Origin of the sequence: Actinosynnema sp. NPDC049800, from assembly GCF_040656635.1 — a bacterium.
Lineage (GTDB): Bacteria > Actinomycetota > Actinomycetes > Mycobacteriales > Pseudonocardiaceae > Actinosynnema.
Genome location: NZ_JBFAMT010000014.1, coordinates 115,343 through 173,013, shown reverse-complemented (window position 1 = coordinate 173,013; position 57,671 = coordinate 115,343). Strand labels below are relative to the sequence as shown.

Here is a 57,671-nt window from a genome sequence, read left to right as displayed (position 1 = left end):
GAGACCTGGCACGCCGAGGACGGCATGCCGCTGATGCGCGCGGTGAGCGCGTCGATCGCGCTGACCGACAACTACCCGTTCAACGGCGGGCTGATGCTGATGCCCGGCGCGCACCGCACCTTCGTGCCGTGCGCCGGCGCGACACCCGACGACCACTACCGGTCGTCGTTGAAGGAGCAGGAGATCGGCGTGCCGAGCCGGGCGAACCTCACCGCGCTGGCCGACGCGCACGGCATCGAGCAGTTCACCGGCCCGGCCGGGTCGGCGTTGCTGTTCGACTCCAACAGCATGCACGGCTCGGGCAGCAACATCACCCCGTTCCCGCGCTCGAACATCTTCCTGGTGTTCAACAGCGTCGAGAACGCCCTGGTGGATCCCTTCGCCGCGAGCCGGCCGCGGCCGGACTTCGTCGCCTCGCGCAACTTCACCCCGCTGGGCTGACCCCGAACGTCAGGTGTTCGTCAGCTCCGAACGGTCGGCTCTGGGGCATCATGGTGTGGCGACTCGCGGAGGGCGGTAACCGCCGCGAGTCGACCACACTTTCTCCGGGGGAGACGCTCGCCTAACGTCCTGAGGACAAGGCGGCGAACGCCTCGTCGACCAGTGAGCGGAGGTCGTCGGCGCCCTCGCCCTCCACCCACTCGGTCAGGGCGGTCGTCAGGGCCGCCGTGGCCGCCGCCGCGATCACGCGCAGCCGCAGGTCGACCACCTGCCCCTCGCGGTCGGCGAGCGCTCCGGCGAGCAGGTCGGCGGTGGCGGCGGTGTTGCGCCACTGCCCGGCGCGCAGGGCGGGGGTGGTGACGATCAGCCTGGTCCGGGCGTAGACGGCGTCCCGGTCGGTGTCGAGCACCGCGTCCAGCCCGGCGCGCAGGGCCGCGCGCAGCGCTTCCAGAGGACCCTCTCCGGCGGGCCGGCCGCGGACCAGTTCGGCGATGAACGGGTCGTAGTCGTCGTCCTCGACCACGGCTTCCTTGGTGGGGAAGTAGCGGAAGAACGTCATGTGCGACACGCCCGCGGCAGCGGCGATCTCCTCGACCGTGGTCTGCTCGTAGCCCTGGGCCAGGAACAGCCGCAGCGCGTGCTCCTGGATCGCGCGACGGGTGCGTGCCTTGCGTTGCGCGCGCAGCCCGCCCGCGGGCCCGCCCTCTCCTGTGGTCACCGGTCAAGCATGACCGCCAAGGCCCGGCGCAACGCGTCGGGCTCCGACTCGCCGCGCCAAGCCAGGTGGCCGTCCGGTCGCACCAGGAGCGCCCCGCCGTCGCGGCGCACGTGCCGGACTTCGCCGAGCGCGTCGCGGGCGACCGCGGCGAAGCCGTCGTCCCGCGGTGAGGCGAGGGTCCAGCCGAACCCGCTGCCCACCGCGAACTCCGGCACCCGGTCACCGACCCGGGGGCGCCGGCCGAACGGCGACCGGGCGTAGCTCGTCCTCAGCTGCGACGCCCGTTCCCAGATCGCCTTCTCCACCGGCGGGAGGGACATCAGGGGGAACAGCACGCGGTCGCGCACCAGCCGGGCCACCGGGGACTCGCCCAGCACGAGCCCGGTGAGGCCGCTGGTGGCGCCGAGCACCTCCTCGGCCACGGGGCGGCGCTCGGTCTGGTAGCCGTCCAGCAGCCGGTCGCCCGCGCGGCCCGCGACCACCAGCGCCAGCCGCCACGCCAGGTTCTCGGCGTCACCCAGGCCCGTGTTCATGCCCTGACCGCCGAACGGGCTGTGGATGTGCGCGGCGTCGCCGGCCAGCAGCACCCGACCGCGCCGGTAGGTCTCGGCCAGGCGCCGGTGGATGCGGAACACCGACGCCCACACCCACCCGCTCCCGGCCTCGACGCGCACCCCGGCGTGCCGCAGCGCGGCACGGGTCAGGAACTCCGGGACGTCCTCGACCGACGTGCCCGGTGCCGGCGCCATGAACCGCCACACGCCGCCGGGCAGGGGGAACGCGGAGAACATCTCGCCACCACGCACCCACACCCCCACCGCGTCCCGGGGCAGCGGCAACTCCGCCCGCACGTCGCCCAGCACGAAGCCCTCGACGAGCGGGACACCGGGGAAGCCGATGCCGGCCGCCTTGCGGACCGCGCTGTGCGCGCCGTCGCAACCGACCACCCAGTCAGCCGACGCCGGGCCCCGCGCCGTGGACAGCACCGCTCCGCGCTCGTCCTGGGCGAGGCCGGTGACCGCGGCGCCCCACTCCACGTCGACGCCCAGGTCCGCCAGCCGCGCCCGCAACCCGGCCTCCACCTCCGCCTGGGACACGAGCAGGCCGGGGCGCCGGACCAGCGCCGTGGGCCGGCCGACCCGCAGCTCGCCCGACCGCCGACCCCCGACGTGGACCACCACCCGGCGGATGCCGACCGACCGTGCCGGCAGGTCGCCCAACGCGCCGATCCGCTCCAGCACCTCGCTGCCGCGCGGTTGCAACCCCAGTGCGCGGGAGGTGGTCGCCGGCCCTGGCGCCGCGTCCACCACCCGCACCCGCACGCCTCGCAGGCGCAGCGCGCACGCCGCTGCCAGACCGGTGGGACCCGCGCCGACCACTATGACCACGCGTCATACTGTTAGCCACTAACAAGAGTTAGTCAATAACATTTCGTTGGTGGACGTCCGGGATGCCGTCGCGGTCCTCGTCCCGGGTCTCCTCCTCGTGGATGCGCCGGTAGACGCGGTTGCGCACCCGCAGGATCACCGTGGCGACCAGCGCGGAGAGCAGGGACCCGAGCAGGATGCCGATCTTGGCGTCGTCGTAGGGCCTGCTGCCCTCGCCGAACGCCAGCTCGCCCACCAGCAGCGACACGGTGAACCCGATACCGCCCAGCACCGCCAGGCCCACCACGTCCACCCACGCCAGGTCGCCGTCCAGCTCGGCCCTGGTGAACCGGGAGACCAACCACGTGGCGGCCGTGATGCCCACCAGCTTGCCCAGAAGCAGACCGACCACCACGCCGATGGTGACCGTGTCCGACAGCGACGACACCAGGCCGTCGAGCCCGCCCAGGGACACCCCGGAGGCGAAGAAGGCGAACACCGGCACCGCGAACCCCGTCGAGAGGGGTCGCCAGCGGTGCTCGAAGTGCTCGGCCAGGCCGGGGCCCTCGCCCGCGCTGCGGCGGATCACCGGGACGGCGAAGCCCAGCAGCACGCCCGCCACGGTCGCGTGCACACCGGAGGCGTGCATGAAACCCCAGGTCAGCGCCGCGAGCGGGATCAGCACCCACCACGAGCGCACCCGCCGTTGCACCAGCACGGTGAACAGCGCCAGCGGCACGGCGGTCGCCAGCAGCGGCGCCACGGCCAGGTCGTCGGTGTAGAACACGGCGATGATCACGATCGCGATCAGGTCGTCCACCACGGCGAGGGTGAGCAGGAACGTCCGCAGCGCCGCCGGCAGGCTCCGGCCGATCACGGCGAGCACGGCCAGCGCGAAGGCGATGTCGGTGGCCGTCGGGATCGCCCAGCCGGACGCGGCGTCCGGGTTGCCCAGGTTCACCAGCGTGTAGAACACGGCCGGCACCGCCACACCGCCGAACGCGGCGGCCACCGGCACCGCCGCCCGGCGCGGATCGCGCAGGTCACCGGCCACGAACTCGCGCTTGAGCTCCAGGCCCGCGACGAAGAAGAAGATCGCCAGCAGGCCGTCCGACGCCCAGTGCCCGACGCTCAGCTCGAGGTGCAGCGAGGCGATGCCGAACTCGAAGCCGCGCAACGCCTCGTACGCGGGAGCCCAGGGCGAGTTCGCCCACACCAGCCCCAGGAGCGCGGCGACCAGCATGATCACCCCGCCGACGGTCTCGAGTCGGAGGATGTCGGCGATCCGCTTGGCCTCGGGCCAGGTGCCCCGGTCGAACAGCTTGGTCGTGGCGCGCGGCACGGGCGGCTCCTGAGAGGTCGGTGGAACACGTCGCCGACCAGACTTCCCGGCACACCATGCCCGCGAACGGACAACACCCCGACCGTACCCGGTGACCACCACCTTCGCGGGAACGCGATGATCACATCGCCGTGAACGACCGGCATCGCCGATCATCCGGGACGGCGCGGTCCTCGGTCATGGAGTCGGTGGGTGGGCACACCACCAGTACCGGCGCGGCGTCGGGGACGGCGTGCCACTGCCTTCGGGGATCAGCGCGAAGTCGGCCGTGACCGGCGGGAGGCGTCAAGCGTCACAGCCCTCGCATCCCGCGTTCCTCCCGCAGTCGACAGCAGGTCGCCGAAGTGCTCGAAGGTCTCCGCAGTAACCCGGTCCAGCTTGGCCAGGGTCGACCGGCCGCGAACGCGGCGAGGTCCGCCAGGGCCGGTCTCGGTGGCCCACGGCCCTGGCATGCCGTGGTGCCGGGCACGAGCAGGGCCGTGGGTTCCGGTCACCGCACGTCGCTTCGGACGCCGTGCGACGAGCCGGGCGTCACGTCCGGTCCCGCGGCCGCAACGCCGCGGGACCGGACGGTCTCCTTACCTGACGCCCGCCGGTTCGGCCACGACCAGGTCGTCGGCGTTGGTGACGGAGATGCCGGCGCCGGTGAACGTGTCGGCCACGTGGTACGTGCCGGGCGCGCGCACCAACAACGACATCCGCCACGTGCGCTCCGAGCCGGCGTCCACCGCCGCGTCGGACGTGACGACACCGGTCAGGGCGCCGCCGTCACGGGCCAGCGCCACGCGTTGCCACGTCGTCCCGACCTTGAGCCGCAGCACGACGTCGCTCGGCGCCAGGCTCCGGTCAGCCGCGACGCGCACCGTCCAGGACATGGGCCCGGAGCCGGCGGTGCCGCTGTTGACCGCGCGCACGTCGTACTGCGTGTGCGCACCCGGCACGAACGTCCCGCGCGTGTCCGTCACCGACACCACGGCCACCGGTTCCGGCCCGACGCGCAGCCGCGACTCGGCGGTGAGGTCACCGGAGTAGCCGCCGGTGTCCACGTCCAGCGCCAACCGGTACGCCCCGTCAGGGGTGCCCGGTTCGAGCGTGAACGCGTAGGGCCGCGCGTTCCAGTTGATCGAACCGGCCCGCAGGGGCGTGCCGTCCGGGGCGAACAGGCGCAGCACCGGCTTCAGCTCGTTCGGCGCCGCCGCCCGGACCAGGCCCTCGACGTCTTCGAGCGCCGCGCGCTCCGGCAGGCTCAGGAACGGCCGCACGGCGGAGGCCATCACCGTCGCGAACGGCACACCGTGCGCGTCGGTCACCGACCAGTCCGCGGTGGCCTTGCCGTCGGCGCCGACCACGACGTCGCCGAGCGAGACCTTCGCCGCGCCGCCGAAGGCGAACGTGACGTCGTACGGGGTGGTCCAGTCGAGCCCGGTGACCTTCGTGCTCGGCAGGAACCAGTCCTGCTCGAGGTGCCGCACCGAGTGCACGGTGACGGCCTCGTACCGGTCCAGCGTCGCCACCAGGGTGCCCGGTTCGTAGCGGTACCCGTGAGGCGCGGTGCCCGACGGGCGCAGGAACACCGAACCGGTGTGCCGCGCGTCGGCGGCGTCGAGCGCGATGTCCGTCCGCACGGCGAAGTTCTCACCTATGGCGGACGTCCGCGTGCCACCCGCGAGCACCCGCGGCGCGAACGAGATCACGTCGTCGTCGATCACGGTGATCTCGCGGTGCAGCAGGTAGGCGTCGCCGCCGCCCTCGGGCGTCGGCTTGCGCACGACGAGCGTGTACCGGCCCACCGGGTCCGGGATCTCGAACGACAGCTTGCCCGCGCCGTCGGTCTTGCCGAGCCCGCGGACCTGGCCGCCGGCGATCAGCTCGACGACCGCGCCGGCCAGGGGGCCGACCGCGGCCGCGCCGGGCGCGTCCACAGTGGACACCGCGAGGTCGACGCGCGGCGCGCGCACCCGGAACGAGCCGGTCAGGTGACCGACCTGCACCGTGAACGTGCCCAGCCGGTCGGGGTCGACCGTCCACGTGACGGTCTTGGACTGGCCGGCCGCCAGCTGCACCGGTGTGGTCGCCTCGACCACGCCGCCGACCTTGAGCGCCGCGCTGTAGGTGCCCGCCGCCGAACCGACGTTCTTGACCTGGACCGTCACCGTGACGTTCTCACTGGCCTTCACCAGGCCCGGCGACACCTTCAGGTCGTGCAGGGCGTAGTAGGGCTGCTTCGGGTCCGGCGCGGGCGAGGCCCAGTCGATCGCGTTGAGGAACACGTCGGTCGCCTCGGGCGACCAGTCGACGGGTCCGCGGGTCGCCGACACGCCGTGCAGCGACAGCAGCACGTGCCGGTTGGTGGCCCGCTGGTCGACGCCGATGCCGCCGCCCATCACGCCCTCCACCGTCCGGCCGAGGTTCGCGATGGTCTGCCTGCCCCCGCCGGAGTACCCGTCGAACCACGCCACCCACTTGGCCTGGGTGCTGTCGTCGAGCGGGATGCGGTCGCCCACGGCGAACCCGTCGAAGATCGGGTGCGCCGCGGTCACCTCGTAGTACGACTCGGCGGACGTGCCGCCACCCGTGTCGGAGCCGGTGGACACCGGCTGCCCGGTGTGCTTCGACAGCTGGCGGATGCCGTTGCCCGTGGTGTAGGCGTGGTCGGTGAAGATCACGCCGGTGCCGTTGGCGTCCGTCGCGTCCAGGAACGCCTGGAAGGCCGCCGCGTCGTAGTCCGCCGTCAGGGTCCCGTAGCCGAGCACGACGGTCGCGTGCTGCGCCGCCTTGTCCAGCTGGTCCCAGTTGTAGTAGGCGGTCTCCACCCCGCGTGGCGCGAACACGACGTCGCGGTACTGGTTCGCCCGCGTCTGCGAGCTGTCCACGATCGCCACCGTGCGCGGCGGCACGCCGAAGGCGAAGTCGGCGGTGCTCGCCTCGCCGGCGACGACGGTCACCTCGACCTCGCCCGGCGCCCGGAACGCCGGGTACGAGGCGGCGACCCGGTAGGTGCCCGCGGGCACCCCGTCGATCGTGTACCGGCCGTCGGCGCCGGTCACCGCGGACAGGCCGGCGGGCACGCCGGTCACCTCGACCGTGACGCCGGGTATCCCGGCCCCGGAGGCCTCGAGCTTGGCGACACCGGTCACCCGGCCGAAGGGCGCCGGGGTGAGCACGACGTCGACCGCGGCGAAGGAGTCCGGGGCGACCGTCGCCTGGACCGTGGTCTTGCCGAACCCGAACGCCTCGACGGTGACGGTGTAGTCACCCGGTTCGAGCCTGCTGGTGAAGGTGCCGTTCGCGAGGGTGGCGAGGGTGCGGCCGCCCGGCTCGATCCTGACCGTGGCGCCGGCGACCGGCGAGCCGGAGGCGGCGTTGGTGACCGTGCCCCGCAGGCCCGAGTCCAGCGCGACGAACCGCGTTGCCTCGTAGGCGTCGATGCGGCCCCTGCCGAACCGGGTGTCGGGTGGCGCGCCGGCGTACCGGTCGTCCCAGAACCCGGTGTCGGCCAACACGTCCACCACTTCGGACACGGGTAGGTCGCCGGCGGCCGACAGCATCAGCGCGACGGTGCCCGCGGTGTGCGGGGTGGCCATCGAGGTGCCGGACAGGGTCCGGTAGCCGCCGCCCGGCGAGGCCGAGTACACGTCGACGCCCGGCGCGGAGATGTCCGGCTTGACCCAGCTGCCCGGCCACTCGGCGGGCGGGTTGGTCCACTGGTCCTTGCGCACCACGGCGCCGCAGGAGAACGACGCGACGCTGTCGGAGCTGTCGGTGGCGCCGACGCCCACGGCTTCGAACACGTTGCCGGGGCTGGCCGTGCCGATCGTGCCGCAGTTGTTGCCGATGGCGAAGGCCGGGAACGAGCCGAGCGCGCGGATGGCGCGCGTCGGCTGGACCATCGCGGCCTGGAAGCCGTTGCCGCCCAACGACATGCTGACGATGTCCGCGGGTCGCCCGGCGGGGTTGCCCGCGGAGTCGACCGGCGCGATGGCCCACTGCATGCCGGCGGCGACCTGCGCGAACGAACCGCTGCCGCCGGGGATCACCAAGCCGTGCATCATCTCGGCGGCGGGTGCGACGCCGATCGCGGTGCCGGAGGTGGCGCCGCCGTGGATGGTGCCCGCCACGTGGGTGCCGTGGTAGGCGGAGTCGCGCGGCGCCGAGGCGACCCGGTTGCCCGACGCGTCGAACTCCATCCAGCCGCCGGGGTGCTTGGCGTCGGAGGGGTTGTCGGTCACCATCTTCCCGGCGAGGTCCGGGTGGGTGATGTCCACACCGGTGTCCAGCGTGGCGATGCGCACGCCACTGCCCTTGACGCCGAGCTCGTCCCACACCCGCGCCGCGCCGATCTTCTGCAGGCCCCAGGTGAGCTCGGCGGCCGGGGTGACGTCCGCGCTGCTCGTGACGGGTTCGGGCGCGAGCACCTCGAAGTTCGGGACGAGCTGCGTCACGCCGGGCACGGCGGCGAGCGAGTCGAGGGTGCCGGTGTCCGCGGGGAACTCGACCAGCATCATGTTCGTGAGCCAGAACCGGTTCACCACGGTCGCGGTCTCGCCGATGGCAGCGGCGACCTTCGCCTGGGTGTCGGCCGCGTGGTCGCGGAGGGTGGCGAGGAGCTCGTCGCGGTCGCCGGACAGGTCGGCGTTCGGGAGCATCAGCAGCGCCTGCACGGGCTCGCCCGGCGTGGCCGCCCGGACCTCCGCGACGAGTTCGGGTGCGACGGTCGCGGGGGTGGCGTCCGGCGGTGGGGAGGTCGGGGACAGGGCGGCGAACAGACCGAGGGCGGTCACGATGGCCAGCCAGGGTCTCGCGGAACGTCTGAGCTTCGGCAGGGGCGAGTGGGGCATCCGGCGTCTCCTTGGTAAAATGTTTTTGCCCCTATGACCCTGGTTGAAATTTACCGTCCGTCAAGGGATCGGTTGGCTCCACCGGTGGAGCCGAATGCCGCACGCGGCCGACCCGCCCGTTCTGCCGAGTGCGTGAAGGGCGCTTGACCCGCTTCTTTCGTCCTGGTGACGATAGGGCGGGAGTAGACGCCCGCGATCGCGCGTCCTCTCCGCAGTTCGGGTAGTCGAAGTGCCCCGGTCAGCCCTTCGACGGGGGTGAGCGGCTCCTGGCGCACGGATCGCGACCGCGATCGGCACCACGGCCTCACGGCGACACCTGCGGGCAGCGCCGTGAGGGAAGGAACTCGCCGATCGGTCGGGTCAGCTCAGCGCGGTCTGGCGGGTCGACGGCCGACCACACCGTTGGGCCGCTCGTTCCTCCATCAGGTTGATCAGCGGACGATAACAACCACCTGGCACGAGGCGGTCCGGTAACAACGAGACGTGGACGAGCTCCAGCCGGCGCGCTTCGACGCGTTCATCTCCTACAGCCACCGCAGCGACGGCGCCTTCGCCCTGGAGTTCCAGGAGCAGCTCGAGGTGTTCGCGCGGCGCAGTCGGCGGGACCGGCCGCTGCGCGTGTTCCGCGACGACGCGAACCTCGCCGCCGACCCGGACCTGTGGCAGGGCATCGAACGCGCGCTGTCCTCGTCGGAGTGGTTGTTGCTGCTGGCCTCACCGGACGCGGCGGAGTCGGTGTGGGTGGGCAAGGAGATCGAATGGTGGTTGGCGCACCGCTCGCCCGCGCGCATCCTCATCGGCCTCACCGCCGGGAACCTCGGCTGGGACGCTGAGACCGGCGACTTCCACTCGGCGAGCGACGCGGCCCACCCGGCCCTGCGCGGCGTGCTGCCCGCCGAACCGCGGTGGATCGACCTGCGTGGCCTGCGAGCGCTGCCCGAGCTCGACCGCGGTGACCCGCAGGTGCAGGACGTCATCGCGGAGTTCTCGGCCCCGCTGCGCGGCGTGGAGAAGGACGAGCTGGTCGGGACGCACGTGCGGTGGTTGCGGCGCGACCGGCGGCGGACCCGCGTCATCATCACCGTGCTGGTCGTGCTGCTCGTGCTCGCCTCCGCGACCAGTGTGGTCGCCTACGTGCAAGGGCAGCGCGCGAACGAGCAGGCACGGGTGTCGACCGCGCGGCTGCTCGCCGCCGCGGCGGTGGCGGCCTCGTCCACGAGCGCGTCACGCGCCCGGTTGCTGGCCGTCGAGGGCTATCGCCTCCACCGCGACCAGCAGACCGTCGCGGCCTTGTTCCAGACCGTGAACGACCACCCGGAGCTCGTCGGCCAGCACGAACTGACCTCGCCCGTCACAGCGCTCGTCGCCTCGCCGAGCGGCGCCGCGCTCGCCGGCACCGCGGACGGCCGGTTGGTGCGCTGGGACCCCGCCACGGGCGACAGCGCCGAGACGGACCTGGGCGACCGGCCGGTCACGGACGTCGCGGTGAGCGAGGACGGCGAGGTGGCCGTGGCCACGGACGACCAGCGCACGGTCCTCTGGCGGGTGGGCACGCAGCCCGTCGCGCTGCACCAGGAGCAACCCGGACAGGTGGCGGTGTCGCCGAAGGGGACGACGGCCGCCGTGCTCACCTCGCCGACGGCCGAGGCCCAGCGGCTTGCCACCTTCGACACGGCGACCACAGCCAGGCACGGTGACGTCGCGCTGTCGGCGCACCACTGGAACGGTCTCGGCTTTCCCACCGAGGACACCATCGCGGTGACCGGTGGTGCGGGCATCTGGCAGCGCCTCCGACTCGCCGACCTGGCCGTCACCATCAGCCAGGAGGAGTACCTGGCGCCTCCCAGCTGGGGCCTCTCCGCCACATCGGACGACGGCGCGTTCACGGGCTTCCTGGCGGGGTGGGCACTGGTCTACGACACCTCCACCGCGCAGATCGCGGAGCACGTCTCCAGCGCGGGGGGCTCGTACACCCCGGACGTGCTGGCCATCCGACGGGACGGCGAGCGGATCGCCTCCGCCGGCGGTGGGCAGTTGTGGGTGTCCGAGGTAGCCACGCGCGACGACGATCGGGCCCAGCGGCAGCTGCGCGGCGCCGGCGGTGCCGACCACGTGGCGTTCGTCGGCGCCTCCGACCGGCTCGTCACGGCCAAGGGCGGCACGCTGTCGTTCTGGGACCCCGACCAGCAGTCCAGGCTGCGCTTGGACCACGGCACCCTGGAGGTGCCGGAGAGCCCGCGGTCCGGCACCGCCGCCCAGCTCGCCGTGTCACCGGACGGCCGACGTGCGCTGCTGGTCGGCGGGTACGGCGACGTGCTGCTGCACGACCTCGACGGCAGCTCGGCTTCGGGAACGTCCGTCGCCGGTCCCGCACCCGGTCCGGCGACGCACGAGGGGAGCAAGCCCGACGTCTTCCCCGCCTGGTTGCCCGACGGCACGCCCGCGTTGATCGAACAGGTCGGCTGCGGCCTGCACGCGATCCGCGGCAACCGCACCGAGAGGCTGCTGGAAGGCCAGGGCAACCGGGAGCGGGCCGCGCGGCTGACCCCCGACGGGCACCTGGTCTGCGTCAGCCAGTACGGCGGCGTGTCGGTGCGCCGCCTCAGCGACGCGATGTACGTCCGGAACGTGGAAACCGATCTCGACGCGACGGCGTCCGTCGACGGCCCGGCCGCCATCAGCGAGGGCGGGCGGTACGCGGCCTGGGCCGGCCGGCACGAAGACGGCGTCGTGCGGGTGACCGTGGCGGACACGCAGGAGGAGGAGATCGTGTCCGTGCTGCAGACCGACGCGCAAGCCGTCGACTACGCGGGCGACCGGCTGCTCGTGTCGCACGAGGACGGTTCGCTGGACATCCGAGACGGGACCGGGGCACGTCTGCTGCGAACGGTTCCCGGCGGCACCCCGTACGCGCGCCCGTTGAGCTGGGTGCCGGGCACGCCGTTCGTCGGCCGCATCCGCAACGACGGTGCCCTGGTCCTGATCGACCTCGACGCGGGCACGACGCTCGGTGAGCTGCGGCTGCCGACCAGCCGTGCCTCATCCGCCGTCGCACCCTGGGAGGCCACCGGGATCGTGGGCGTCGGCGCCACGGGCGAGCTGCTGACCGCGACGCCGCACAACACCGTGTCGCGGTGGGCGGTCAACGAGGCGTCGTGGCTCGACCTGGCCTGCCGATCCGCTGCCCGCGACCTGGCCGCGGAGGAGTGGCGCCAGGTGACCGACTACGACCTGCCCGCCGACCTCCGTTGCCGGCGGTGACGCTCAGCGCCGTTTCCCCGAGCCGTCCGCTCGACCAGCGCCACCATGACGTCGTGGGCCGCGCCACGAGCGAGGCCTCCACAGCTTCCGGTCGCACCCGGCCTGCCGTGCGCCTGGCGGGCGGGCTGCTCCTGCCGGGTGGCGACGCTAACGTGCGCGTCGGTGACGCCGTTACCGTGTGAGGTCCCGCGCTTCCGCAACCCTCCCGGCGAGGTGGTCGTCCGTGTCGTCGCATGATTCCCGCTTGCCGCTGCACTACACGATCATGGTGCTGGACGTGGACCGCTACGGCGACCCGTCGCGGACGGACGCCCACCGGGCGGCGGTGCACGATGGGCTCAACAGGGCAGTGCGCGGCGCTTTCGCGGAGGCGTCGGTCCGGTGGGATTCCTGCGAATGGCAGGACGGTGGCGACGGCGCGTTGATCCTGATACCCGCAGCCACGTCGAAAGTCGTGGTGCTCGACCGGGTGGTGCGCCATTTGGCCGACCGCCTGCGTGAGCACAACGAGGTTTCCGCGGCGGCCGCGCGCATTCGGCTCCGATTGTGTCTGCACGCTGGCGATGTGCGCCGTACGGAGTACGGGGTGGTGAGCAGCGCCATCATCCTCGTGAGTCGCCTGTTGGACTCCGCAGTATTGCGGGAAGAATGCAGAAATTCTCCGAAACCGGTCACACTGGCCGTGACCGACGCGTTCTACAACGACGTGGTCCGCCACTACCCGCCGGCTGAACCGGGGCGGTTCCGGAAGTTCCCTTTCACGGTGAAGGAGGCGGACGCGACCGCGTGGCTGAAGGCCGCCCACCGATTCGCCCCGTCGGCCTCGGAGCCGGTCCCGGAGCCGGTCGCGTGGCCTGTCGACCACCTGACCGCGCTGGTGGAGGCCCTGCTCGAGGTGCCAAGCGTCGAGGATGAGGTGAGCAGGCGGAAGGTCCTCGAACTCCTGCCCGCCCCGGTGAAAGGCGCCGTCCGCTACCACCCGCGGGCCCGGCTGCACGTATTCGAACTGGTGCGGACTTGCCGCGACTACGAGCACGGCATCCGGGACCTTTTCACCGCGCTCCGCAAACTGGAGGGCGACTCGGTTCCGCTTCGCCGGGCCGAAGGGGCGGCACGCGAATGGATGACGTCCGAAGGAGTGGGAGGATAACGGGATCGGGCCTTACGATACGTGTGGCGGCATAGCGGTCGACCACAAGGGGGCGCGGACGTGCGGACACCGAGGGAGCCCGAACGGGGAGTCTTATGGCAGTTGGTTGAATCCCTCAGCCTCATCCAGGTGCTCGGCGACCTGCACGGACGCAACCTGGTCGTCAGAATGCTCTGCGAGGAACTCGGGGAAGTCCTCCCGGTGGAGGAGCACGGCTACACGCTCATCCACCTCTACGACATCGTCGCCGCCTGCTACCAGCGCCCGCTGGGGCTGTCCGCGCTCGTCCGGGTGGTCGGCAGGCTCGACAAGGGTTCGCTGCACATGGCCAAGGTGCGCGACGCGGTCTTCGACATGACCGTTCTGCCGCTGTGGTCCTCCGACGTCCGCCACACCGCGCTGACGCTGCTGCGCGAGGTGAACGTCGAGGACGTCGACGAGGCGTACCGCGCGGTCGCGGGTCCGACCGCGCCGCACCTGCCCAAGAACTCGAGCTACCTCGACGCGTTCAGCCTGCTGGAAACCCTCAACGCGCGCCCGGACGGCCTGCCCAAGGCACTGGTGTTCATCGAGCACCTGGCCGCGAAGGCACGCCCCGAGATCGCCCTGGAACTGCACCGCTGGGCGGGCCTGCAAGCCGAGCTGATGGGGTTGGCCGACGAACTGGCCGCCGTCCGGCGCGACATCCGCAACGCCCGCGCGCCGCTCACGAAACCGCTCAAGGACTACGGCTTCCTGGTGTTCTCGCTGCAACGGGTCGGTGCTTCCGGTGACCGTTTCGAGCTGGTCCACTGGCGGCAGCTCGGCATGCAGGACGGCTGGTACCCGATGCGCGCGTTCGAGCACGTCGGCGACCTGGAGTCGATCAAGCACACGGTCGCGATGCTCATCGAGTACATCGAGGGCCACTGGGTCGACTTCGACCCGGTCTACCACGTCGAGTTCGTGCTGTCGGCGGAGATGCTCAACCTCGACGTGGACCAGTGGAAGTGGGAGACCGACACGAAGATCCCGCAGTTGCTCGGCTGTCGCTACCCCGTGGTGGTGCGCAGCCTGGAGCGGATGGGCAAGCGCCAGTGGCACCGCGAGTGGAAGACGCGCTGGGCCGAGTTGGCTGCGCAGCTCGACCAGGCGGGTGTGATCGCCGAGGAATCCGGCTGCTGGGGTCGGGACGACAGCCCCGAGGCGCTGCGCGAGCTGATCGCCGCGTTCTCCCGGAAGCCGTCGGCGGTGTCGCTCGTGCTCAGCTCACCCCCGCGGGCCGAGTTCTCCGGCCGCGACGAGGTCGCGGTCGGGCTGCGCGCCGGGGTGCCGGTCATCCTGTGGCACCGTGAGAGTTGCGACTCGGTGTTCATGGACACCGCGCGCAGGCTGCTCCACGACGGCGACCACCTCGGCCTGCTCGAACGCATCCGCGTGGCGCGCACCGAGGCCTTCGCGGAAGGACCGGGCGGCACGCACTGCGGCCATGCCCTGACCGTGCTCTACGACGACCCGGACCGGATCGTGGTGCCGATCGACCCGACGGCACCGGAAGGAGTCTCGGCTGCATGAATGCGGACACGGCCACCCTCCAGCCGACGACACCACGCTGGCACGTCTACCACGGCACGGCCGAGAAAGCGTCGCGACCCGTGCGGGACTGGCCGCCGGCCCCGCCGTGGCGGCGGTTCTCCGGGCAGGGCACGACCTTCCGCCCGGAAGACGACGGCGGCGAGGCCGACCGCCACGTCGGCAACGCGCGCACCGTGCGCCGCATCCCGTACCCGCGCGAGGTTGACATGGTCAACGCCGCGATCAGCCTGCGGCGTCCGCTGCTGGTCACCGGCAACCCAGGCACCGGAAAGTCGACCCTGTCGTACCTGGTGGCCAGGGAACTCGGACTCGGTCCGGTGCTGCGGTGGCCGGTCACCAGCCGCACCCGTCTGGGCGACGGTCTTTACACCTACGACGCCATCGGCCGCGTCCAGGCCACGGGGGCGGGCGACCGGGACCGGGCGGGCGACGCCGACATCGGCGACTACATCCACCTCGGTGCCTTGGGCACCGCCCTGCTGCCCTACGACCTGCCTCGCGTGCTGCTCATCGACGAGCTGGACAAGGGCGACATCGACCTGCCCAACGACCTGCTCAACGTCTTCGAGGAGGGCGAGTACGAGATCCCGGAGCTGGTGCGGATCAGTGGCGGGCGGCCCGAGGTGCAGGTGCGGACCAACGACCACGGCGGCACGGCGAACGTCGTCGGCGGCATCGTGAGGTGCCGCGAGTTCCCCGTCGTGATCATCACGAGCAACGGCGAGCGCGAGTTCCCGCCCGCGTTCATGCGCCGCTGCCTGAAGCTCCACGTCGACCCGCCCAACTACGACCAGCTCGGGCAGATGGTGGCCGCCCACTTCGGGTCACCCGAGGGCGTCGAGCTCAAAGGGCTCATCGACCACTTCTTGGAGCACAGCAGGCAGGTGGGCGGCTTGGCGTCCGACCAGCTGCTCAACGCCGTGCACCTCGCCGTGCAGCTCGCCACCTCCGGGGAGTACCGACAGGACCAGGAGTGGGACGAGTTGCTGAAGTCGATCTGGCACCCGCTGTCCACCGAGTCGTGATGGTCGGGCCGCAGCACGACGTGGAGGGCTGGGCGGGGGTCCGCGCCGCGGTCGCCCAGTCGCCGCACGCGCGAACGGACTCGACCCGCCACCTTCCGACGAGCGGCCTGCTGCTGCGCGAGCTGCGCGACGCCCTGTGGCTCGCGCTGGTGCTCAGGGGTGAGGAGTCGCTGCCCCCGCCGGACCACGCGCTGGGTCGCCCGCCGCCGCCGACAACCGCCGAAGGCGGACCGGACACGTCCTCAGGACGCGGCGGCGGCGCACCTGAGGGCACGACGACCGACGACGAGTCCGGGGAAGGCAACGGCGGGCCCGCAGCCGACGGGTTCCAGGAGTGGACGATCAACTCGACCGGCGCGATCAACGGCCGGGCGTCCGACGCCGCCGGCCCGACCCTGGCGGCGTCCTCGGCGTGGCCGACGATTCCCGCCCTGCCCGACCGCAGGCGCATCGCACGCGCGCTGCGACCCCTGATGCGCGGCTCGCGGTCTCCGCGCGACGAGGAACTGGACGAGGAGGCCACCGCCGCCCGCGCGGCGCAGGACAGGCTGTGGATGCCCGAGACCCGTCCGACGCAGTGGCAGCCGCTGGAGGTGGCCCTGGTCGTCGACCGGTCCGCGTCCATGTCGATCTGGCAGCAAACCGCGCAGGAGTTCCGGGACCTGCTCATGCACCAGGGCGCGTTCCGCGACGTGCGGCTCTACCACTCGGACTTCTCCGTGCGGTCACCCTCGGACCTGGTGCTGCGCGCCGAGACCGCCGAGGCCAGGCCGATGAGCTGGCTCAGGCTCGCCGACCCGACCGGCAGGCGGCTCGTCCTCGTGCTGACCGACGCCGTCGGCACGGCCTGGTACACCGGCGCCGCCGAGCACGTCCTGTACCAATGGTCGCAGAAGATGCCGGTGGCCGTGGTGCAGATGCTCGAACAGCGCCTGTGGCACTGGACCGGCCTCGCGGCCAGGCGTGTCCGGCTGTCCGCGCGCTACTCCGGCGCGCCGAACGGTCAACTGCGCATCTCGCCGGCGGAGCCGGACTTCGCGTTCCCCGACAGCGCCGAGCGCGGTGCCACCGCCATCCCCGTGCTGGAGCTGTCCGGTTCCTGGTTCACCGGGTGGGCCCGGCTGCTGAGCACGGCGGGCTCGGAGTGGGTGGAGACCACCGCGGCGCTCGTCCACCCGCTGCACGGCGCGCCGCCCGCGTACCGCCCGCGTTCGGGGCCCGACAAGTCGCTCAGCGCACGGGAGAGGGTCCTGGAGTTCCGGACCGTCGCCTCCTCCGCCGCGTTCCAACTGGCGGGGCTGCTCGCCGCCGCGCCACTGGACCTGCCGACGATGAAGCTCGTGCAGCGCGTGCTGCTGCCGAAGGCGGGCTTGACCGTGCTCGCGGAGGTACTGCTCGGCGGACTGCTGGTGCGCGACCGTGGCGAGGGTCCGCCGGACGTCTTCTACGACTTCCACGTGGGTGTGCGCGAGGAACTGCTCTCGGGCGCCCATCGGGCAGACACGGTGCGCGTCGCGCGGCTGGTGGCCGAGCACGCCGTGCCGGGCGCGACCGTGCTGCGCAATCTGGCCACCGCGCTCGACCAGCCCGAAACCGCACTTCCCGACATCTCACCCGAGAACCTGCGCCACATTCGCGTGCAGGAAGCGGTGTTCCGCGCTTTGTCCGGTCCGTACATGCCCAGGGCGAAGCGCCTCGCCGCGCTGCGCTCGGAGCTCGATGCCGGGCACGGGGGCCAAAGGGGCACAGCGGGGGTGTCCACCGCAGGAGGCGACATGAGCAGGCGTGAGCAACAGCGTGGACCGGACCATCGACCGCAGGTGTGGGGCAGAGTACCCCTGCGCAACAAGGACTTCGTCGGCCGGGAAGCGCTGTTGGAGCAGTTGCGCCGAAGACTGGCCGAGGGCGGCGCAACCGCTGTCCTGCCGGAGGCGCTGCACGGCATGGGCGGTGTCGGGAAGTCCCAGACGGTCGTGGAGTACCTCCACCGGCACGAGTCGGAGTACGACCTCGTGTGGTGGGTGCCCGCCGAGCACCCGGCGCAGATCAAGACGAGCTTCGTGGAGCTGGCGGATCGACTGGACCTGCCGGCGGGGTCGGCGGACGCGGCGGTGCCCGCGGTGCTGGAGGCGTTGGCCGGCGGCCGGCCGTACTCGCGGTGGATCATCGTCTTCGACAACGCCGAGCGACCCGAGGAGCTGCGCCGCTTCCTGCCGACCGGCTCCGGCCAGATCGTGGTGACCTCGCGCAACTCCGACTGGAGCGGCTACGCGCACTCCGTCGAGGTTGACCTGTTCACGCGCGCGGAGAGCATCGAGCTGCTGCACCGGCGTGGCGGCGAGCTGGATGAAGCCGAGGCGAACGAGCTGGCAGAGGCGTTGGGAGACCTGCCGCTGGCCATCGAGCAGGCCGCGGCGTGGCGCGCGCAGACCGGGATGCCCGTGCCGGAGTACCTGGAGCTGTTGCGGCTCAACCGGTCGGAGCTGGTCGAGGCCGGCTCGTCCAACGACGACCAGCTCCCCGTCGCGGCGGCGTGGAACGTGCCGCTGGGCGTGCTGGGCCGTGACCACCCGGCGGCGCTGCAGTTGCTCCAGATCTGCGCGTTCTTCGGCGCGGAGCCGATCTCGCTGCCCCTGTTCCGCGGCGTGCGCGACGTGCCGGTGCCGCCGGAGCTGGCGGAAGCGCTGGCCGTTCCGATCAAGCTCGACCGCGCCATCCGGGAGATCAAGAAGTACAGCCTCGCCAAGATCGACCACCGCAGCAACACCATCCAGCTCCACCGGCTGGTGCAGGCGGCGGTCAAGAATCGGCTGCCGGAGCAGGACCGGGAGAACATGCGGCACGCGGTGCACGTGCTGCTGGTCAGCGGCGACCCCCAGGTGGCGGAGGACGCGGCGAACTGGCAGCGGTACGCCGAGCTGCTGCCGCACGTGATGGCGTCGGAGGCGATGGACTGCCAGTTCACCTGGGCGCGCGCGATGATGACGAACTTCGTCAAGTACCTGCTGGCCAGCGGCGACTACGACGGCGCGATCGACCTGTCCGAGCACGGCGTCGAGGTGTGGCGGGGAATGCTGGGCGAGAACAGCCTGGAAACGCTGGAGATGCGCCGGCTGCACGCGGCGGGGTTGCGGCGTGCGGGCAAGGCGCAGGAAGCGACCCTGATGAACAACCGGACCTACGAGATGCTGCGCGCGGCGGTCGGCGATGACCACGAGCAGGTGATCAGCATGATGGACACCGTCGCGGCCGACCTGCGCTCGCAGGGCCGGTTCAACGACGAACTGGCGGTGCAGGAGGACGCCTACGAGCGGGCGTGCCGGGTGCTCGGTGACGATGATCCGAACACGTTGCGCTACGCCCACAACCTCGCGGGCTGCTACCGGCTCGTGGGGTCCTTCGACCGGGCGCACCGGCTTGATGTCGACACGCTCGATCGACGTCTGGCGGTCTTGGGCTCGGACCACTTGTGGACGCACCGCTCGCAAGGCGCGCTCGCCACGGATCTGCGTGAACTCGGCAATTACGAGGCGGCACGGGCGATGCAGGAAGTCACGCTCGCGCGACAGCGGGAGCTGTTGGGTGAGGATCACCCGCACACCATCGGTACGGCTCGCAACCTCGCGGTCACCCGGTGCCGGACGGGGGATCACATGGGCGGGAGGGTGCTCGCCCAGGAGTGCTACAACCGGTACCGGAGGAGGTTCGGCGAACGGCACCTCGACTCGATCACGTCGCTGATGACCCTGTCGGTCGACCTGCGGCACCTCGACGACATCACCGGTGCCATGGAGATGGCCGAGCGCAGCCACCAGCTTTTCGTGGAGATCCAGGGCGCGGAGCACCCGCACACGCTCATCGCGGCGACGAACCTCGCGGTGAACTACCGGCTGGCGGGCCGGCTGGAGCGGGCGCGTGACCTCAACGAGTCGGTGACCGGCACGCTGCACCGGATCTTCGACAGCAATCACCCGTTCGCGCTCGTCAGCGCCACCAACCTGGCCAGCGACCTGGCGGCGCTCGGTGAGCACACGCGGGCGAAGGAGATGGACGAGGACGTCGTGGCCCGGTCGACCGCGGTGCTGGGCGGCGACCACCCGTCGACGTTGGCCGCGGCGCTGAACCTCGCGATCGACCTGCGGAACCTGGGAGGGCTCGAGGAGTCCGCGGCGCTGCAGGCCAGGACGGTCGAAAAGCTCCGCCTCGTGCTGGGCGAGAAGCACCCCACGACCGTCCTGGCCACCAAGCTCATCCGAGCGAACTGCGACATCGACACGATGCAGCTGTGACGCCGCTCAGCCCGCCGACCACCCGGCCAGCCGCACCGGGTCCGGGCGATCGACGGCACGCGTCCGGAGTTCCCGGTGCAGCGCGCGGGCGACCTCTGGCCGAGCGGTGTTCAGGGTGAGCGTGAGACCGGCCCACGCCTGTTCGTCATCGGGGTCGGCTTCCAGGCGTCGTCGATAGGCGGCGGTGGCCGCCTCGACGTCGCCGGCCGCGCACGCGAGATCGGCTGGGTCCGCGTGGGTGGTCGCCAGACCGAGGGCTTGGGCTTTGAACAGCGGCGCGCGATCCGACGCACCGGGCACGGGTTCCTCCGCGATCCGGTGGTCCAGGGTGGACCCCGTGAGTTTCGCCTCGCCGGCGAGGTAGGCGTCGGCGAGTCGGGCGATGCCCGGTCCGTCCGGCACGACGTGCCTGACGCGCCACAGGGCGCGGTGATCGGCGACGAGCTTCGCGACGGGGCCGGTGCGATCGGCCTCCGTCAGGTCGTCCTCGCAGACGGCCAGGCGGCTCGACAGCTTGTCCAGGAAGATCCGTCCCCAGTGGTTGAGCTGTGCCGTGGAGGCGATGTCGTCGATGGCCATGCGCACTTGCAGAGCTCTGAGGACGAAGGCGTAGTCGGCTTTCGCGGCCCGGCCCTCCGAGACCAGGCCGCGTCGTGCGCGCCAGAACTCGACCACGCTGGTGAACGCGTAGATCCCGTGCAGGACACCGTTCAAGGGCCTGGGGTCGTCACGCCAGGGCGCGTAGAAGTAGTCCACTTCGTCCGTCCGATGCAGACTCGCGCACTCCAGGACCGCGTTCAGCTTGGAGTGCTGGAGTTCGTGCACGAGCGCGTCGGCGAGTTCGTCGGCCGATGGCTTCTCGCACAGCGCTATCGCGCCGAACGCCGACGCCGAGGAGGCGCCGACCAGCTTGCCCTCGCGGGTGAGCGGTGCCAGGCTCAGGAGCCCGACGGACAACTCTTCAGCGTAACGCCGATCCCATCCGACCAGGGTCTCCCAGGCGGCGTCGAGCTGAGCGCACCAGCGCTCGAACTCGGTGTCGCTGAGCGGATCCGGCGCGGCGGGGTTGTCCGCGAACGCCCGGTGCGGGTCGGTGTCTTCGAAGACCACCTCCAGCACCACTCCCGACGCCGTCGAACGGTGTCTGCGGACCGGTCGGAACTTGACGTGCTCCACCTTCGTGCCCGCTTCCGAGTGGTGCAGCGGCACGAAGTCGACCGAAGGGTCGACGGCGATCTCGTACTGCCCCACTGTGGGCAGGCTGACGACGCCCTGGGTGACCGGCACCCTGATGTCGAACGACAACCCGGCTCGCAGGGCGGCAGCGGCTGCGACCGCGTGCACGACCCCGATCTCCGCCCGCTTCGCGGGTGTGTCGACGTGTCCGTCGACGACGGTCTCAAGGGCACGTCTGAACCACAGGCCGACGGTCGGGAACATGATGACCTCATCGACCACACCCGGTGCCGCGTCCTCGGCGAGGAGAAGGAGGTCCCAGGCTTCCCCCAGGTCCGGGACGAGCACTTCGACGTCGGCCCGCTCGCGCGTTTCCCGTTCGAATCCGAGAATGAGCAGCTTGCGCTGGGTGTTCTCGATGCGGCGAAGGACGTGCATCACCTCGCCGCGCACCGGGCCTTCGCACACTTCCGCGAAGAACGCCTCGGACAGCAAGCAGCCGTCTCCCTGCGGAACGAGGTCGACAGAGTTGTGAACGCTAGTCACGTTGTCCCTGCGTATCTGCGGACAGGGTCGTATTGTGGACCCTCGCCACAATCGACGCGACGGCCGCGTCCACGCGCGACGACTTGCTGGAGAGCAAGACGCGCAAATTCACCACACTGAGATCGATGGCACTTGACCTTGTGGCGAGTGGCGTGCTTGGCGACAACTGAAGCCTCCAATCCATTCTACGCCTGGAGGCGTAGAATAGGGTACACTACACAACTTCGTGACAGCCACCTGCGGTGACACGGCAGTTATCGCCACTTGGCTGGTATCGTTACTGCTGGTGTTCGCCGCCGTCGCGCCGCGAGGGCCAACCCACGGCCCGGCACTGCTCAGGCGGTGCGCCGTCCTCAGCCCCGAGGACCTGCACCTGCGGTTGTCCGCACTCGAATCTCTGCACCCGAAAGGGCGAACAGCCTCGCCCGGCTGTTCGGCCACGAGCGTCGGCGGTGCGGATGCGCTGGTGCGACTCGCAGGGCAAGGCCGGGATCGGTGCCCAGGTCCTCCACCGACCGCTGCCGGGCAGGCCCTGCCGGTAACAGGCGGTCGCCAAGCCGAACCCCAACCTCACCCGATACCGCCGCCACGACACGCGACTGTCCCCACCGCGTCGCCCTCCCGTGAGCAGGCGATGCAACGCTGATCCAACGAATCCTCATCGCCGTGCCGCAACAGTTGACGACGTCACGGCCTCGGTCGGGTCGTTCGGTTCGATTCGTCGACAAGTCGTTCCAGTGCGAATCGCACTTCGATCCGGAACGGAAAGCGCTGTTCTCACGCTTCCTGCGCGACCGGCCCGGACTTCTACGACCGGATCGACGTGGACATCGGAAACGACCACCTGTGGGGCGGGTCGGCGCGGGACCTGTTGCCCGACGGGCAGGTCTACGTGGACCTGCACGGTTTCGACCCGCGCGGACCCGCCGTGGCGCCCGACGCGGCCGTCCGGATGGTGCTGGACGCGCTGCACGTGCCGACGCGGCCGATCCCACCCGACGCGGACGGTCGCGGCGCCTACCTGCGCAGCGTGGTGGACGGGCGGGACCTGCTGCTCATTCTGGACAACGTCCGCGACAGCGCAGCGGCATTGTGGTGGTTCGCGGAGGAGTACGACAACGTGCCGGCGGCGATCACGACGGCGACCGACGGGATCTGCGCCCGTACACGTGGCAACTGGCGTGGGCCATGTCCGACTTCGCCTACCCGGGCGCCCGCCGGCAGGACTGGCTCAGCACCCACGTGGAGGCGGTCGACGCGGTAAGCCGCGAGGCGACGGGCACGTCGAGGTGCGGCTCCGCCAGTCCCTGGCGCGCGCGTACTGCGAGGAGGTGCGGCTCCGCCAGTCCCTGGCGCGCGCGTACTGCGAGAACGGCGATTACGAACGGTCGACGGCGCAGTCCGAGCCGTGCTCGCCATCCTCGACCGGATCGACGACCCGGCGGGTCGGGCGAACGCGGTCGACGGCCTCGGCGGCGTGGAACAGCGGTCCGGCGCGTTCGAGAAGGCCCTCGGCACCGCTCTGCACGCCCTGAGCCTGTACGTGGAGCTGGACGACGACGCGGGCACGGCGAGCACGTACAACCTGCTGGGTCGGGCGAGCCTGGCGTTGGGCAGCCTTGAAGAGGCCGACCGCTACCACGGGCCGGCGCACGCGCTGTACGTGCGGTCCGGCAACTCCTACGGGCCCACGTCGCGGACTGCCGGGCCGAGCTCGCACTGGCCTCGGGGCGAGGTCGACCGCGCCGCGCTGCTGCTGCGCGAGGCGGCAGGGGCTCACTTCACCGTCGGCAACCGCCATCACGCCGCCCAATCGTGCCGCAAGCTCATAACACCGTCGGGTGCGCCCGTCCCCGCCGCTCTCGGCCGGGTGATCGTCTTGCTCGAGGCCGACCGCGTGCCGACGGCAGGGGAGTTCACTCTCCTGCTCGACGAGGTCTTCGGGTAGTCCGTCGACCCCGGTCGAGACGAGCTGTCCGCCCGGCCTTGGTCCGACTCTGGACCGGGGCGCGAAATCTCGCCTCGGCACAAGGACCACCCGGCCGCAGCCCCACCGGGGCGACGCCATCACGAAACTCCGGTTGGCGGAGCCGGCGACGTCGGCCCGGTCGCGCCGACAGTCCGAGTTGGACAGTCGTTGCCGACCTCCGCCAAGGACGACGACATCGCCGACGGCGAGTCACCGCAAGCCGGGGATCAAGGGACCTGGCCGCGATCCTCCCCACGCCCCACCCGGGTCATCACGCGGCGGACGACGCGCACACCGCCACCACGACCGTGACCGCCCGGGCGAGTTCGTCCCGCCATCGCCTGCGGTGACCCGTTGACGATGGCGAAGACCGGATCGCGGGGGCGGTGGGCCACCCCGTGTCCGAGGTCGGCCGGTTGCCGGCAGCGCCTACACGCCCATCGGCATCGCCGCCCGCCGTCGACAACACGAAGACGGGCAACACGCCGAGCGGGCGGTGATCAGGTCCCGGCGGGGGCGGCCAGCCCGCGACCGGTGATGAACACGGCCTGGTCGTGCATGACGTCGTGGGGCAGGGTCCGGAAGTAGGCGATGTGCTCGCTCTGCTCGGTGCGCGTGGGCACTCCCGAGACGATGCGGGTGTCGAAGGCCAGGCCCAGCGGCCAACCCCGGTAGCCGGAGGCGAGCAGGTTCGGGTACTCGATGACGCCGAGTTGCTCTCCGACCGCGACTTCGACGTCCAACTCGTCGCGCGCCACCCGTCGCACCGCGTCGACGAGGCTCTCACCGAACAGCACCGTGCCGCCGGGCAGGTGCCACTGCCCCAGGCACGGCTCGATCCCGCGCCGGGTCAGCAGGACACCGTCCTCGGTCCTGATGACCACCTCGACGGTGAGCCGGGTGACCTTCGCGTAGATGCTGTCGAACTCGTCCCTGGTCAACGGCAACTGCCGTGATCTCCCCATGCCCGTAGGCTACGGGCATGGTCCTGCCCTCAGGGGCCGGGCACGACATCCGCTCAGCGGGCCGGCGCGGTGCACACCCGGCGTCCGCCCAATTGCCGGACCAGCGGTCCAGCCGTCACCAGGTCGGTTCACCCGCCTCGCTGGACGATCACTTCGCCTGGGCGAGCCAGACGGCGTCGGGACCGGCCGGGAACCGCAGTTGACCGGTCGTGTCGTGAGCAGCCAGCCACACCGCCTCGGCGACGTCGCTTTCCTGGGTGAACATGTCCTGGCTCGTGAAGGCGGCCATGGCCTTCCTCGCCCACGGTGCGTAGGGCGCCGGGACCAGGTCGTCCACCGAGGTGCCGTTCGTCGCCCTGGCCGCGAAGTTCGTCGTCAGGCAGGCGCCCGGCTGGACCGCCCTCGCCCGCACGCCGAAGGGCGCGAGTTCGAGCGCGAGCGACGCGGTGAACCCCTCGACGGCCATCTTGCTCGCCTTGTAGACGGCGGAAAGCGGCATGTGGCCCAGCACCACGCTGGACGTCACGTTGACCACCACACCGGAGCCGCGCTCGCGGAACTGGGGCAGCACCGCCTGGGTCATCGCCATCACGCCGAACGTGTTGGTCTCGAACACCTCCCGCACGCGGGCCATGGAGGTGCCCTCGAACACGCTGATCGACGGGACGCCCGCGTTGTTCACCAGCACGTCGACGGGACCCGCCTCCTCGATCGCGGCGGCGATGCTCCGGGGCTCGGTCACGTCGAGCCCGACGACGCGGAGCCGGTCCGACTGGGGGAGGACGTCCGCACGCGGGGTGCGCATCGTCGCGATGACGTTCCACCCCCGGGAGTGGAAGTGGAGGGCGGTCTCCCGTCCGTAACCGGAGGAGGTGCCAGTGATCAGGACCGTTTTCATGGGTGCTCCGCGCAGTCTGGTGGGACTCGACAAGTCCGGCTCCTTCTTCGCCGAAGGAGCAGCGGTGATCCCATTCAATCGCCCTGACCTGCTGAAACGATAGAACGATCCTGCCTTCGTCTGGCACGATCCTCTTCCCGCTTCCGCCCCCGATCACGTCAGCACCCCCGCCGGGGCGCGCCGGACCTCCCGCAGGCGGGCCGCGTCCCGGCTCGGGGGCTCGCCGAACAGGCGGCGGTACTCCCGGCTGAACTGCGACGGGTTGTCGTAGCCGACCCGGCGGCCGACCGCCGTGACATCGCCCGGGTGGGTGGCTAGCAGCAGCCGGGCCTCCTGCAACCGGATCTGCTTCTGGAACTGGATGGGGCTCATCGCGGTCACCGCCTGGAAGTTGCGGTAGAACGCGGAGGTGCTCATGCCGGACATGCGCGCCACGTCGTCGACCCGGAAGGGCTGCGCGTAGTGCTCGCGGATCCAGCGCACGGCCCGCGAGACGTGGCTGAGGCCGCTGTCGGCCAGCCCGAGCTGGCGAACCGTCGCCCCCTGCTCGCCGGTGATCACGCGCCAGAGGATCTCGCGTTTGACCAGCGGCGCCAGCACGGCCCGGTCGCGGGGCTCGTCGAGCAGGCGCAGCAACCGGACCACCGCTTCGATCAGCTCGGCGGAGGCGTCGCTGACGGCGATCCCCGACGGGATGCCCTCACCGGCCCGCGGTAGGTCGCCGGGACCGGCTTGCAGCAGCAGTTCGGCGATGGCGGAGGGTTCCAGCACGAGGCCGAAGCCGAGCGCCGGCTGCTCGGGGTCCGCGCGGGTGAACTGCCCGGTGACGGGCAGGTCGACGGAGGCCACCAGGTACTGCCCGGGGCCGTACTCGTAGATCCGGTCGCCCAGGGCGAGGCGTTTCGCGCCTTGGGCGATGACCGCGAGGACCGTGCCCGACATGGAGGGCGCGGGTGGGTCGGGCCGGTCGACCTTCGAGATGAGGACGCCGTCGATGGCGGTGGTCCAGTCGGGTCCGGCGTGTCGGGTCAGCAGCGCGCGGAGCTCTTCGAGGCACATGCGCCCATTGCAGCACCTTTCGAGTCCGAAACTCTCGAAGTTGAGAGGATCGTGCAAGTTGTAGAGAGGATAGTTCTACGTTTTCCCTGCTCAGACGGGTTGAATGGCGGCAGCACAGTCCCTCGCTGAGAGGAAGACACATGATCGCCACCTACGGCTTCAGCGCCACCCTGACGGCCGCTCCCGGCCTGGGCGACCGGCTGGTCGACCTCCTGCTGACCGGCCTGGACGAGGGGAGCCCCGGCGCGAGCGAGCACTGCGTCGTCTACCTGGTCTCGCGCTCCGCGTCCGATCCCGACGTCGTGCACGTCATCGAGGGCTGGACCAGCGAGGAGGACCACCACCGGGCCTTCGCCGGCGAGGCCGCACGGGCCATCGTGGCCCGGATCGGCGAGCTGCTGGTCGGGGAGCCCGTGTACGGCGACCAGGTCCCGGTCCGCGGCAAGGCCGCCTTCCCGTCCCGGTGACGCGGCCCGCTTCCCGCCCGACCCTCCCGCACCACCCGACGAAAGGCGATGACATGACGACCGCCCGCCCCGCCCTGGACCCCGAGCTGCGCGAACTGCTGGCCGGGATGCCCCTCGTGCCCCGGCTCGACGCGGAAGTCCTGGCGCAACTGCGCCAGTACCCCTCCACGCCCCTCGAACCCCTCCTCGCCCACCGGCAGGTCGACCGGCGCGAGGTCACCGTGCCGGCCGAGGACGGCGCCCCGATCCACCTGTCGATCTTCAGCCCCTCGCACCGCGCCCCCGCCGCCCCCTGCGTGTACTGGATGCACGGTGGCGGCATGGTCATGGGCGACCGGTTCTCGCAGATCGACATCCCGCTGGAGTGGCTCGACGAGTTCGGCGCGGTCGTCGTCTCCGCGGAGTACCGGCTCGCACCGGAGGCCACCGGCACCACGCCCGTCGAGGACTGCCACCGTGGACTGCTCTGGGTCGCCGAGCACGCTGCCGAACTGGGCGTCGACCCCGCGCGGATAATCGTGGCCGGCGCGAGCGCGGGTGGCGGCTTGGCCGCCGGCCTCACCTTGCTGGCACGTGACCTCGGCACCTCGGCGATCGCCGCGCAGGTGTTGATCTGCCCCATGCTCGACCACCGCAACACCAGCACGTCCAGCCGCCAGTACTCCGGCGTGCCCGGTGTGTGGACCGGCGAGATGAACGCGTTCGGCTGGCGCGCCCTCCTCGGTGACCTCAGCGGCGACGAGGTGCCCGCCTACGTCTCACCCGCGTTGGCCGAGGACCTCTCGGGCCTGCCGCCCACCTACGTCGACACCGGCTCCGCGGAGGTCTTCCGCGACGAGGCCACCGACTACGCCACCCGCATCTGGGCCGCCGGCGGCGAAGCCGAACTCCACGTCTGGTCGGGCGGCTTCCACGGTTTCGACGCCCTCTACCCGCAGGCGCGCATCTCGACCACCGCCCGCCGAACCCGCACCGACTGGCTCGCCCGCCTCCTGACCACCAACCAGGAAGGCGCCTGACCCCGACGGGACGTGCGGAGTCGGCGCGGCAGCGGCCAGGTCTCGAGGGACGTGTGCCGTTCCGGGGCGGAACGCGTGCGGGAACACGCGTCGCTGCTTGCCGGGCGCGGTGCCGGTGCCCGACAAGCGGCGACGAGCGGTGGCGTCACAGGCAGACGCTGCCTCGACTGCTCATGGTGAGCACGTTGCACGCCATGAGGTCGTCCTCCGGCGCCACCTCAGCTTGCAAGGACAGGACTTCCTCCATGCTGATCACTCCTTCCACCCGTGTCCCCTCGACGTGGTGCCGGGGGAGTCTGGAGGGCGTCGAGCAGGAGTCGCAGGGCGACCAGGACGCCGGCTCCGCCCGACCACAGGTCGGTGGAGATCCGCTGACCTGGCTCGCCGAGCCAGCCTGCTCCGCTCCCGTGCGGCACCGCGTGCCTGAACAGGCCGCGGGCGCTGGACAGCGCGGCGTCCACGAGGTCGGGCCGGTCGAGCCGCCTGCCGGCGTCGGCCAGCGTCGTCACGAGGCCCGCCAGCCCCGGGAACAGGCCGGGGAACACCGTGAAGCGGGCCGTGCACGCGTCCAGGCACCGCGACAGCACCTCGGTGGCGGTCAGGTCGACGTCGACGGGCACGTCGAACTCCGCGTCCGGCCGGTGCGCGAGGAAGCGGGACAGGACCCAGGCGTAACCCGCGCTGCCCGCGAACAGGTAGGGGTAGACGCGCCGGTCGTTGCGGGCGACGCGGAAGCCGACGCCGCCGCCCGGCAGGGGCACGGCGTAGGCGAGTTCCTCGCCCAGCAGCCGCATTCCGCGCGCGAACAGCCGATCGTCCCCGGTGGCGCGGTGCAGGTGGTACAGCGCGAGCGCCACACCCGCCCGACCGCTGACCAGTCCGGAGCGGGTGGACGCACCCAGGCGGGCGGTCAGCTCGTCACCGTCCGGCACGCGTTCGAGCAACCCCGAGGCCAAGTCCAGCCAACGCTGTCCACCGGTGCGCCGGTGATGGGCCAGCAAGCCGAGCGCGGTGCCCGCCGCGCCGCCGCCCAACGTGCCGGAGGTGTGGTTGAGGCGATGTGCGGCTGCCTCGTCGAGCAGCTTCTCGGCCGCGTCACCCTCGCCGAGTTCGGCCAGCACGCCCGCGATGCCCGCACTGCCGTGGAGCAGGCCGGGTGCGGTGGTCTCGGCTGACGCCAACGATTCGTCGCGCAGCCTCCGGACGATCGCCGGGTCGATCGCGCGACCCGCGCGGTGCAGCGCGTGCACCACGCCCGCGGTGCCCGCGGCCAACGCCCGGGTGTTCGTCTGGTGCCCGAGCGGGACGGTGGGGTAGACCCGTGCCGGGTGGTCCGGCTGCGCCATCTCCTCGATGGCGTCGGCGGTTCGCTCGGCCAGGTCGTGCAGCGCGGCGATCGGGTCCGCCCGAACGGCGGCAGGGGTGGGCAGGCGGGTGTCTTCGCCGCGTTCGTGGCAGTGCGTGGCCCACCGCCACAACCGTGGCTCGACGGGAGCCGCCTCGGCCAGGTCCGCGTGCAGGTGGTCGAGCGCGGCCGGGTGGCGTTCGGCCACTTCGTGCAGCGGGAACACCAGGAGCAGCGCCAGCGCCGACAACCCGTACCGGTCGAGTTCCGCCGGGTCGTGCTCGGCCACGGCCCGCGGGTCCGGGTGCAGGTAGCCCGGTGTGCCCATGTACCGCCGCACGCGGTCGACGGGCTGCACCGCCTCGAAGTCGACCAGCCGGACGCGGTCCTCGTCGTCGACGAGGACGTTGGTGGGGCTGAGGTCGATGAACACGAAACCCAGGTCGTGCAACGCGCGCAGCTGCGCGTCGAGCTGGTCGAGGAGCCCGAGGCAGCGCTCGTGGTACCCGGCGTACGCCGCCGCGTCCGCGTCGTCGAGCACCGCGGGGTTGTTCGTCACCATCCACCGGTACAGCGACCCGCCCGGGATGAACTCGGAGACGAGGTAGCTGTGCTCCCAGTGGTGGAACAGCTCCACCGGCCGCGGGCACACGCCGGGTGCGCGGGCGTGGACCTCGCGCAACACCAGGTATTCCTCGGCCAACCGGGTCTTCGCGTCGACGCCGTCCGCGGTGTAACCGTTGTGCGCTCTGGCTTCCTTGACGAACACGGTGGCGCCGTCGCCGGTGCGGAACCGGTAGGCGCCACCGGCGTTGCTGTGCCGCAGCACGGAGTCGAACGTGTAGCCGTGCATGGTGACCGGTCCGGCGGCACGCGCGGGCGTGGTCTCGCGGAACGGGTCGGAGACGCCGTGCGGCAGGCGAAAGGCGGGCCCGCGCTCGTCGTCCGTGACCTGCCCGTCCGGACGGGTCATGGTCGGCACGTGGTTGCCGTCCGCGTCGACCCTGCTGCGGCCGCGGAACGCGCCATACCGGTAGGACACGCACGTGCTGTCGCCGAATCGCCGGTCCGTGAGCACGAACGGCCCGTCGACACCGGCCAGGTCCGCCGACAGGCGCCTCATCAGCAGCAGCGCGCGCTCTTCGGTGGGCGGGTACAGGGTGCAGAACTTGCCGCTCTGCGGCCTGGCGGCGTGCTTGTCGTGCGCGATGAGGAAGGTGCGCTCGCCCGCGAGGTGCTTGAACGGCACCCCGAGTTCGACGCACGCCGACGACACGATCGCCAGCACGGACCGCGCGTTGCGCAGGGAGCTGGACACGTGCACCTTCCAGCCCTGGTCGGGCAGGACGAGCCCGGGTGGTCCCCAGTGGGTCCACGCGCCGTCGTGCAGCCGCGTCCACCCCTCGGGCGCGTGCGCGGGGGAATAGCGCACGCCGGGATCGATGGTGTCCCACGGTTCGTAATAATCCGGATCCGCGATCAGGAAAGACATGTCCACGGCCATTTCGTGCCCCTGTCTGCGGACGGTAGGACACTCGCGCGAAAAAACAAGGATCGCAACCGGCCCCGGCAACGTCAAGGAACGATTCTCGCGGTATGCGAAGACGTACCGGGTGGTCGAACGCGGTGGTAGCAACGGTGCAACGCGGTTCCGGCGTCGGGCGCAACCGCGCCCGAACCGGCTCGGGTGTTCGACCGGACGACAACCGGCTGACGGGGGACTCGGCCGGCTGCGCCGTCTTGGGGCGGCGCAGCCGGTCGTCATGCCGTGCCGGTCGAAGTCACGGTGGACGGCAGCCGCCACCGTGAGCGCGCCTCTTGCGCTCGTACCTCCGCTACCTGCATTGCGATGATTTCGGCGGGCGCAGGATCGCCGGGCCGCTGCGGTTTCGCAATACCGAACGAAGCCCATTGCTTCGGATCTCCGCGCGGGTGGCATCCGCCGGAGTTATCCCTGGTCCGTACGCCAGCGGAATTGCTCTGCCGGGGTGCATGACGAGTCTTGGCGGGGCATGTATAAATTCCGGGGAAGCATCCACCGCCCTGGTGGAACGGTGGTTGTCGGACCCGAGATAAGGCTGGCTCCAGTCTCGTTTTACCGCCGAAAAGTGCGGTCTTGAACCCCTCGCCGGACTCTGTTCGTCGCATGGATTTGATTTCGTGATCGCGGAAGACGGGAGAACGACGGATGTCGGTGGTCGGTACCAGCGTGCGCGGACACCGGGACTTCCGGCTGTTCTGGCTCGGTGGCGCGGCCGCCCTGCTCGGCTCGCACGCCTCGGCGCTGGTGCTGCCCGTGCTGGTCCTGCTGCTCGGCGGCTCGCCGGTGACGGCGGGTGTGCTGGGCACGGTGGTCGGTCTGGCCGAGGTGCTGGTCTCCCCGGTGGCGGGCGTCTACGCGGACCGCGTGCCGCGCCGGCCGATGATGGTGGTCTCCGCCCTGGTCGCGGCCTGCGCGGCGACGGTGATCGCGCTCGTGGTGCTCACGGGCCGGGCGTCGTTGCCGGTGCTGTTCGCCGCCGCGGTCGTCGAGGGCGTGGCCACCGCCTGCTACGCGGCGGCCGCGTCGGGCGCCATCCGCGCGATCCTCCCGAAGGACGACCCGGAGGGCGCGCTCGGCGCCCTGCAGGCCAGGGAGAAGGCCGCCAAGCTCGCGGGACCGGGCATCGGCGGTGGCCTGTACCAGTTCGCGCCCTGGGCGCCCTTCCTCGTCCACGCCTTCTCCTACGCGGTCACCGCCCTGTGCGCGGGCCTGCTCAGCTCGGAGCTGCGACCGGCGCGGACCGAAGACCGCAAGTCCTTCTTCCTGCGGGACTTCGCCGACGGCGTGCGGTTCCTGTGGGCCGAGCCGTTCCTGCGGTTCATGGTCACGTGGGCCGGGGGCGTCAACCTGGTGCTGGGCGCGCTGTACTTCCACGTCATCCTCGTCGCGCGCCTGCACGGCGCGTCCGCCGCGACCATCGGCCTGCTGCTCACCGCGGCCGGGGTGGCGGGCCTGTGCGGGGCGCTGGTCGCGCCCTTCTTCCTGCGCCGCTTCGCCCCGACCCGGCTGGTCCTGGTCGTTTCGTGGCTGGTCGTCCTCGTCGCGTTCGGGTTCACCACCACCCCGCCACCGGTGGTGATGGGCGTCCTGCTGGCCGCGGTGTCGGCCCTCACCCCCGCGCTGAGCATCGCGTTCCAGAGCAAGGCGATCACCAGCACCCCGGACGGGATGCAGGGCCGGGTCGGGACCGCGCTGGGCGTCGTCGGGGAGGGCACCGGCGCGGTGGCGCCCCTGGTGGCGGGCGTGCTCGTCGCCGCGCTCGCCCCGGCCTTCGTCGCCGCGGTGCTCGGGGCGGCGCTGGTCGCGATCGCGCTCTACACGACCGCGACCGTGCGATCCCTGGCGGCGTCGTCCGCGGCCGACCGCACCCCCGAGCCGGTTGAGGAGTGACCGCCGTGAAGATCGACGTCCAGGTGTTCTTCCCGGAGGTGCCCGCCTTCGCCGAGTTCGCGCCCGACCGCGCCGTCCACACCGGCGACGCGGACGGCCGGTGCGAGGTGTTCGCCTGGTCCGCCGCGGGCGCGCGTCAGGTCACCGACCGACCGCAGGGCACCGTCGGCTGCGCGATCGACCCGACCGGCGCTCACGTGTGGTGGTTCGACGACGACCTCACCGGGGTCGGCCGCTGGCGGATCACCCCGTTCGGCGGCGGCGACTCCGAGGACGCCGGGTTGCCGCCCGGGCGCGCGGCCGGGCTCGCCATGTCCGCGGACGGCACCGCCGCGGTCGGCGTCGGCCACGACGGCCTCTCGGTCTACCGGAGGAGCCCGGACGGCCGGGTGGACCACGTCGGCGACTTCGACGGCCACACCACGCTCGTCGACCTGTCCCACTCCGGCCGCTTCGCCGTGCTCGCCCGCGACGCCGAGGACTCGGTGCCGGCGGTGGTGCTGGACCTGGCCACCGGCGAACGGCTGCCGCTGCGGTTGCCGGGACGAGCCCTGTGGGTCTCGGGGTTCGCCCCGGTCGAAGGCCCGGCACGGCTGCTGCTGACCACCTCTGACGACACCGCGTACCGCCTGGCCGAGTGGACCCCGGACGGCGGCGTCCGCGAGCTGCGGTGGTTCGACTCCGACACCGAGATCGCGCCGACCTGGTACCCCGACGGGCGGCGGGTCCTGGTGCGCCGGGACCGGCACGCCCGGTCCGAACTGCGCGAGCTCGACCTGGAGCGGCGGGCCGACGCGCCCGTGCCGACGCCGCGCGGCAGCATCCTGGCCGCCCAGGTGCAGCCCGACGGCGACCTGCACTACGTGTGGACCGACGCGACGCACCCGCCGCACCTGCGCACCGCCTCGGGACGGTGGTCGCTCGGCCCGCGGAACGCGACCGTGGCGGGCGTGACGAGCGAGGTGTGGGTCGACACCCCGGCCGGACCCGTGCACACGCTGCTCACCGCGCCGGACTCGCCCGGACCGCATCCCACCGTGTTCCTGCTGCACGGTGGCCCGCACGCCGCCGCCCGCGACGCCTACGACGGCCTGGTCTCGGTCTTCACGGGCATCGGCTGCACCGTGGCCAGGCCGAACTACCGCGGCTCGACGGGCTACGGCCCGGCCTGGCGCAACGACTTCTCCGACGGGCCCGGCCACACGCAGCTGTTCGACCTCGCCGCCGTGCGCGAGCACCTGGTCGCCGCGGGCGTGGCCGACGAGGACCGCACGGCGGTGGTGGGCACGTCGTGGGGCGGCTACCTCGCCCTGCTCGCCGCGGGCGTCCAGCCGGAGCTGTGGCACGCGGTCGCGGCGGTCAACCCGATCGCGGACTACGTCGCCGCCTACCGGGGCGCGACTCCCGCCGTGCGGGCCCTCGACCGGCGCATCTTCGGCGGGGACCCCGACCAGCGGCCCGCCGCGTACGCCGCGGCGTCCCCGATGTCCCACGTCGCCTCCGTGCGGGCGCCGGTGCTGGTCCTGGCCGCCACCGAGGACGACCGCTGCCCGCCGGACCAGGTCGCCGCTTACGTCGCGGCGCTGGAGGCGCACGGCGTCGAGCCCGAGCTCCAGTGGACCCCGTCCGGCCACGAGGGCCGGACCGACGCGGTCCACCGCCAGATCATCGGCTCCGTCGTGAGCTTCGTCGCGACGGCACTCGGGGGGCGGGAGATCTCCGCCCCCGCGAAGACGGGATGAACGAGGGCCCCGGCACCGGGCCGGACCCGTGCGCCCCGACCACCGGAGGGAGGTGACCACATGCGCAAGCGCGTCATCAAGAACGACCCGATCAGCGGCAACCGCGACCAGAGCCGCGGTGTCGAGGTGAGCGTGTCCGTCAAGGTCAGCTTCTGACGGCACGCCACCGGAGGTGGCAGAGGCGGGCGGTACCCGATCGCCCGCCTCCCACCCCTACCGGATCCGGACACCACAGACGCGAGCACGACGAAAGCGAGCCGCAGTGCGAATCGTTCTGGTCAACATGCCGTGGGCACTGATAGACGTGCCCTCGCTGGCGCTGGGCATCCTGAGCACGGCGGTGCGCCGCGAGGTCCCCGGTACCTCGGTCGAGGTCGTGCACGCCAACCTGGACTACGTGGACTGGATCGCCGAGCGCAGGTCGTTCACCGTCCGCGACTACTACTTCTACTCGCTCGACACCTACTTCCAGGGCGTCGGCGACTGGGTGTTCACCTCGGCGCTCTACGACGACCCGCACTGGCGTGAGGACGAGCTGGCCGAGCTGGTGCCGATGCCGGACGAGCAGCGCGCGATGTCCTTGGAGCTGCACGAGACCGCGCCCGAGTTCGTCGCGCAGACCGCTCGGCGCATCGCCGAGCGCAACCCGGACCTGGTCGGGTTCACGTCCACCTTCCAGCAGAACGTGCCCGCGCTGGCGGTGGCCAAGGAGCTCAAGCGGATCCTGCCGCACGTCCGCGTGGCCATGGGCGGGGCGAACTGCGACGGCGTGCAGGGCGAGGCGATCCATCGCAACTTCCCGTTCGTCGACTACGTGCTGCGCGGTGAGGGCGAGGTCTCCTTCCCCGCCCTGGTCCGGGCGATGCGCGCCGGCGAACCGCCGACCGCGGTGCCCGGCCTGTGCTGGCGGGACGACGACGGCGCGGCGGTCGTCAACCCCATGGTGACCACACCGCTGGCGCCCGCGCAGATCGTGGCGCCGGAGTACGACGGCTACTTCGAGCGCCTCGACGAGTCGGTGGTGCGCGACTGGCTGGACCCGAAGCTGGTCGTGGAAGGCGCTCGCGGCTGCTGGTGGGGCGAGAAGCACCACTGCACGTTCTGCGGGCTCAACGGGTCGTTCATGCAGTTCCGCAGCAAGAGCCCGGACGTCTTCTGGGACGAGATCGTCGAGCTGGTGCGCAAGCACCAGGTGCTGGACATGTTCGTCGTGGACAACATCCTGGACATGAACTACGTGCGCACCCTGCTGCCCGCGATCATCGAGTCCGGGTACGACCTGCGCATGCAGTACGAGATCAAGTCGAACATGAACCGCGGCCAGCTCGCCACGCTCGCCGCGGCCGGGTTGGTCAACGTGCAACCCGGCGTCGAGAACCTCAACAGCCGGGTCCTCAAGATCATGGACAAGGGCGTGACGGGCTGCCACAACGTGCGGATGCTGCGCGACGCGGCGTCGGAGGGCCTGTCCATCGCGTGGAACTACCTCTACGGCTTCCCGGGCGAGACCGAGGACGACTACCTGCCGGTGATCGAGCAGATGCCCGCCCTGCACCACCTGCCGCCGGTGGAGGGCGTCGCGCGGATCGTCATCGAGCGGTTCAGCCCGTACTTCAACCGCCCGGAACTCGGGTTCGCCGACCTGGGGCCCGGCACGCAGTACGCGATGAACTACGACCTCCCGCGGACCGAGCTGATGGACCTGGCCTACCTGTTCACCTCCGACTCGCTCGGCGTGGGCGAGGACGTCGGGGACCGGCTGCGCGACGCCGCCGAGCGGTGGCAGCGGGAGTTTCCCACCAGCAGGCTCAGCCACACCGACCTGGGCGACCGGATCCTGCTCGTCAGCCGCCGCGCGGACTTCGACTGGACCAGCCGGTGGCTGGACGACCCGTGGGAGGTCGCGCTGTTCCGGCTGCTCGACCAACCGCACGCGCCGGGCGCGCTGTCGCGCAAGCTCGCCGCGGCGGGGCTGGACGCCGACCCTGGTCGGATCGCCGACGCCCTGGCGGAGTGGCTGCGGCTCGGGGTGCTGTTCACCGAGTGCGACACCTACGTGCACGTGGCGCCGATTGCCCGCAACCAGGACCTGATGAAACTGCCCCGGCCCGACGCCGAACCGGAGCACACCCGGCCCGACATCGAGGAGGTGCCCGCGTGACCGCCGCCGTCGAGGCATTCGACCACCGCCCCGCCCCGGTCCCGCTGCTGCTCTGGCGCGACCACGACGACGCCGTCCTGCACCTGCCGGAGTTGGCGATGGGGGAGCAGCCCGCGTCGGGCGACCCGCAGGCCACGGCCGCGGACCTGTACGCCAGGGGCGTCCGCAAGGTCTCCGTCGGCAGCCCGGTGGACCTCTCCGGCGGGATGGACGCCAGGACCCTGGTGTGGCTCATGGTCTTCCTGCGCGAGCTGACCAGTTGGAGCGTCGCCTACGACTGGACCATGATCTCCGGCCGGAACCAGGACGTCTGGGCCCGCCTGAACCACTTCCACCCGCCGCGCGCCCTGCCGGACCACCCCGACGCCGACGCGGTCCTGGAGCAGTGGCGGAGCACGTACTACCTGTGCAAGTGCATCCACCGGCACGGTCCGGGCTTCCTGGAGGTCAGGGACCGCCGGGCGGGTGACCTGTCGCGCTTCGTCATCGACGATCCCGAGTACCTCGCCGCGGTGGAAACCCTGATGCCGGGCGCGCGGTCGGACTCGATCCCCCCGGACGTCCTGGCCCACCTCATCGACGAAGGGCTCGTCGGCACCGTGGACGCCTTCGCCTGGTGGCTGCCCTACCGCGTCCGCCGCTGGCCCTGGCCGTCGATGATCGTCTGACCCCGCCGCCGTGGCCCCGGTCTCCGCCCGCATCGGTTCCACTCGACCGGGTGAACTGTCGGACCAGCGCGACGAGGGCGCCCGTCCTCCGCACTGACTCCGAACTGAGCCGGGAAGGCACTCCGCCCGTCGGTTGCCTGCAGCGCGGCCCGGCGCCAGGTGCCGCGATCTCGGTGAGCGGCAGGGCGGCGGTCAGCCGATCACCGAGTCCGAGGGCGATCACAGCGACGTGCAGACCCGAACCGCGGCTGTCGATAAGGTGTCGACGCATGGGGTTCGACATCGCGGCGGCGGTGGAGCGGGCGGCGGTCGATCGGGACGGCGCCTGGCGGTTCGTGCGTGAGTACGCCGAGCATTTCGTGACGCCGCTGGGCGACGACGACGGGTGCGCCGTCGACGAGGCCGAGGAACGGCTCGGTGTGCGGCTGCCCGCAGCGGTGCGGGAGGCGTACGCGCTGTTCGGCCGGCGAACCGACCTGACCAGCAACCAGGACGAGCTGCTCAGACCGGACGAGCTGAAGGTGTGGGACGGCGTGCTCGTGCACCGGGTGGAGAACCAGGCGTGCGCGTACTGGGGCGTGGCGCTGTCCGGGGACGACCCGCCGGTGTTCGTGCGACCGGATCTCGCCGACAAGCGCGTGGAGATGTGGGAGCCGTTCGTCGACCGGTTCTCGCTGGCGTGCGTGGAGATGGTGCTGGCCGAGTCGCTGCTCCTCGAAGACGGGTTGACCGACTGCCGTGAGCTGGAGGGCGAGGAGGAGCGGCTGCGGGTCGAGCGCGTGTTCGCGGCGTTGGCCGTGCCGGAGGTGGGTGATTCGCGCTGGTACGCGAACCACGACGCGGTGGTCCGCGTCATCGGGAGCGGGTTTCTGGTGGTGCGCGGCCGGACTTCGGGCGCGTTGGCAGCCGTCTTGGCGGCGTTCCCCGGCGAATGGCTGTTGTCCTAGGGAACGAGGCGTTGGGCTTCTGCGTGGACAGTGCGCCGTCCAAGCACAGGGGGCGGCGGCTCACACCCCGGTGAGGAAGAACGATCCCCAGTAGTACGGATGCGCGTACGGCCGGGTCCCGGCCCAGAGCCGGTGCCCGAGCCGACCCAGACCGGGAGGCACCGCGACCAGGTCGGGGAACTCGTCGGCGAAGTCCGCGTTGGTGCTGTCGCGCAGCCAGTTCCGGGCCACCTGCAAGGCCGCGGCCGGCTCCGTGCACTCGGACCGCCAGCAGGCGTGGAACTTCGCCATGAGCAGGGTCGTCGCCCGGTCGGGAACGGCCCACTGCGACGCGACCACCCCGGCGAATCCCGTCTGGAGCAGCCCGGTCGCCAGGCTCAGGAACTCGTCGGGCAGGTCCGTGCCCGCGAGCCCGGTCTCGCACGCCGACAGGATCGCGAGGCGCGACCGCACGGTGCGGAGCTGGAGCAGGTCCTCCAGGGTGAGGATCCCGTCGCTCATGAGCAGCCCGCCGCGCAACGGCTCGGCCCCGCCGGAACGGCCGTGGCAGACGAAGTGCGCCACGTCGCACGCCGTCAAGGCCGACAGGACGGCCGACCGGGTCGCCGCGCCGCCCGCAAGCCTGGTGGCCTCGGCGAATCGGCCCACGACCCGGTTCACCTCGGCGGTCGCGGAGGGCAGGTCCGAGTCCGGGGACTCGACCGCGAGGACGGACTCCGTCCGCGTCTGCGACCGGGTTCGCGCCGCCCACCGGCGCATGCCGTCGGACACCGCGTAGGTGATGAGCGCCTCGTCGCCCGCGTGGCGGCGACCGCCGGGACGGTCGGTGCCGGGCGTCCACGCCGCGTGCAGCGGCAGGGAGGCGAGCGCCCCGTCGGGGATCAGGCACAGTTCCCGCACCGGCTCCAGGACCTCCAGCAGCGGGCCCATGACGGCCGTCCACGACCAGGAGCAGGCCGCGTCGAGCCGGTCGAACCAGCGCCGCCGGTCCTCGTGCCGGGCGTCGTACGCCGACCGCAGCTCCGCCACGGTCGTCGCCAGGACGGCGTCGCGCAGGTCGGGCAGCCACACCGCCGACACGCTCCCGTTCCGGGCGATCAGCGCCACCCCGCCGAGGTCGGCGGCCACGAGGTACACCACGGCGTCGTCGGCGCCGGTGACCGGCAGGGCATCGGGCACGCGGAGGAAGCCCTCCTGGCCCGGCAGCGCCCTGATCCGGTCGATGACCGACGTGAGCTTCCGACCCGCGGCATCGCGCAGCCGCGCGAACGCCTCCGCGCCCTGCCGTGCGGCCAGGTCCGCCTGTTCCACCTGCCGCACGGCGGCGGCCGCTTCCTCGTACTCGGCGACGAGCGCGTCGTGCCCTGCCGCGGCGAGCGCGGCCAGGTCGGCGAAGTCGCGCTCCAGGTTCTCCGAGAGCGCCATCGCCCGCCCGCGGTCCAGCACGAGCACCGCGGCCCGCAGATCGCCGTGACGAGCCAGCGCGTACGCGGCGTCGGACGGCAGGTTCCCGGCCTCGCGCAGCCAGACTTCGCGTTCCCACCGACCCGGCATGGTGCGGTAGAGCCGGTCGCGCAGTCCTAACGCGTGCTGGTAGATGGTGATCGCCAGTGGCGGGTCGCCCGCCCGCATCGCCACCCCGGCGAAGGTGTCGCTCATGGTCAGCACGATCGCCGCGGGCAGGTCCGCGAGGTCGTCGACCACCTCCCGGACGAGCCCGACCGCGCGTTCCAGATCGGCGGGGCTGCCGGTCAGCAGCGAACGACTGCCCAGCGCTCGCACGAGGTTGTGCAGGGTGTTGACCCGGGACGGTTCGTCGGGACCGAAGCCCTCCAGTCCGAACTCCAGCGCCCGCACGGACTCGTCGAGGGCGGCGGGGTCGGCGCTCGCCTCGTAGAACGTCGACAGCAGCCACCCGTAGTTCGACACCGCCACGGCGTAGCGCGGCGACTCCGGCGGAAGGCGGTCCAGCGCTGCTTTGATCGCCGTCAGGGCCTCCATCAGGATTTCGGTGTCGTGGTCCCGCTGCGCCTTGGCCTCCAAGGCGACGGCGAGATTCATGTGGATGACGGCGAGGTCGGCGCTGTCGGCGGGGGCGAACTCGGCTGCGCCGCGCAGGGCCTCGATCGCCCGATCCAGCAAACCCGGGTCACTGGTGCTCCGGTAGAGCTCGTTGAGCGTGGCGCCCACGTTGCCCAGCGCGCTCTCGTAGCCGAATCCGGTCTTCCGCGGTGTGTGCTCCAGCGCCGCTTCCTGCATCTCAAGGGCGCGGAACGCGGCGCCGAGGTCGCCGGTCAGGCGATAGCGCGCCATGAGAGCGGAGCCGAGGTTGACGCGGGAGAGGTAGTCGGACGAGGTCCGGTCCTTCGCCGCGGCGGCAACGGACGTCTCGAACAGCGCGATCGCGTCGTCCAGGTCGGTGACGTCGCCCGCGGCGTGGTAGCGGTCCAGCAGCACCGCGCCGAGGTTCGACCGGTGTCCGAGGAGGTCCTCGGAGTCCGCCGGGGTGAGTTCGAAGGCTCGCCGGGACGAGTCCACGGCCCGGTCGAGGTACTCCGGCTCGCCCGTCTGCTCGTGAAGGAGCGCTTCGACGGCGCCGAGGTTGCTGAGAACCGAGGGCAGTGCCGGATCGTCGTCGTCCAGCGCTGTCGCGGCCTGTTCCATGGCCCACACGGCCTTGTGGACGGTCCGGACGTCGCCGCTCACGTAGAAGAGCGTCCGCAGCAGGACCGCCATGTCGTTGGCCGCCACGCAGTGGACGCGACTGCCCGGCTCGGCCAAGTCCATGGCCAACCGGTAGTGCTGGACGGCCGACACCGCGTCCTCGACCACGTCGGTGAGCGAGTAGATCGCGGCCAGCGTGCCGGCCAGCTCGCCCGCGACCTCCGCCGCGTCCGCGGTCTGGGCGGCGTTGCGCCTCCTGCGGGTGCGGTGCCGTTCCAGCCGTGCGTGGAGGTCCTGGGCCCGTTCGGTCAGCTCGGTCAAGCGGTCCTGGTCGATCTGCGCGATCTGCCGCAGGACGTCCTCCCGCAGCGCCTCGTCCTCGAACGGCGGATCGTCGAGGTGGAACCCGTAGAACGCGTCCCGGACGTCGTCCAGGTTCCCGGTCAGCCGCCCTTTCTCCGCCGCGGTGTCCCTGAGCACGAACGCGTACGGTTCGCGGCGGGGCGGTCGGGTGAGCTCGCACAGCTCCTTGACGAGTCTGATCACCTCGTCGATGTCGTCGAGGTCCCCGTCCTCGCGGAACCGGTGGAACGTCGCCAGCGCGGCCTCGGCCAGCAGCGCCTCCCGCCTCAGCTCGGCCGAGGGCGTCGTCCCCTCGAGTTCCGCGCGCAGCCCCGCGACGATCTCGACCAGTCGCGCCAGCCCGTCGTCCTCCTGAGCCACCATGTCCCCTCCCTCTGACCGGATACCGGGTTCGCCCGCGTTGTTTCCTCCGGCACCGTGTCCGTTCAGCGGCCCCACAGCGCGAACGCCGCCCAGTGGTAAGGATGGGTGTGGGGCCGTGCGGTGAGCCACAGGCGACGGGCAGCGGGCGGCATCCGGTCGTGGACATCGCGGAGCAGGTGCGGGAAGCGGTCGAGTTTGGTGGCGTTGTCGCTGTCGCGGACCCACTGTTGCGCTTCGCGCAGCGCCGCGGCCGGGTCCGGCAGGCTGTGCGGCCAGCTGTCGTAGAAGGCCGCCATGAGCAACGCGGTCGCCAAGTCGGGCACCGCCCACAACGAGCCGACCGCGCCGGTCACCCCGGTCTGGAGCGTCACCGCGGGCAGGCTGATGGCTTCCTCCACCAGGATGGTGCCGCCGATCCCCGTCTCGCACGCGGAGAAGACCGCGAGCCTGGCCCGCACCGCGCCGAGGCCCAGGATCTCGTGCAGCGTCAGCGTCCGGTTCCCGGCGAGCAGCAGCCCGCTCGACAGCGGGTCGGTCAACTGCGCCGACCCGTGGCACGCGAAGTGCAGGACCCCGTGCCGGCCGAGGTTCTCCAACACCGCCCGAGGAGTCGCCGACACCGAGTCGAGCCGCCGATGGCGGGGGAAGGCCGCACACGCCGCGTCGGCCTCGACCGACGCGAAGAGCAGGGGCGTCGCACGCGTCGAGGCGGGCTCGGTGACGACGAGCAGGCTGTCGGCGGGGCCGGGGTCCTCCCGCGCTCGGCGCAGGGTCGGGCCGTAGGTGATCAGCACCTGGTCGCCCGCGTAACGCCGACCGGATTCGCCGGGGCGCCAGGCGGCGTGCAGCGGGAGCAGGCCGAGCAGCCCGGTCGGGACCAACCGGATCCGCGGCGTCGAGTACAGCTCCGCCAGCAGCGGCCCCATCGTCGTGTCCCACGCCCACCGGGTGACGTCGTCGATCGCGCCCAGCCACGCGGCCGGGTCGGCGCCGCGATCGCGGTAGGCGTCGAGGTAGCCGTGCACCCGGTCGAGCAGGGCGTCGGAAACGAGGTCCGGCAGCCAGATCGCGAGAGGGTCGCGTTCGGCGGAAGCGACGAGGGCCAGACCACCGGCCGGTGTGGCGACGAGGAACCCGACCGGCTCGCCCAAGGCGTCCGTGTCGAGGTCCTCGGCCGGCAGCAGGAACCTCTCGTGGCCCGGGACCCGCCGGACTTCGGCCAGCACCTCGTCGAACTCGGCGCGGACTCGCTTGGCCTCGTGCTGGGTCAACCCGGGGTCCTCGGACAGGGGTGAGACGCGCAGCTGCCGGACGCGTGCCGCCGCGGCCCGGAACCGGTCGCGCAGTTCGCCGCCGAGGGAGCTCAGGTCGGCGTTGTCCCGTTCGAGCGTCTCCGACAACAGCCTGGCCCGGCCCTGTTCCAGGGTGAGCAGCGCTTCCTCGTGGCGGCCCAGCTTGGCCAGCGCGTAGGCGGCGCGGACGGGGAGCGCGCCGGTGTGGTTCAGCCGGACGAAGTGCGTGCGCGGGTGGAGCTGCGTGGCCGCCAGCAGCCGTGCCGCGACGATGGCCTTGCCGAACGCTTCGGCGGCGAGTTCCCAGTCCGCGTTCCGGGCCGCCCAGTCGCCCCACTGGACGGCGGTGCGCAGAGCGGCAGGGGGCATGGTCGACATGCCCCTGTCGTAGGCGAGGCGGAACCGGGCGGTGGCGGCGTCCCGATCCCCGCTCTCGGCGAACTGGTCGTGCCGCTGGGCCAACGCCCAGGCATGGCGGCCGAGGCTCAGGCTGTGGTTGATGGTGGAGTCACGGTCGTCCAGCTCCGCGGCTTCGCCGCTGAGAGCGACCGCGCGGTCGAAGTCGGCACGCGCACCGGTACCCACCCCTCGCAACACGAGAGCCGTGGCCAGTCCGATCAACACGGCCGGCCGATGGCCGGTGTCCGCCGACTCCAGGGCTTCCTCCAGGAGCGGTATCGCTCGGGCGAGCGACGAGGGGTCGTCGGCGTTCGTCGCTCGCAAGACCAGTGCGTGGCCGAGCATCTCCAGGAACGACGCGCGCATCGGGTGGTCCGCCGGGACGAGCGCGAGCGCCTGCGCGTGCAGCTCGATCGCGCGGTCGAGATCGGCGATGTCGGGGCTGAACTCGAACCGCTTGGTCAAGGCCACCGCGACGTTGCGCAGGTACCACGCATAGCTCGGGGATTCCCGCGGCGCCGAGTCGAGTGCCTGCTCGAACCGGTCGATGGCCAGTTCCAGGTCGGAGATGTCACCGGACACGACATAGCGGTTGAAACGCAGGCCACCCACCGTGTTGGCCGTGCTCGGACCCTCGTTCGCGAGGTGGGCGCCGTGCCGCAGCGCTTCGTCGAACCACTCGATCGCGGCGTCGATGTCGGCCGGCAGGCCGGTGCGCCGAGCCCGCGCGGCGAGACTGCGCGCGAGGCTCCGCTGGAACGCCGACGGCCCACCGGGCCCATGACGGTCGACGACCTCCCGCTGGAGAGCGACCGCCCGGTCGATGTCGGCACGGTCGCCTCCGGCCTCGAAACGCTCGCGCAGGCAGTTGCCGAGGATGTTCAGCGCGGTCGGGTAGTCGGGATGGCGCGGCGGCACCAACCTGATCGCGCCGCCCAGCAGCGCGATCGCGTCGTCCAGGTCGTCCGGCCGACGGTCGGTCGACGCGCGGACGCGGAGGGCGCCGGCGATCAAAAGCTGGTGGTAGAGCCGGTCCGTGCCGGCGGCCTCGGCCAGCGCCAGCGCCGCCTCGGCGGCCAGCAGCGACCGCTCGTTGGCGGCGCGCTCCTCGTCGCGCCTGCCGTACTGGCCCGCCCACTCCCGGTGCAGCCGCTCGGCTTGGGCGTAGTGGGCGACGGTGACGAACAGGTCGTCCGGTCCGGCCACCACCAAGGCGGACTCCAGCCATGCCAAGCCTTCGGCCAGCGCGTCACCGTCATAGGTGCGGTTGAACCGGTCCACCAAGCGCATCCCGTTGTCGTAGGCCTCTGCCCAGTCGATGTCCACCGGTGCGGGGGGGTTCCAACTCGTGCCCGAGCGGATCGCCCGCAGCCGTGCTGCCACGAGGTCGGGAGGTGCGCTCATGAAGAGGGTGCCTCGAACACGGGTTTCTCGGCGTCACTGCCGCGCCAGAGGTATGACGTCACCGCCTTGCCCGCGCCGTGCTCCTGCGCGGGGTTCTCGGGCCTGGGCCAGCGCAGGGCGGTGTACAGCTCGCCCCGGTGCAGGTCGAACGCCGCCTCGACCAGTTCCCCGTAGGCGGCTGCCCGGGGAACCGCCCACAGCCGGTACGCCACGACGGCGAACACCACGGCCGCGGGGAGCGCGACGGGTTGCCACGGTGTCCACACGACGAACAACGCCGCCCAACAACACGCTCCGATCGCGGTGTCCAAAGCGCCGCGCGCGGCGGTCAACTCCTGGCGCGCCGTGTCGGGCATGCACAACCACAGTCGCGGCCAGCAGATCACCGCGTCCAACCCGTACTTGTCGGTCGGTCGGGTCTCGGCGGCGCGCAGGACGTTGCCCAGCCGGGTCGGCATCAGCCTGGCCGGCTCCTGGAGGTCGGCTTCCGTCGGGAACCTCCTCAGCCAGAGCTCCAGCCGCGCCGTCCGGTCGACCGAGCGCCGCCGCGCCACGCCGCTCAGCGACTCGTCCTCCTTCAGCGCCTCGGCCCGTTGAAATCGCTCCTCGGCCCGACGGACGCGCCAAGCCGTCCACCTCACCAGCGGCCAGCGCAGCCAGAAGGGCCAGCCGTAGCCTTCCAACACCTGTGTCACCGGCAGCGTCACGCGAGCGACCAGGCTCGCCGAGCCCGCCACCACGACGAGCGCCCCGACCACCAGCGCGCCCTGCACGAGGGCGGGCCGCGCCGAGATCCAGGTGCTCACCGTCGTCACGGCGGCGCCGAACCCGAAGCGCCACGCCAGCGCGCCGAGCCCGAGCGCCCAGAACACCAGCGACCCCACCGCCGTCGACGACCAGCGATCGGCCAGCTTCGACCCGACGCCCTGCCAGAAGGCGGTGAGCATCACCGCTCCAGCGGGGTCTTGTGCGTCGGGCACGGCGGCACGCGAACGCCGACGGCCCGTCGGTAGAACACGTAGTCACCCTCCGGGCACCGGAACTTGTCCGGGGACGGCGCTTCGGGCACACCCGGCAGCCCCTGGAACGCCCGCTCGCGCAACTCCGCGACCTCGGGCGGGCAGCCGTGCTCGAGGAACCCGGCGGCCCACGCCTGGACCTCGGCGGACCGCGACAGCATCTCCGCCACTCGATCCGCCACCGCGTGCCCGCCCCGAGCCGACGCCAACAGCGCCGCCAACTCCGCGTCCAACTCGGCCGCGGTGGGCTGCCCGACCAGTTCGGACAGGTACGGTCGCACGGCGCGGGCCGCGTCGAGCAGCACCTCGTCCTCGTCCGGGGAACTCATGGGTGCGAAGGTAGTGACAATCGCCCCTTCGTGGGCCCGAATCCACTCGGACAGGTGCCTGCGTGCTCCCTTGAGCAAGTCGCCGGCCACCAAGACCTACGACTGGATCCACCACCTGTCGAGGTCGGATTGTCCCCGAACGGCGGGGGCCGAATTCGAATGACCGCCGGCCCGGCATTCGGCTCTGGCGACCGGCCTCGCACGGACGCCGCCGGACCCCGGCACGGCGGAACGCGCGCGGACGCTGGGACGATGGACTTCTCGGGGAGGTGGGTGATCGGTGCGGTCACGGGGCTCGGCATTGCTCGCGGTAGGGCTGGTCACGCTGGTGCTGGTGTGGTCGACGTGGTGGCTGCTCGACAGGACCGCGCCCGACGACGGAGCAGGAATCGCCAACGTGCTCGCGCTCGGCCCGGGGATCGTGGGTGCGGTCGCCGGCGTCGTGGCGCTGCGTCGCGGTTCCACCAGCCGTCAGGACATCGCCGGGCACGCCCTTCGGTTGCTCACCGCGGTCGGGACCGGCGAGGCCAGGCAGCTGGGACGTCTGTTGGGCGACACCGGCGCCGCCAGGCCGGCGAACGTGGAGTTCGGCCAGGTGGAAGCGGCGCTGGTGCGCTGGCGGGGTGACGGTGGCGGCCGTACCGGCTCCGCGGCCACCATTTCCTCTTACTACCGCGAACTGGACCGGGGACGACTGGTCCTCCTCGGCGAAGCGGGGTCGGGCAAGACCGTCCTCGCGCTGACCCTGCTGCTGGACCTCGTCGCGGTGGCGCAAGCCGCGCTCCACTCCGCTGACACCACTCGCGTCCGGGTGCCCGTCAGGATGAGCGTGTCCGGTTTCGCCCACTCCGCCGACGCCGACCCGGCTGCGGTGCGCCGTCGCCTCGACGAGTGGATGGCGGAGCAGTTGACGGCGACGTACGGAGTCCCTTCCACCGTGGCGAAGGCGCTGGTCGTCGAGGGGTGGCTGCTGCCCATCCTCGACGGGATCGACGAGATGGATCCCGATGAAGGCCCTCCTACCAGGGCGCGCCTGCTGCTCGCCGCGCTGAACCTGCCCACGGGTCCGGCGCCGCCTCCTGTCCTTCTCACCTGCCGAACGGCCCGGTACCACGCGTTGGCCGATCAGGAGCCGCTCGAGGATGCCACCGCGGTGGTGATCCGACCGCTGGACGCCGAAAACGTCATCGGGTGGCTGCGCCACCGCTTTCCCCGTTCAGGACAGCCGGACGGGGTCGAACGGCGGTGGCAACCGATCGTGCGACGCCTGCGCCGTCATCCCCAGGGCCGCCTCGCGCGTTGCCTGAGCAATCCGCTGCGCCTCTACCTCGCCGTCACGGTGTACCAAGATCGGGACAGCACCCCGGCTGACTTGAACCGCCTGGACGGCGAAGCGTTGGAGGCTCATCTGCTCGACCGGCTCGTGCCCGCGGTAACCGCGCACCACCAGCGTTCGAGCAGGCGGCACTACCGAACGGACGAGGTCATCCGCCGGCTGCACGCGCTGACTCGGCACTTGGCGCGGACGGCCGCGCAAGGCGGTTCCGCTACGGACTTCCACGTCCACGAGCTGTGGCGCTCGACCCCGGACACCACGGTCGCGCGGGCGAAGTTCGCGGGCGCATCCTTGGCCGCCGGGCTTTGCGTGCCCGCGGTCGGGTGGTTCCTGTCGGGTCAGACCTTCCGATCACCGATGACCTACTCGAACTGGGCCGACCTCGCGTCCAGTCTCATCGCCCTGATCGGCGTGCTCTGGTGGAGCGCCGCGTCGGCGGGTGATCCGCCCAAGCGGATCTCCTTCCGTCGCTTCCGCGTACCCCCTGTCGAAATTCCTCGTGTTCGGGTTGACCTTTTCAACTTTCTACGCCGTAGCGTCCCTGTTCCAGGGTGTGGCCGAAGGTGGGCTCGCCGACGTGACAGGAAGACTCGCCGAGACCCTCGACGCAGGCGTGGTCCTCATCCCGGCTTTGCTGACGGCCGCCGTCGCATTCGGCGCCCACCAGGCACAAGAGGTCCTCAGTCGTCCCAGCGACGCGATGCGCATGGCGCTGTATCGCGACCTGTACCTGTTCCTCGTCCTCGTCACCGGTTTGTCCCTGGCCATGCGGGAGGCATCGGGCATCGCGGTGGTGGTGGCCACCTGCGTGGTCACCGCCAGTTCACCTTGGCCGCGGTACCTGCTCGCATTGCGCGCATACCACCGGGAAGGCCTGCTGCCGTGGAGGCTCGGCCACTTCCTCGACTGGGCTCACGCGGCCGGCATCCTGCGGCTGACGGGCACCGCTGTGCAATTCCGCCACCGCGACTTGCAACGCCATCTCGCGTCCCCGCACGACCCGTCGTGACACCAACTGCTCGGGGCCTGCTCAAGCCGGTAGTCAACCGCTCCTTCCGGGCCGCTCCACGAGCTCCGGGTTCGGGTGGGCTGCCTGGTACGCGGCCTGGAAGCCCAGGGCGTGCCACGTGTCGACGTGGCCGGCGAGTCGTCGCTGGTGATCACGCCACTCGGTGACCCGCCGGGTCCACGCCTTCTCCGCGGTTCCCGCGAGCCTCGGCAAGAGCAGGAACGCCAGGTCGTCGAACGAGTCGACCGTCTCGCACCAGATCGCCGCCTCGACCCCGGCGACCTCCGCTCCCGCCGCCGCGATCTCCGGCAGCGCGCCCGGATGCCAGTCGAACGCCTGCTCCGGGGTCCGCGGCTCGTAGTCGGCGTGCCCGGCGCGTCGCCGCCGCCGCTCCGACTCCTCGTCGGCCGCGGGGTCGGCGTAAGGGCGGTCGAGGTAGAGCGTCGTGTTGGACGACACGAGCACCGGAACGCCCGCTGCCACCGCTGCGGGCACGTCACCGGGCGCGAGCGCGAACATCCGGGCGGCGTCCTCGATCAGGGGGTGCAGCGCGGCCGGCGCGCGTTGCTTGAGCCGTTCGGTGTCGAAGGAGTTGTCCGGGCCGATCCAGTACTGGAGCACGTCGGCCGAGTCCAGGCAGCCCGCGCGTGCCGCCTCCTGCCAGGCCACGACCCTCTTGCCCGCGGACCGGAGCTGGGCGTGCGCCTCCTGGACGAACCGCCGGTACGCCTGCGTCGGCATGCCGAACGGCTCGTCGGCCCCCAGGTGCACGAACGGCCCCGGCGCCAGGCGGACGAGCTCGTCGAGGACGTCGCGGGTGAAGGCGACGGCCTCGGGCACCTCGGGGTCGAGGTAGCACACGTACGGGTGCGCCGGTTCGGTGTCGCCGCGCAGTTCCGGGTAGGCGGCGAACGCGGCGGCCACGTGGCCGGGCACGTCGAACTCGGGGACCACGGTGACGTACCGCTGCGCCGCGTACGCGATGATCCGGCTGAGCTCGTCCCGCGAGTAGAACTCCGCGGTGGCGCCGGGACCGGCGCCCGTGAGCCGCGGCCGGCCGGCGACCTCCGCCCGCCACGCCTGGGTGTCGGTGAGGTGCAGGTGCAGGACGTCCAGCTTGTACCAGGCGAGGAGGTCGACGATCCGGCGGATCTCCGCCGGTGTGGAGTAGTGGCGTGCGAGGTCCAGGGACAGGCCGCGCCACGCGTGGGCGGGGCCGTCCTCGATCACGACGGCGGGGACCGACCCGGGTTCCGGCTCGATGAGCTGGAGCAGAGTGGTGAGCCCGCGGAACGCGGCCTCATCGCCCGCGGCCTCCACGAGCACGCCGTCGGGGCCGACCGTCAGCCGGTACCTCTCGTCGGCCGCAGCCGCCCGGGGATCGACCCCGTCCGGCGGCCGCACGTCCGTGAGCCCCAAGGCGACCGGATCGTCCACGACGACCGTGATGTCGCCGGACGAGCCCACCCGGACGTCGAGGCCGTGCAGCCGTCGTGCCCAGGTCGTGAACCACTCGGTCACGCCAGGGGCGAGGCCGGGCGGCACCGCGATCGCGACCGTGCCGGACGTCCCGAGCGGAACGCGTCCCGGCCGCGTGGTGGTGATCCGTGCCGGCAGTGGCACGAGGGGCAGGTCCGGCGTCATGCGGTCTCCTCGATCCGGCGTCGGTGCAACGCGATCCGGTGGGCCCGCTGGGCGGCGGGGTCGGCGACGGGCGCGGACAGCAGCAGCCGCTGCGTGTACGGGTGCCGGGGCGCCGTGGTGACCTGCCCGGCTTCCCCGGACTCGACGATGTGACCGCGGTGGATCACGCTCACCCGGTGGCTCAGGTACCGCACCACGGACAGGTCGTGGGAGATGAACAGGTAGGCGACGCCGGTCTGCTGCTGGATCTCCAGCAGGAGGTCCAGCACGGTGCGCTGCGTGGTGAGGTCCAGCGCGGACACCGGCTCGTCGCACACGATCAGCTCGGGGCCGATCGCGAGCGCCCGGGCGATCGCGATGCGCTGCCGCTGCCCACCGGAGAACTCGCGCGGGAGCCGTTGGGCGGCATCACCCGGCAGCTTGACGCGGTCCAGCAGGTCGGAGACCTTGCGGCGGGCGTCGTGCCCCGTCATCCTCTGCGCGTGCAGCGGTTCGGCGAGCGTCTCCCCGACCGGGATGGACGGGTTCAGCGAGGCGTACGGGTCCTGGAACACCACCTGGAGGTGGCGGCTGAGCAGTCGGCGCCGTCGACCGGTGGCGTGCTCGATGCGCTCGCCCCGGAACTCGACTGTCCCGCCGCTCACGGGGACGAGGCCGAGCACTGCTCGCCCGATCGTCGTCTTGCCGGATCCCGACTCGCCGACCAGACCGACCGTCTCACCGGGTCGGATGTCGAGTGAGACACCGTGCAGGACGTCCACCCGCGGCGCACGCCACCCCTTGCCGGGGAACGACACCCGCAGGTCGCGGACGTCGAGGATCCGCGCGGACGCCGGGTCGGACAACGCGCTGCCGCTCATGCCGGCACCTCCGCGATTCGTGGCGCGACCCAGGCGGGACGCGCGGGGACGTCGTCGAGCACGGCCTCGACCAGGGTTCGCGTGTACGGGTGGCGCGGGCGCTTGAGCACCTGTTCGACGTCACCGGTCTCGACCACGCGCCCGGCCTCCATCACGGCCACGCGGTCGCAGAGGTCGGCGACGACGCCGAGGTTGTGCGTCACCAGCAGCACACCCAGGCCCCGCTCGGCCTGCAGGCGGCGCAGGAGGTCGAGCACCTCGGCTTGGACGGTCACGTCCAGCGCCGTGGTCGGCTCGTCGGCGATGAGCAGGTGCGGGTCGCAGCTCATCGCACCGGCGATCAGCACGCGCTGCGCCATGCCACCGGAGATCTCGTGCGGGTGGGAGTCGAAGACGCGCCGGGGATCGGTGATGTCCACCTGGCGCAGCAGGTCGAGCGCTCGCTCCGTCGCGGCCTTGCGCGAGGACCCCAAGCGCACCCGGATCGGTTCCACGAGCTGGCTGCCGACGGTGAACGCGGGGTCGAGGTTGCTCATCGGCTCCTGAGGCACGTAGGCGATGACCCCTCCTCGCAGCGCGCGGTACTCCTTCTCCGGGAGACCGACCACCTCCGTGCCGGCGACCAGGACGCTGCCCCGCGTGACCCGACCGCCCTCGGGCAGGATGCCCAGGACCGAGAACGCCGTCTGCGACTTGCCGGAGCCCGACTGGCCCACCAGACCGACGACCTCCCCCTCGGCGACGTCGAGGTCGACCCCGCGCACCACCTCGACGGCCGTCGCGCCGTGGCCGTACGACACGGCGAGGTCGCGGACGGACAGCAGCGACGCCCGCTCGCCGGCGGTGTCCAGCGTGGTCGGTGGGTCGACCCGGACGCGTCGGGCCGCGCGCGGCTTCGGGACGGGGGCGCCCCGGTCTTCCAGGACGTCGCGCAGCGCGCTCGCCAACAGCACGAGGGCGGCGCTGGTCAGGCCGAGGGCCAGCCCCGGCCACAGCATCAGCAGCGGGTTGCGCTGCAGGTTCTGGAACGCCTCGTTGAGCATCGCGCCCCACGTCGGGGCGTCGCCGCTGCCGATGCCGAGGAACTCCAGACCGGCCTGCAACCCGATGGCGATGCCCGCGACGAGGGCGACCTGGATGATGATCGGCGCGCGGACCACGATGAGGACGTGCCGCGCGATGATCCGGCGGTCGCGCAGGCCGGACACGCGGGCGGCGTCGACGTAGAGCTCGCGGCGGACGTTGGCCACGATGCCGCGCACCAGCCGGAAGAAGCTCGGTGCCACGAGGACGCCGAGGACGACCATGAGGACCGGCACGGTCGGGCCGAGGATGGCCCTCGACGCGAGCAGCACGATCATCGCCGGGAGGGCCATCACGAAGTTGCTCGCCCAGTTCGCCAGGGAGTCGAACCACTTGCCGTAGTAGCCCGCGACCAGACCGCTGGGAACACCGAGGCCGAGGGCGACCACGAGCGCGATGAGCGCGCCGCCGAGGCTGTTGCCGCCGCCGTGGAGCAGGCGGGACCAGACGTCGCGGCCCGCCGAGTCGAACCCGAGAGGATGACCGGGCTCGGGCCCGGCGAACGCCTTGCCCAGCTCCGCCGCGCCGGGCAGGTGCGAGGCCAGCACCGGCGCGAGCAGCACCGCGGCGACGATCAGCGCCAGCAGGGCTGAGGAGGCCATGGCCTGGGGGTTGCGCAGGAACCGCTGGGCCGTGCTCATGCCGTCCTCGCCTTCGGGTTGAGCCAGCCGATGAGCACGTCGACGGCCAGGTTGATCACCACGACGCAGACGACCGTCGTCATGACCAGGCCCATGATGATCGGCGTGTCACCGCGGGTGGTGTAGGTGACGGTCATGGAGCCGATGCCCGGCAGGCCGAAGATCTGCTCGACGAGCACCGCCCCGCCGAGCAGGCCCACGAACTGCATGCCGAGCACGGTGAGCGCCGGCGCCGAGGCGTTGCGCAGCACGTGCCGGAACAGCACCCGCCGGGGTGGCAGGCCCCTGGCCCGCAGCGTCCGGACGTAGTCCTGGCGCAGCACGTCGATGACGGAGCCGCGAACCTGTTGGGAGACACCGGCCACGGAGGCGACGGACAGCGACAGGATCGGCAGGACCACCGTGGACAGCCACCCCGGGACCGACGACGTCAGCGGGACGTAGCCGATCGCCGGGAACCACCGCAACTGCACGGCGAAGACCAGCACGATCACGAGCGTGACCAGGAAGCCGGGCAACGCGTAGCCGACCACGCCCAGCACCTGCACGAACCGGTCCACAACGCCCCGCCGCACGCCCGCCCACACGCCGAGGGAGAAGGCGAGCACCGCGGTGACGAGGGTGACGCCGAGCATCAGGCTCAGCGTCACCGGCAGCCGGTTGCCGATGGCCGTCAGCACGTTCTCGCTGGTGAACCACGACGTGCCGAGGTCTCCGGTCACCGCGTCGCCCAGCCAGCTCGCGTACCGGGCGAGGACCGGCTGGTCCAGGCCGAGCGCCGCGTTCTTGGCGTCCACGACGTCCTGCGTCGCGGCCTGCCCGACGAGCTGCCGCGCCACGTCGAGGTGTGGCACCGACAGCAGCACGAACGAGACGAAGGAGATGGCGAAGAGGAGGAAGACACCCGCAGCCAGCCGGCGGAGGACGAACCCGAGCATGGTCTCAGCCGACCGACTGGTAGTTGTACAGCGACGGGACGGCCATGCCGGACTGGGGCCGCGCCGTGACGCCGCCGTCGGTGACCAGCGCGTAGGACATGCGGTAGAACGGGACGAACCACGCGTTCTCGACGAGGTGGCGGTTGAGGGCCCGCACGTCCTCCACGGCGTCACCGGCCGGCGCGGCCTGGATCTTCGGCGTCAGCGCCTTCACCGTGTCGTCGGTGTAGCCGAACAGGTTGAACGTCCCCGGCAGCACCAGGTCCTTGATGACCAGCCAGTCGTCGGCGGACTGGCCGAGGTTCATCACGAACCCGGAGAACTCGCGGTCGGAGAAGATGCGGCGCAGCGCGTCGCCCTGGTCGACGTCCACCCACGTGAGGGTGATGCCCACGTCGGCGAGGTCGGACCGCAGCGACGAGGCGATGGCCTCCGTGACGATGGAGGACATCCGCGGCATCTTCAGCTCGAAGCCGTCCGCGTGCCCGGCCTCCGCGAGCAGCCGCTTGGCCTTCTCCGGGTCGTGGGCGTAGTAGGAGTCCAGGTCTTCCTGGTAGGCGGAGGTGTCGGTGCCGAAGATCTGGCTCGTGCTCGCGCCCTTGCCCCGGCGGATCTGCTCCAGCATCGTCTTGCGGTCGATCGCGTGGTTGAGCGCCTGCCGCACCCGCACGTCGGCGAGTTCGGGGGTGACCTTGCCGGCGCGGTCGAACAGCAGGATGCCCTGGAAGTCGAAGTCCACCGGGGTGGTGGTGAGGCCGACGGCGCCGTCCAGGCTCGACTGCTGGTTGGCGTCCTGGATGACGGCCGTGTCGACCTGTCCGGTCTTGAGGCCGTTGACGATGGCGGTCTCGTTGTCGAACACGGTCATGGTGACGCCGTCGAACGGCAGGCGCTCGCCCCAGTAGTTCTCGGCGCGGCGGTAGACCCACTTCGTCCCGACGACGGTCTGGGCGGCGTCCAGCTCGTACGGTCCCGTGCCGTCCGGGGTGGTCTTCAGCTTCTCCGCGTCGGCGAACGCGGCCGGGTTGGCCATGAGGCCCGCCGCGTCGGACAGGTAGTGCGGGTAGGCGGGGTCGGGGGCGTCCAGGTGCAGCACGACGTGCGTCGCGTCGACCACCTCGACCTGCTTGAGGCCGGAGAACCACTTCGCGTTCGCGCCCGTGCTCGCCTTGAAGCGCTCCAGGTTCGCCTTGACCGCCGAGGCGTCGAAGGCCGAGCCGTCGTCGAACTTCACGTCGTCGCGCAACGCCAGCGACAGCTTCGTGCGGCTCGGGTCCCACGTCCACGAGGTGGCGAGCATCGGGCTGTACGCGCCGTCGGGCTCGCGCTTGAGCAGCGAGTCGTAGGTGGCCTGGAAGAAGGGCAGCGCGCCGCCGACCGCGGTGACCGGGTCGAGGCTCTGCGGGATGGTCATCGTGGCGATGTCGAGCGTCGGGTCGCTCTGGCCGGCGGCCCCACCGCCCGCTCCGGAGCACCCGGTCAGCACCAAGGCGACCGCCACCGCGCCCGCCGTCCCGGCGGTGGGGAATCTGCGGATCCTCATGGGCAACTCCTGTCTGCGTGCCGGGCTTCGCTGCCCGCCTACCGGGCCTGATCGGACCGACGACCTAGAACTCACCATGTGGTAAGTTTTACGGGCCACATGGTAGGCACATCGGCGGGCTCGATGTCCAGACCACTTCGATAACGCCGCGGAGGAGACACGATGGCGAGTGCAGGCCCCGACCGCGTGAGGAGCGGCTCGCCGATCCCGGCCAAGCGGTACACGAAGGGCGACCGCACCAAGGAGCGGATCACCGACGCCGCCGCGGAGCTGTTCGCCAAGTCCGGCTACCTCGCGGTGTCGCTGCGGGACATCGCCGCGGCGGCCGGGCTGACCCACGCCGGCGCCCTGCACCACTTCCCGGGCGGGAAGGACGAACTGCTCATGCGGGTGCTCGAACGACGCGACCAGATCGACGCCGACGTCCTGTTCGACGAGCACCTCGACGCCTGGGACCACCTCGACCAGTTGCTCCACATCGTCGAGCGCAATGCCATGACGCCCGGCCTCGTCGCGCTGTACGCCAAGCTCTCCAACGAGGCCAGCGATCCCGACCATCCGGCGCACCGGTACTTCCTGCGGCGGTACGAGATCCTCCGCGAGCACTTCGCGACCATCCTCGGCGAGGCGGTGGGCGGCCGGGACCGGCTCGACCCCGAGGCGGCGGCGCAACAGCTCATCGCCCTGCTCGACGGGCTGCAGACGCAGTGGCTGCTCGCCCCGGGCACGATCGACATGCGCGGTCGCCTGCTGGACTTCCTCGCCCTGCTCGGCGTCGACGTGACCCGCTGGAAGTCGGGCTGACCCCCGGACGCCGAAGCCCCCGTCAAAGCTCACCGATGAGGAGACCGTCCACCATGGCCGACCACGAGGTCGAGCGCGCACCGCTCGCGCTCAAGGCATCGCTCACCTCGGGCAGCGACACCTGGCACTCGACCGGGGCGCCCGGCCTCGTGCGCTCGTTCCTGCTCGCCGACGGACCCCACGGCGTGCGCCGCCAAGGTGAGGGCGGCGACGCCCTCGGCATCGGCACGAGCGTCCCGGCCACGTGCTTCCCGCCCGCCGTGGCACTCGGCTCCACCTGGGACCCCGCGCTGGTGCGCAGGGTGGGGGAGGCCCTCGGCCGCGAGGCCGCCGCGCTGGAGGTCGACGTCCTCCTCGGTCCGGGCATGAACATCAAGCGCTCGCCGCTGGGCGGCCGCAACTTCGAGTACCTGTCCGAGGACCCGCACCTGACGGGACGGCTCGCCGCCGCCTACGTCGAGGGCGTCCAGTCCAGCGGCGTCGGCGCGTGCGTCAAGCACTTCGCGGTCAACAACCAGGAGACCGACCGGATGCGGGTCTCCGCGGAGGTCGACCAGCGGGCGCTGCGGGAGGTCTACCTCCGCCCGTTCGAGCACGTGGTGCGGACCGCGCGCCCCGCCATGGTCATGAGCGCGTACAACGGGATCAACGGTGTCCCGGCGAGCGAGAACCCCTGGCTGCTCACGCGGGTGCTGCGCGAGGAGTGGGGCTTCGACGGTGTCGTCGTGTCCGACTGGGGCGCCGTGAACGACCGGGTCGCCGCGCTGCGGGCCGGGCTGGACCTGGAGATGCCGCCGACCGGCACGGACGCGGAGGTCGTGGCCGCGGTCGAGCGGGGAGAGCTGGACGAGTCCGCGCTCGACGCGGTCGTGGACCGCCTGCGCCGCTTGGAGGAGCGACTCGGGGCCGCCCGGGCACGTGCGGCCGACGAGGAGTTGGCCGCGATCCGACGTGACAACGCCGAGCTGGCCCGGGAAGCCGGCGCCGCCGCGGCCGTGCTGCTGACCAACGACGGCGTGCTCCCGCTGGACCCGTCGTCACCGGGCGCCGTCGCGGTGATCGGCGAACTCGCCCGCACCCCGCGCTTCCAGGGCGGCGGGTCGTCCCGCATCGTGCCGACCGAGCTGTCCTCCGCGCTGGACGCGCTGACCGGCAGGCTGGGCGCCGACGTCGTCCGGTTCGCGCCCGGCTACGCCGTGGACGGTGTCGCCGACGAGGCGTTGGTGCTCGCGGCGGTCGAGGCGGCCCGTGACGCGCAGGTCGCCGTGCTCTTCCTGGGCCTGCCCGAGCACGCCGAATCGGAGGGCTTCGACCGGACCACGATCGACCTGCCCGCCGACCAGGTCGGCCTGCTGGAACGGATCGCCGCCGTGGCGCCGCGCGTCGTCGTCGTGCTGTCGAACGGTGGCGTGATCTCGGTGGCCGAGTGGCAGCACCACGCCAACGCGGTGCTGGAGGGCTGGTTGCTCGGACAGGGCGGCGGGGACGCGACGGCGGACCTCCTGCTCGGCGACCGGGCGCCGTCGGGCCGGCTCGCCGAGACCATCCCGCTGCGCCTGTCGGACCACCCCAGCTACCT

General features: G+C 71.8%; 37 protein-coding genes and 1 pseudogene (2 of these 38 running past the window's edge). 19 read left to right on the top strand and 19 right to left on the bottom strand.

Translation table 11 applies throughout. The features are described from left to right. Positions 1 to 441, top strand: partial view of an ectoine hydroxylase gene (gene thpD / locus AB0I91_RS19300; protein ID WP_499637933.1) — the 3' end only. 453 nt of this gene lie to the left of the window's left edge; 441 of the gene's 894 nt are visible here — the last part of the coding sequence; its start codon lies beyond the left edge, outside the window; its stop codon occupies positions 439 to 441. Between the two features lie 121 nt (positions 442 to 562). Here the strand turns inward: thpD and AB0I91_RS19295 are convergent, their stop codons facing one another. The 4 genes from AB0I91_RS19295 to AB0I91_RS19280 all read right to left on the bottom strand — a co-directional run bounded on the left by AB0I91_RS19295 (position 563) and on the right by AB0I91_RS19280 (position 8,706). Then, entirely contained in the window at positions 563 to 1,159 is a 597-nt protein-coding gene (locus tag AB0I91_RS19295) for an acyl-CoA-like ligand-binding transcription factor (protein WP_499637929.1), read from the bottom strand. After that, the gene (locus tag AB0I91_RS19290) at positions 1,156 to 2,547 is read right to left on the bottom strand and encodes an FAD-dependent oxidoreductase (RefSeq protein ID WP_499637926.1); all 1,392 of its coding nucleotides are present in this window, start codon (positions 2,545 to 2,547) and stop codon (positions 1,156 to 1,158) included. The genes AB0I91_RS19295 and AB0I91_RS19290 overlap by 4 nt, the downstream gene beginning before the upstream one ends. A 28-nt stretch (positions 2,548 to 2,575) precedes the next feature. Then, a complete protein-coding gene (gene nhaA, locus AB0I91_RS19285; protein ID WP_499637923.1) occupies positions 2,576 to 3,868 on the bottom strand; it encodes a Na+/H+ antiporter NhaA in 1,293 nt (430 codons plus the stop codon). A 578-nt stretch (positions 3,869 to 4,446) separates the two neighbouring features. Beyond that, the gene (locus AB0I91_RS19280; RefSeq protein WP_499637920.1) at positions 4,447 to 8,706 is read right to left on the bottom strand and encodes a S8 family serine peptidase; all 4,260 of its coding nucleotides are present in this window, start codon (positions 8,704 to 8,706) and stop codon (positions 4,447 to 4,449) included. 483 nt (positions 8,707 to 9,189) lie between these two features. Between AB0I91_RS19280 and AB0I91_RS19275 the strand changes: the two genes are divergently transcribed. The 5 genes from AB0I91_RS19275 to fxsT all read left to right on the top strand — a co-directional run bounded on the left by AB0I91_RS19275 (position 9,190) and on the right by fxsT (position 20,006). Next, on the top strand, positions 9,190 to 11,967 hold the full coding sequence (locus AB0I91_RS19275; RefSeq protein WP_499637917.1) for a WD40 repeat domain-containing protein: 2,778 nt from the start codon (positions 9,190 to 9,192) through the stop codon (positions 11,965 to 11,967). A gap of 244 nt (positions 11,968 to 12,211) precedes the next feature. Next, positions 12,212 to 13,117, top strand: a complete 906-nt coding sequence (locus AB0I91_RS19270) for an effector-associated domain 2-containing protein (protein WP_499637914.1) — start codon at positions 12,212 to 12,214, stop codon at positions 13,115 to 13,117. Between the two features lie 102 nt (positions 13,118 to 13,219). Continuing rightward, positions 13,220 to 14,671 (top strand): VMAP-C domain-containing protein, encoded by a 1,452-nt coding sequence (locus AB0I91_RS19265; protein WP_498777975.1) that lies wholly within the window; start codon positions 13,220 to 13,222, stop codon positions 14,669 to 14,671. Beyond that, positions 14,668 to 15,717, top strand: a complete 1,050-nt coding sequence (locus AB0I91_RS19260) for an AAA family ATPase (protein ID WP_498777973.1) — start codon at positions 14,668 to 14,670, stop codon at positions 15,715 to 15,717. The genes AB0I91_RS19265 and AB0I91_RS19260 overlap by 4 nt, the downstream gene beginning before the upstream one ends. Beyond that, positions 15,717 to 20,006, top strand: a complete 4,290-nt coding sequence (gene fxsT, locus AB0I91_RS19255) for an FxSxx-COOH system tetratricopeptide repeat protein (protein WP_499609205.1) — start codon at positions 15,717 to 15,719, stop codon at positions 20,004 to 20,006. The genes AB0I91_RS19260 and fxsT overlap by 1 nt, the downstream gene beginning before the upstream one ends. Before the next feature lie 6 nt (positions 20,007 to 20,012). Here fxsT and AB0I91_RS19250 read toward each other — a convergent pair whose 3' ends face one another. After that, entirely contained in the window at positions 20,013 to 21,779 is a 1,767-nt protein-coding gene (locus tag AB0I91_RS19250) for an aKG-HExxH-type peptide beta-hydroxylase (protein WP_498777969.1), read from the bottom strand. Between the two features lie 772 nt (positions 21,780 to 22,551). Between AB0I91_RS19250 and AB0I91_RS19245 the strand changes: the two genes are divergently transcribed. Beyond that, positions 22,552 to 22,992, top strand: a complete 441-nt coding sequence (locus tag AB0I91_RS19245; RefSeq protein WP_498777967.1) for a hypothetical protein — start codon at positions 22,552 to 22,554, stop codon at positions 22,990 to 22,992. Positions 22,993 to 23,136: 144 nt separating this feature from the next. Beyond that, complete coding sequence (locus tag AB0I91_RS19240; RefSeq protein ID WP_499609208.1) at positions 23,137 to 23,676, top strand: tetratricopeptide repeat protein; 540 nt, start codon at positions 23,137 to 23,139, stop codon at positions 23,674 to 23,676. 521 nt (positions 23,677 to 24,197) lie between these two features. Here the strand turns inward: AB0I91_RS19240 and AB0I91_RS19235 are convergent. From AB0I91_RS19235 to AB0I91_RS19225, 3 genes are all read right to left on the bottom strand, one after another. Beyond that, positions 24,198 to 24,662 (bottom strand): NUDIX hydrolase, encoded by a 465-nt coding sequence (locus tag AB0I91_RS19235; protein WP_498777963.1) that lies wholly within the window; start codon positions 24,660 to 24,662, stop codon positions 24,198 to 24,200. A 148-nt stretch (positions 24,663 to 24,810) separates the two neighbouring features. Then, positions 24,811 to 25,560, bottom strand: a complete 750-nt coding sequence (locus AB0I91_RS19230; RefSeq protein ID WP_499637910.1) for an SDR family oxidoreductase — start codon at positions 25,558 to 25,560, stop codon at positions 24,811 to 24,813. A 153-nt stretch (positions 25,561 to 25,713) separates the two neighbouring features. After that, positions 25,714 to 26,619: an AraC family transcriptional regulator gene (locus AB0I91_RS19225; protein ID WP_498777959.1), complete on the bottom strand. Its 906-nt coding sequence runs from the start codon at positions 26,617 to 26,619 to the stop codon at positions 25,714 to 25,716. Positions 26,620 to 26,759: 140 nt separating this feature from the next. Here AB0I91_RS19225 and AB0I91_RS19220 point away from each other — a divergent pair, with 140 nt between their 5' ends. Together AB0I91_RS19220 and AB0I91_RS19215 are read left to right on the top strand one after the other, a co-directional pair. Continuing rightward, complete coding sequence (locus AB0I91_RS19220; RefSeq protein WP_498777957.1) at positions 26,760 to 27,086, top strand: putative quinol monooxygenase; 327 nt, start codon at positions 26,760 to 26,762, stop codon at positions 27,084 to 27,086. Between the two features lie 53 nt (positions 27,087 to 27,139). Further along, on the top strand, positions 27,140 to 28,105 hold the full coding sequence (locus AB0I91_RS19215; protein WP_499609214.1) for an alpha/beta hydrolase: 966 nt from the start codon (positions 27,140 to 27,142) through the stop codon (positions 28,103 to 28,105). Between the two features lie 218 nt (positions 28,106 to 28,323). Here the strand turns inward: AB0I91_RS19215 and lanKC are convergent, their stop codons facing one another. Next, positions 28,324 to 30,942 carry a class III lanthionine synthetase LanKC gene (gene lanKC / locus AB0I91_RS19210; protein WP_498778196.1) on the bottom strand — a complete coding sequence of 873 codons (2,619 nt, stop codon included), beginning with the start codon at positions 30,940 to 30,942 and terminating at the stop codon, positions 28,324 to 28,326. Between the two features lie 696 nt (positions 30,943 to 31,638). Between lanKC and AB0I91_RS19205 the strand changes: the two genes are divergently transcribed. The 5 genes from AB0I91_RS19205 to AB0I91_RS19185 all read left to right on the top strand — a co-directional run bounded on the left by AB0I91_RS19205 (position 31,639) and on the right by AB0I91_RS19185 (position 38,401). Further along, positions 31,639 to 32,883: an MFS transporter gene (locus tag AB0I91_RS19205; protein WP_498777953.1), complete on the top strand. Its 1,245-nt coding sequence runs from the start codon at positions 31,639 to 31,641 to the stop codon at positions 32,881 to 32,883. Positions 32,884 to 32,888: 5 nt separating this feature from the next. Continuing rightward, positions 32,889 to 34,625 carry a S9 family peptidase gene (locus tag AB0I91_RS19200; RefSeq protein WP_499637906.1) on the top strand — a complete coding sequence of 579 codons (1,737 nt, stop codon included), beginning with the start codon at positions 32,889 to 32,891 and terminating at the stop codon, positions 34,623 to 34,625. A gap of 262 nt (positions 34,626 to 34,887) precedes the next feature. Beyond that, positions 34,888 to 36,786 carry a RiPP maturation radical SAM C-methyltransferase gene (locus tag AB0I91_RS19195; protein ID WP_499637903.1) on the top strand — a complete coding sequence of 633 codons (1,899 nt, stop codon included), beginning with the start codon at positions 34,888 to 34,890 and terminating at the stop codon, positions 36,784 to 36,786. Further along, the gene (locus AB0I91_RS19190) at positions 36,783 to 37,454 is read left to right on the top strand and encodes a DUF5825 family protein (RefSeq protein WP_499609228.1); all 672 of its coding nucleotides are present in this window, start codon (positions 36,783 to 36,785) and stop codon (positions 37,452 to 37,454) included. Before AB0I91_RS19195 ends, AB0I91_RS19190 begins: the two co-directional genes overlap by 4 nt. A gap of 269 nt (positions 37,455 to 37,723) precedes the next feature. Further along, a complete protein-coding gene (locus tag AB0I91_RS19185; protein ID WP_499637901.1) occupies positions 37,724 to 38,401 on the top strand; it encodes a hypothetical protein in 678 nt (225 codons plus the stop codon). A 60-nt stretch (positions 38,402 to 38,461) separates the two neighbouring features. Here the strand turns inward: AB0I91_RS19185 and AB0I91_RS19180 are convergent, their stop codons facing one another. The 4 genes from AB0I91_RS19180 to AB0I91_RS19165 form a co-directional block, all read right to left on the bottom strand. Further along, positions 38,462 to 41,791, bottom strand: a complete 3,330-nt coding sequence (locus AB0I91_RS19180; RefSeq protein ID WP_499637897.1) for a CHAT domain-containing protein — start codon at positions 41,789 to 41,791, stop codon at positions 38,462 to 38,464. Between the two features lie 62 nt (positions 41,792 to 41,853). Beyond that, entirely contained in the window at positions 41,854 to 44,886 is a 3,033-nt protein-coding gene (locus AB0I91_RS19175; protein WP_499637894.1) for a CHAT domain-containing protein, read from the bottom strand. Continuing rightward, positions 44,883 to 45,833 (bottom strand): hypothetical protein, encoded by a 951-nt coding sequence (locus tag AB0I91_RS19170; RefSeq protein WP_499609238.1) that lies wholly within the window; start codon positions 45,831 to 45,833, stop codon positions 44,883 to 44,885. The genes AB0I91_RS19175 and AB0I91_RS19170 overlap by 4 nt, the downstream gene beginning before the upstream one ends. After that, entirely contained in the window at positions 45,833 to 46,234 is a 402-nt protein-coding gene (locus AB0I91_RS19165) for a hypothetical protein (RefSeq protein ID WP_498777937.1), read from the bottom strand. The genes AB0I91_RS19170 and AB0I91_RS19165 overlap by 1 nt, the downstream gene beginning before the upstream one ends. Positions 46,235 to 46,514: 280 nt before the next feature. On the opposite strand from AB0I91_RS19165, the pseudogene AB0I91_RS19160 reads away from it, so the two are divergent. Then, positions 46,515 to 47,387: pseudogene (locus AB0I91_RS19160) on the top strand (NACHT domain-containing protein); the annotation flags it as partial. A 63-nt stretch (positions 47,388 to 47,450) separates the two neighbouring features. Here AB0I91_RS19160 and AB0I91_RS19155 read toward each other — a convergent pair. Further along, positions 47,451 to 47,801, bottom strand: coding sequence for a hypothetical protein (locus AB0I91_RS19155; protein WP_499637959.1), 351 nt, complete (start codon positions 47,799 to 47,801; stop codon positions 47,451 to 47,453). 268 nt (positions 47,802 to 48,069) lie between these two features. Between AB0I91_RS19155 and AB0I91_RS19150 the strand changes: the two genes are divergently transcribed. Beyond that, positions 48,070 to 48,579 (top strand): hypothetical protein, encoded by a 510-nt coding sequence (locus AB0I91_RS19150; RefSeq protein WP_499637956.1) that lies wholly within the window; start codon positions 48,070 to 48,072, stop codon positions 48,577 to 48,579. Positions 48,580 to 48,612: 33 nt separating this feature from the next. Here AB0I91_RS19150 and AB0I91_RS19145 read toward each other — a convergent pair whose 3' ends face one another. Genes AB0I91_RS19145 through AB0I91_RS19125 form a run of 5 tightly spaced genes read right to left on the bottom strand, consistent with a single transcriptional unit; the run spans position 48,613 to position 55,288 of the window. Then, positions 48,613 to 50,223 carry a family 20 glycosylhydrolase gene (locus AB0I91_RS19145; RefSeq protein WP_499637891.1) on the bottom strand — a complete coding sequence of 537 codons (1,611 nt, stop codon included), beginning with the start codon at positions 50,221 to 50,223 and terminating at the stop codon, positions 48,613 to 48,615. Then, positions 50,220 to 51,083 (bottom strand): ABC transporter ATP-binding protein, encoded by an 864-nt coding sequence (locus AB0I91_RS19140; RefSeq protein WP_499637888.1) that lies wholly within the window; start codon positions 51,081 to 51,083, stop codon positions 50,220 to 50,222. The genes AB0I91_RS19145 and AB0I91_RS19140 overlap by 4 nt, the downstream gene beginning before the upstream one ends. Next, complete coding sequence (locus AB0I91_RS19135) at positions 51,080 to 52,807, bottom strand: dipeptide/oligopeptide/nickel ABC transporter permease/ATP-binding protein (RefSeq protein ID WP_499637885.1); 1,728 nt, start codon at positions 52,805 to 52,807, stop codon at positions 51,080 to 51,082. The genes AB0I91_RS19140 and AB0I91_RS19135 overlap by 4 nt, the downstream gene beginning before the upstream one ends. Next, the gene (locus AB0I91_RS19130) at positions 52,804 to 53,745 is read right to left on the bottom strand and encodes an ABC transporter permease (RefSeq protein ID WP_499609253.1); all 942 of its coding nucleotides are present in this window, start codon (positions 53,743 to 53,745) and stop codon (positions 52,804 to 52,806) included. The genes AB0I91_RS19135 and AB0I91_RS19130 overlap by 4 nt, the downstream gene beginning before the upstream one ends. 4 nt (positions 53,746 to 53,749) lie before the next feature. Beyond that, complete coding sequence (locus tag AB0I91_RS19125) at positions 53,750 to 55,288, bottom strand: ABC transporter substrate-binding protein (protein WP_499637882.1); 1,539 nt, start codon at positions 55,286 to 55,288, stop codon at positions 53,750 to 53,752. Between the two features lie 162 nt (positions 55,289 to 55,450). Between AB0I91_RS19125 and AB0I91_RS19120 the strand changes: the two genes are divergently transcribed. Next, on the top strand, positions 55,451 to 56,092 hold the full coding sequence (locus AB0I91_RS19120) for a TetR/AcrR family transcriptional regulator (protein WP_499609258.1): 642 nt from the start codon (positions 55,451 to 55,453) through the stop codon (positions 56,090 to 56,092). A gap of 53 nt (positions 56,093 to 56,145) precedes the next feature. Further along, positions 56,146 to 57,671, top strand: the 5' portion of a protein-coding gene (locus tag AB0I91_RS19115; RefSeq protein ID WP_499637880.1) for a glycoside hydrolase family 3 C-terminal domain-containing protein. The gene runs 751 nt beyond the window's last position; 1,526 of the gene's 2,277 nt are visible here — the first part of the coding sequence; its start codon is at positions 56,146 to 56,148; its stop codon lies beyond the right edge, outside the window.

Coding starts and splice junctions, on each gene's coding strand:
- AB0I91_RS19140 (WP_499637888.1), bottom strand. CDS start 51,083: ATGAGCGGCAGCGCGTTGTCCGACCCGGCGTCCGCGCGGATCCTCGAC.
- AB0I91_RS19145 (WP_499637891.1), bottom strand. CDS start 50,223: ATGACGCCGGACCTGCCCCTCGTGCCACTGCCGGCACGGATCACCACC.
- AB0I91_RS19135 (WP_499637885.1), bottom strand. CDS start 52,807: ATGAGCACGGCCCAGCGGTTCCTGCGCAACCCCCAGGCCATGGCCTCC.
- AB0I91_RS19205 (WP_498777953.1), top strand. CDS start 31,639: ATGTCGGTGGTCGGTACCAGCGTGCGCGGACACCGGGACTTCCGGCTG.
- AB0I91_RS19180 (WP_499637897.1), bottom strand. CDS start 41,791: ATGGTGGCTCAGGAGGACGACGGGCTGGCGCGACTGGTCGAGATCGTC.
- AB0I91_RS19260 (WP_498777973.1), top strand. CDS start 14,668: ATGAATGCGGACACGGCCACCCTCCAGCCGACGACACCACGCTGGCAC.
- AB0I91_RS19235 (WP_498777963.1), bottom strand. CDS start 24,662: ATGGGGAGATCACGGCAGTTGCCGTTGACCAGGGACGAGTTCGACAGC.
- AB0I91_RS19220 (WP_498777957.1), top strand. CDS start 26,760: ATGATCGCCACCTACGGCTTCAGCGCCACCCTGACGGCCGCTCCCGGC.
- AB0I91_RS19130 (WP_499609253.1), bottom strand. CDS start 53,745: ATGCTCGGGTTCGTCCTCCGCCGGCTGGCTGCGGGTGTCTTCCTCCTC.
- AB0I91_RS19165 (WP_498777937.1), bottom strand. CDS start 46,234: ATGAGTTCCCCGGACGAGGACGAGGTGCTGCTCGACGCGGCCCGCGCC.
- lanKC (WP_498778196.1), bottom strand. CDS start 30,942: ATGTCTTTCCTGATCGCGGATCCGGATTATTACGAACCGTGGGACACC.
- AB0I91_RS19125 (WP_499637882.1), bottom strand. CDS start 55,288: ATGAGGATCCGCAGATTCCCCACCGCCGGGACGGCGGGCGCGGTGGCG.
- AB0I91_RS19215 (WP_499609214.1), top strand. CDS start 27,140: ATGACGACCGCCCGCCCCGCCCTGGACCCCGAGCTGCGCGAACTGCTG.
- AB0I91_RS19175 (WP_499637894.1), bottom strand. CDS start 44,886: ATGAGCGCACCTCCCGACCTCGTGGCAGCACGGCTGCGGGCGATCCGC.
- AB0I91_RS19120 (WP_499609258.1), top strand. CDS start 55,451: ATGGCGAGTGCAGGCCCCGACCGCGTGAGGAGCGGCTCGCCGATCCCG.
- AB0I91_RS19230 (WP_499637910.1), bottom strand. CDS start 25,560: ATGAAAACGGTCCTGATCACTGGCACCTCCTCCGGTTACGGACGGGAG.
- AB0I91_RS19225 (WP_498777959.1), bottom strand. CDS start 26,619: ATGTGCCTCGAAGAGCTCCGCGCGCTGCTGACCCGACACGCCGGACCC.
- AB0I91_RS19280 (WP_499637920.1), bottom strand. CDS start 8,706: ATGCCCCACTCGCCCCTGCCGAAGCTCAGACGTTCCGCGAGACCCTGG.
- AB0I91_RS19185 (WP_499637901.1), top strand. CDS start 37,724: ATGGGGTTCGACATCGCGGCGGCGGTGGAGCGGGCGGCGGTCGATCGG.
- AB0I91_RS19170 (WP_499609238.1), bottom strand. CDS start 45,833: ATGCTCACCGCCTTCTGGCAGGGCGTCGGGTCGAAGCTGGCCGATCGC.
- fxsT (WP_499609205.1), top strand. CDS start 15,717: ATGGTCGGGCCGCAGCACGACGTGGAGGGCTGGGCGGGGGTCCGCGCC.